The organism is Olsenella sp. KH3B4, assembly GCA_900111695.1.
In the GTDB taxonomy this organism is placed as follows: domain Bacteria; phylum Actinomycetota; class Coriobacteriia; order Coriobacteriales; family Atopobiaceae; genus Tractidigestivibacter.
The window spans coordinates 114,818-172,488 of record FOHD01000003.1; the positions used below are offsets into that span (position 1 = coordinate 114,818).

The window sequence follows — 57,671 nt, forward strand, 5'->3', positions numbered from 1 at the left end:
GCGGCGTGCCCTGCGTCTACTACGGGAGCGAGTGGGGCATCGAGGGCGAGCAGCGCTTTGGCGACTATGAGCTGCGACCCGCGCTGGACGCACCCGAGTGGAACGACCTCACGGACTGGGTGGCCGCGCTGGCGCATGCGCGCGAGAAGAGCGATGCCATCGTGTGGGGCGACTACCGCGAGCTTCAGTGTCAGCCTCGGCAGCTGGTGTTCCAGCGCAGCCATGGGGACGAGCGGGTCATCGTGGCGATAAACGCTTCGGCTGAGTCTGCCGTGGCGCACTTTGACGCCGGTTGCGGGCGTGCCGTAGACCTCATCACCGGCGAGCCGCATGACTTTGGCGGGGGCTCGGAGCTTGCGCCCTTCTCGGCGTACTGGTGGCTCTGCGAGTGATAGCGGCTGACACTGGGGGTGCGGTTGCCAACGACGCTACTGCCGCCTGCGCTGAGAGTGCGAATGCCTGTGCGAGTTCCTGTGCGGTTGCCGCCGAACGTGAGTTTTTCTCGCCGCCGGTGACTGTAATTGCGCCTCCGGCGAGAAAATGGCGCCGGAACATGGGTTCCCGACGGAATCCCGTACGAGAAGGGCCCTCCGGCGCCGAAATCTCGCCGGAGGGCCCGTTCCCGCAGCAAGCGCTGCCAATAACTCTGCTCCGGCGCCGAAATCTCGCCGGAGGGCCCGTTCCCGCAGCCATCGCGCACAAGGTCACGCTTCCGGCGCCAATCTTCCTTCCGCTGAGAATTCTCAATCGTTTAGAGGTCTCTAAACGATCGAGAATTGCAGGAACCTGCCCCAGGCATCCCGTCCCCAGGCATCCTTACGGCTTTTACCGCGCCCTCTGCCATCATCCACCCTGCGTCCTTCTCGCCAAAAGAAAACCGCCCCGGGCGAGAAGCCCGAGGCGGTCAACGAGAAGCTCAGGGCAGACCCTACTGGACCTGCGCCACCATCGCCATGTTGGTGCTGGTGGTGTAGTCGCCCTGGCGCGGGGAGGTCTGCGGGTCGCCGGCGGTGATAACCACGATGTCGCCCGCGTCCACCACCTTGTTCGCCTTGGCAACGTTGAGGGCGTTGTAGAGCGTGTTGGAAAGCGAGCCCTGCTCCGTGGTCTTGAACCCATAGACGCCCCAGTAGAAGCAGGTGCGACGGATGGCCTCCTCGCTCGGGCTCATGGCGTAGAGCGGGATGCGGGGACGGAAGTTGGACACGATGCGCGCAGTGCGGCCGGAGTGCGTGGGGCACAGGATGCACTTGGCGTTCACGCGGTCGGCCATCTCGACGGCGGCAAAGCCGGTTGCGCCGTTCACGTTGCGCACGCCGCCACGGTCGTGGTAGACCTTGCGCTCCTCGAGGTAGGTCTCGGTCTCCTTGGCGACCTCCGCCATGGTGCGCACGGCTGCCACGGGGTACTTGCCGGCAGCGGTCTCGCCGGAGAGCATGACGCAGTCGGTGCCGTCATAGATGGCGTTGGCGACGTCGGCGACCTCGGCGCGCGTGGGGCGCGGGTTGCGAATCATCGAGTCAAGCATCTGCGTTGCGGTAATGACCGGCTTGTAGGCGTTGTTGCACTTGCGGATGATGGTCTTCTGGATGTGGGGCACCTGCGCGGCAGGAACCTCGACGCCCAGGTCGCCACGGGCGACCATGATGCCGTCGGAGGCCTCGAGAATCTCGTCGAAGTTCTTGACGCCGAGCGCGCTCTCGATCTTGGGGAAGACCTGGACGTGCGGTGCGCCCATCTCGACGCAGATGTCACGAATCTGCTTGACGGCGGCGCCGTCGCGGATGAACGACGCGGCGATGGCGTCGATGCCCAGCTCGCAGCCAAACATGATGTCCGCGCGATCCTGGTCGGTGACAGAGGGCAGGCCAATGTTCACGTTGGGAACGTTGACGCCCTTCTTCTCGCCGATCTCGCCGCCGTTGGTGACCACGCAGTGGATGTCGGCGCCGTCCACGTGGTCGACCTCAAGGCCCACAAGGCCGTCATCGATGAGGATGATGGAGCCCTTCTCGACCTCGTTGGGGAGGTTGAGGTAGTCGAGCGAGATGTGACCTGCGTTGCCGTGGAAGTCCTCGGTGGTGGGCTGGGCGGTCACCACGATGGTGTCACCGGTGTTGACGGTGACCTTCTTGCCGTCCTCGAGAAGCCCGGTGCGAACCTCGGGGCCCTTGGTGTCGAGCATGATGGCGACGGGGATGTTGAGCTCGGCGGAAATGCGACGGACGCGCTCGATCATCTGACGGTGATAGTCGTGGCTACCGTGGGAGAAGTTGAAGCGGGCAACGTTCATGCCGCTCTCGATGAGGGAGCGAAGGACGTCATCGCTCTCGGTTGCGGGGCCCATGGTGCACACGATCTTGGTCTTCTTGCTAAATGCCATTTTTCTCCTTTGCCTACTGTCCTCTTTGGTGCGATGTCTCTATGGCTAGCAGACGACGCTCCTGGGCACGAAGTCCGTGCCGTGAGCGAATGCCTGCGCGTTGTCGAGCGTCACGCGAGCAATCTCGCCAAGGGCCTCCTTGGTGAAGAAAGCCTGGTGAGAAGTCATGACCACGTTGGGGAAGGAGCAGAAGCGCGCGGTGATGGAGCTGCCGAGAATCTCGTCCTCGCGGTCCTGGTAGACGTTAGCGTTCTCCTCCTCGTAAACGTCGAGGCCTGCGGCGCCGATCTTGCCGGCGCGGATGCCGCGGATAAGCGCGTTGGAGTCGACCAGGGCGCCACGGGCGGTGTTCACAAAGATGACGCCATCCTTCATCTTGGAGATGGAATCGTCGTTGATCATGTGGTAGCTCTCCTCGTTGAGGAAGGCGTGCAGCGAGATGAGGTCGGCGCGGGCGTAGAGCGAGTCGTAGTCGACCTTGCCATCCTTGATGTCGACGTACTCGTCAACAACGTGCTCCTCGTCGATGAGCTTCTGGTTGGGGTAGAGGTCGGCACCAATGACGTACATGCCAAAGCCCTTGCAGATGCGGCAGAGGGCGGCACCAATGCGGCCGGTACCAATGATGCCGGCGGTCTTGCCGTGCAGCGTCACGCCAACGAGACCGGTGAGGTCGAAGTTGTTCTCGCGGACGCGGATGTAGCCCTTGTGGATGCGACGGTTGGCGCAGAGGGCGAGGCCCATGGCGTGCTCGGCGATGGCCTCCGGCGAGTATGCGGGGACGCGGGTGACCTTCATGCCGAGGTCCTTGGCGACCTCGACGTTCACGGCGTCGAAGCCGGCGCAGCGCATGAGGACGAGCTTGACGCCAAAGCCGGAGAGAATCTCGAGGGTCATGGCGCCGCAGTCGGCGTTCACGAAGGCGCAGACTGCGTCATACCCGCGGGCGAGCGGGGCGGTCATGGGGGTGAGATTGGTCTCGGTGAAGTCGATCTTGACGTCCGGGTAGTCCTTGAGCTCTTTGGTGAAAGAATCCCTGTCGTAGCTGGCGGTTCCGTAGAACAGAATCTTCATCGTTGCCCTTTCCTCGAGACCCTGTGGAATCAATCTCGCACGCGGTTACGTGCTGTCTTAGCGAGAGTTTACCGCATGGGAAAGACGCTGTGTGGCAGGCGGGGCCAAGTCCTTACGAATGAGATACGAGAGGGGCACCGTTGCGAAATCCCCGCGTCAAAAAAAGATTGGCGTCTGCCTCATCGGGTAGAATGAACCGGTACTAACCATGCGCCCGGCATGGCAGCCTTGGTGAGCCCTTGCCCCTCCTGGGGAATTATTATCGGGCATCAATCTGCTGGGCGCCCATGACCCCAGGAGGAAGCATTGAAGGAGTACCTACAGGATTCTGCGCAAGTCATCAAGGATGTTGCGTCTGACGATACCTATGGCCTTGCTGCAGACGAGGCGGCAGCGCGTCTCGAGAAGAACGGTCTCAACAAGCTCAAGGAAGCCAAGAAGGACCCTCTCTGGAAGCGCTTCTTTGCCCAGATGGCAGACCCGATGATCATCATGCTCATCGTCGCTGCGGTCATCTCCGCCCTCACGAGCATGGCCCAGGGCGAGGCGGACTTCGCCGACGTGATCATCATCTGCTTCGTGGTCGTGGTCAACGCGGTTCTCGGCGTGGTGCAGGAGTCCAAGGCCGAGGAGGCCCTGGCTGCGCTCCAGGAGATGTCCGCCGCGCAAAGCAAGGTCGTGCGTGACGGCAAGGTCGTTACCGTGCCGTCCTCCGAGCTCGTCGTTGGCGACCTGGTGATCCTCGAGGCCGGCGACTCCGTCCCCGCCGACTGCCGCATCATCGAGAGCGCGTCCATGAAGATCGAGGAGGCCGCTCTCACGGGCGAGTCCGTGCCGGTCAACAAGATCGCCACGGTCCTCGACGTGCTCGAGGAGGGCAAGGATGTCCCTCTCGGCGACCGTAAGAACATGTGCTACATGGGCTCCACCGTGGTATACGGCCGTGGCCGCGCCGTGGTTGTTGCCACGGGCATGGACACCGAGATGGGCAAGATTGCCGACGCCCTCACGCGTGCCGAGGACGAGGAGACGCCGCTCCAGAAGAAGCTCGACGAGCTCTCCAAGATTCTCTCCATCATCTGCATCGTGATCTGCGCCCTGGTCTTTGTGGTCACCTGGCTCAAGCACGGCATGGGCTTCTTCGACAACATGACGCTCGTGCTCAACACGTTCATGGTTGCCGTGTCGCTTGCCGTCGCTGCCATCCCCGAGGGCCTGGCTGCCGTTGTGACCATCGTGCTCTCCATTGGCGTCACCAAGATGAGCGAGCACAACGCCATCATCCGCAAGCTCTCCGCCGTCGAGACCCTGGGCTGCACGCAGGTCATCTGCTCGGACAAGACGGGCACCCTCACCCAGAACAAGATGACCGTCGTGCGCCACTTCACCGAGGACCAGGATCGCCTCGTGCGCTGCATGGCGCTCTGCTCTGATGCCAAGTGGGATCCGGCAAAGAACGACGCCGTGGGCGAGCCCACCGAGGCCGCGCTCGTGGCCGATGCCGCCAAGCTGGGCTTCACCTCCGGTGACCTCGACGCCGCCAATCCCCGCGTTGGTGAGGCTCCCTTCGACTCCGGCCGCAAGATGATGTCGGTGGTCAACAAGGCACCCGATGGCAACTACATCCAGCACACCAAGGGCGGCCCTGACGTCATTCTCGCCCGCTGCACCAAGGTCCACACCGCCGACGGCGACGTGCCCCTCACGGACGAGTGGCGCCAGCGCATCATGGAGGCCAACAAGGCCATGGCCGACGACGCGCTGCGCGTGATGGCTGCTGCCCGCGTGAACTACGGCAAGACGGCGCCTGCGGACTTCTCGCCCGAGGCGCTTGAGCACGACATGACCTTCCTGGGCCTCTGCGGCATGATCGACCCGGTCCGTCCCGAGGTCAAGCAGGCCGTGGCCGAGGCTCACTCCGCCGGCATGCGCGTTGTCATGATCACCGGTGACCACATCGATACTGCCGTTGCCATCGCCAAGGAGCTCGGCATCATCGTCGACCGCTCGCAGGCCATCACCGGCGCGGAGCTCGACCGCATGTCTGACGAGGAGTTCGCGAAGAACATCTCCAAGTACGGCGTGTACGCCCGCGTCCAGCCCGAGCACAAGACCCGCATCGTGGACACCTGGAAGAAGCTCGGCAAGGTCGTTGCCATGACTGGAGACGGCGTGAACGACGCCCCGTCCATCAAGCGCGCCGATATTGGCGTGGGCATGGGCATCACTGGCACCGACGTCACCAAGAACGTCGCCGACATGGTCCTTGCCGACGACAACTTCGCGACCATCATCAACGCCTGCGAAGAGGGTCGCCGCATCTACGACAACATCAGGAAGTCGATCGCCTTCCTGCTTTCCTCCAACCTCGCAGAGGTCATCGCCGTCTTTGTGGCGTCGCTTGTCGGTTTCACCATCCTCGAGCCCACGCACCTGCTGTGGCTCAACCTCATCACGGACTGCTTCCCCGCGCTTGCCATGGCCATGGAGGAGGCCGAGCCGGGCATCATGAAGCGCGACCCGCGTAGCGCCGACGACGGCATCTTTGCCAACGGCATGGGCCTTGACTGCCTCATCCAGGGCGCCTTCATCGGCACGCTGACGCTCATCTCGTACTTTATCGGCCTTAACATCGAGGGCGTGCCCCTGGCGTCGGTACTGTCTGGTGCCGACAAGGGCCTCGACGGCATGACCATGGCCTTCCTCACGCTCTCCATGGTCGAGATGTTCCACTCGTTCAACATGCGCAGCCGTCGCCAGTCCATCTTCAAGCTGCCCACCCAGAACAAGTGGCTGTGGTTTGCCTTTGCGGGTTCGCTCGTCCTCACCTTCGTGGTCATCGAGACCCCGCTGGCCCAGGCCTTCGACTTTGCCGAGATCAGCGCCTTCGAGTACGGCATTGCCATGCTGCTCGCGGTGGCCATCATTCCGCTGGTTGAGATCTACAAGGCCATCATGCGTGCGGTCGAGAAGGGCAGGAACTAGTCGTCCATGGGCAAGCGCGCGCCAAAGAAGGGTTCCCAGAAGAGCTCGCGCAAGCGTGGCGCTCAGAGTGCCGGCAGGTCCCAGCAGGGCCTGCCGGCCCTTTCTTCTCTCGCTGACCTGCCCGCCTTCTCCGAGCTCACGCCGTCCGAGCGCCAGCGGAGTGCCTTTGGCGAGGCAGCCACGCAGGCGGCGCGCTCGCTGGGCTGCGGCGTGGACGAGATGGCGCTTGGGTGCGTGGTACGGCTCGATCGCGGATTTCCGGCCGTGGTGACCGAGGATGCGCTCTTCCGCGCGGAGTTCTCGGCGCACCTCACCAAGGGTGGAGACTCGCGTGTGGCCGTGGGCGACTGGGTTCTCGCGCGCGTGCCTGCCGGCCACGACATGGGCCTTATCCTGCAGATTCTCCCGCGCGAGAGCGACATTGCCCGCTGGAAGGGCGGTTCGCGCGGAGAGCGGCAGACGCTTGCCGCAAACGTGGGCGTGGTGCTCGTCGTGCAGCAGCTGGGGACGACGCCTATCTCGTGCGAGAGAATCGCGCGCTCTGCCGTTATTGCGCGCGACTGTGGCGCGGGGGTCGCCGTGGTCCTCACCAAGGCTGACCGTGCGCCCAGCACCGTGCTTGCGGAGGACGTTGACGCCGTGCGAGACGTCCTGGGCGAGGCCTGCGGGTTGGTCATGACCTCATCGGCGGACGACGTGGGGGCAGAGCGTGCCGAGAAGGACGCCGATGCGCTGGGGGTTTCCTGGGGGCCGGCCGCAGTTCGCTCACTTGTGCCTGCGGGGACCGTTGCCATCGTGCTGGGGGAGTCTGGCGCGGGGAAGTCAACGCTGCTCAACGCCCTGTTGGGTCATGACGTGCTTAAGACCGGTGCCGTGCGCGGGTCGGATGATGCGGGACGGCACACGACGGTTGCGCGGCGCATGGTCTCTGTCCCGGGAGGCGGCGTGATCGTGGACGAGCCGGGGCTGCGGAGCCTTCCCATCGTGGGCCACGAGCGTGGGCTTGCGGCGGTGTTTCCCGAGGTGGCGGATGCTGCTCGAGGCTGCCGATTCTGTGACTGCACCCATACGCATGAGCCTGGGTGCCAGGTGCGCAAGCTTCTCTCGGAGGGGCGCATTTCTCAGCGTCGCTATGACGTCTACGTGGCGTTGGCCTCCGAGATGCGCGAAAGCGCGCGGACGCTCGATCCGGACATCGTTTTGTAGCTGGGCGTGCGTGCCGAGCGCGGCGTGACAACGCGTGCACGCCCAGAACGGCGCATTTCTGATCCGGGCAACATCGTGGTGTGCACACAATTCCTCCACATTGGTATATGGGCCATCTGAGCTGCTCGGATGTCGCTGGTTACCCATGGCTGGGGCGCTGTTGGCGCATCCGGCAGATACCGCGTCCTCGCGTTCTCGCATCGTGAAAGTGCGGCGATAACAACGAGATGTGACAGCTTCCTGCAAGAAAGGTGTCCGCACCTGGTAGCTCTTTCTTGGAAGGGCGGCGGTCAAGGGCTTCTCCCACGGGAGAATTTTCTCACCCGAGAACGACGGTTGGGAAGGAGGAGCCCATGTCACGCCGCTTCAAGATCGTGCTGTCTGGTGCATTTGCGCTGCTTGCCATTGTGCTCTGCCTGGCATACGGCGAGAGCGTGCGGGCGGAGGAGGAATCGCGTCGCCAGGAGACGCTCACCCGCTACGGCGGGGAGGTGGTGAGCCTGGTGGTCGCCACGTCCCAGCTCGAGGAGGGCCAGGTAATCTCTGCGGGTGACGTTGCCAAGCGCGACTGGGTCTCGGACCTTGTGCCAGAGGGCGCCATCACGAACCTGGATGACGCTGTGGGGAAGAAGGTCACGGTCGCCGTTGCCTCCGGGGCGCCGATTACCCAGCTCAACTTAAGGGAGACGGGCGCAACGGTCGAGGTGCCCTCGGGCACGATTGCCGTCTCTGTTCCCCTGACGGACAAGCTTGGCGTGGGCGAAGGCGTTGTTGCAGGTGACAGGCTTGTCGCCTACCGCGTGGCCGATGGCACTGCCACGGTGCTTGCAGGGGAGGCCACGGTCCTCTCGCTGCCCGAGGGGGCAAAGACGCTCGCCTCTGGATCTCAGGCAATGACCATCGCACTTGCCCCGGAAGACGTGTCGAGCGTCCTCGCGGCGTCGACTGAGGGGAGTCTTCGGTTTGGGCTACCCGCTAGCGACGTCCAGGGCGTGGACGCGGGCGTGCCTGCCGCACCAACCAAGGTTGACCAGGAGGTGGGCGAGTGATGGGACACGCATGGAGCGTCCTGTGCCCCGAGGAGGAGCGGACTGGCATGGTCGAGGCGATAAGAACGATAGATGCCCTGGCAGAGTGCGAATTCTCACAGAGCGCGGACGAATTGCGGCGACGCCTGGCGGAGTCTGCCCGTGGCGAGAGGTCTGTCCTTGTCGGCTTTTCCAAGTGTGGCGTTTCGGACGTGAACCTTGCGGCTGCCATCGTGTCCGATGGACATGCCGAGAAGGTCGTGCTCGCGTCAAGATCTCCCTCTGGGTCCCTGCGGTCCCGCGCAGCGCGTGCGGGCATTGACCTTGTCATCGACCTGGACGGCGTGCCCCCCGTGCCGTCTGCGGAGATGAGCGCCAGGCCGGCGACGGAGCCCCTGCCGAAAAGCGATGGGGGTCGCATCTCGGTTGCTCCGGAGCCGGCACTGACGTCCGAGGGGGCGCGTGCGCCAATCGTCACGTTCTGCTCGGGGAGAGGGGGCGTTGGCAAGACGTCGGTCGTGGCGTGTGCCGCGGTAGCCGCCGCATCGTGGGGCATGCGGGTTGAAGCGGTTGACCTGGATCTCTCCTGCGGAAACCTCTTTGCGACACTGGGCCTTGCGCGGGGGACAGACCTCTCGCGCCTCTCCATGGAGGACGTTGAGGATGGAAGTCGGCTGGAGAGGCTTGGGGCGCCGTGCGGTGATCGGATTTGCGTGTGGGGGCCGTGCGCTCGCCCCGAGACCGCTGAGCTCGTCTCGGAGATAGTTCCGGGGCTGCTGGGTGCCCTTGCCGGCAGCTCGGACCTCGTGCTTGTCGATACCTCCCCCACGTTCTCCGAGGCAGTTGCGCTCGCGGTGCGCCAGAGCGACCGCGTGGTTCTCGTCCACGACAGCAGGCCTGGCTCGCTGGCTGCGCTCGCGCGCACGAGCGGCCTAGCCGTGCGGCTGGGCGTGGCACGGACGCGCATAGCCCGGTTGGAGAATCGCGTGGACATGCGGGACAGGACGGACCCGGCGTTGGGCAGGGCGGAGGTGGGGCTCGAGGCAGCCCGCGCGTTTACGGCGCTCGACGGTGGGGATGAGGTCGCCGACTACCTGGGATGCGGGGATGCGGCGGGTCTTCTGGAGGTTGGCTCGCCGTTTGCGGAATCGGTTTCCGCATGCCTGGCTCAGCTCCTGCAGGAACTTGGAGCACTTCCGGCGGCCGAAGCGGCACATCGTGCCGTCGAGGGGCTTGCCCCACGGCGAAGGGGTCTCTTCCGGCGTAGGAGGGAGGCGGTCTAGGTGTCTGTGCTCGAGATGGTTCGTGAGGAGGAGGCAAGGGGTGGTGTTGCCAAACCAGAGAAGCGTGACCTGCGCCGCCAGCGTCAGAGCCTCAAGGCAGCTCTGGTCGAACGGCTTGGGCTTGCGACCATAGCCTCGATGCTCTCGGCGGGAGATGCCGCGCAGGCGCGCTCGGCGCTCGCCGTGACCTGCAACGCGATTATCAACACTGGCGGATATGAGGGGCTTACGCACGAGGACGTCGCGCGTCTTGTTCGCCAGGTGATAGACGAAATCTGCGGGCTTGGCCCCATCCAGCCGCTCCTCGAGGACGAGGGGGTCTCCGAGATAATGATCAATGGCTGTGACGCGCTCTTCTACGAGCGCGGGGGCGAGGTCTTCTCGGCACCGGCAGTGTTCGACTCGCCGGAGCAGATCATGATCGTGGTAGACCGCATCCTCGCTCCGCTGGGAAGGAGGCTCGACAGGAGCTGTCCCATCGTGAACGCGCGGCTTGCCAACGGCGACCGTGTGAATGCCGTGGCAGATTCGATTGCCATAGGCGGACCGGTTGTCACCATCAGGCGCTTCTCCAATCGCATCACGTCGCTGGAAACGCTCGTCGAGCTGGGGTCACTGCCTGCGTGGTACGCACAGCTGCTGCGTTGGGCAGTTCGGACGCGAAAGGGGATAGCCGTGGCGGGCGGCACGGGGTCGGGAAAGACCACGCTCCTCAACGCGCTCTCGTGTGAGATTGACCCAGGGGAGAGGATCGTGACCATCGAGGACTCCGCCGAGCTGCGCTTTGACGCGCATCCGGACGTGGTGACCCTCGAGGCCAGGGGAGCCTCGATCGAGGGCTCTGGCGAGGTAACCATTCGCGACCTGGTGAAGAACTCCCTGCGCATGCGACCGGACCGCATCGTTGTTGGCGAGGTTCGTGGCGAGGAGTGCATTGACATGCTGGCCGCAATGACAACAGGACATGACGGCTCCATGACCACGCTGCATGCAGGCACCGCCGAGGAGGCCGTGCTTCGTCTGGTGCTCATGGCGCGCTTTGGGATGGACCTGCCCGCCGACATCATCGAGGAGCAAATTGCCTCGGCGCTCGACCTCATTGTGATGTCTCGGCGTGCTCCGGATGGCGCGCGCTACATCACCTCGACGCACGAGGTTGGGTGGTCGAGTGGGACAAAGGCGGTGGACCTTGCCGAGTGCGTGTCGTTCGACGTGGCGGAAAGGACGTGGAGGCTCGTTCGCGAGCCAGCGTTTGTGGGACAGGCGGTACGAGACGGGATTCTCGACGAGAGCGAGGTGGAGCGATGGAGGTCTTCCTTCCGCTGATAGCTGCCACCTGTGCGTTTGTAGCTGTCCGGGTGCTTATCGCGAGTGGCGAGCGCGGTGCGAAGACCTTGGCGTCACGCGCGCTCCGCTCGTGCGAGCGATGGGCTGCCAGGCGTCTCGAGTCCCTGGGACGAAGCGGGGTTGTGGCCGCACTTCTCGAGGGCGAGGACTGGCGCCAGGCGTCGGATGCCCTTGTCGCGCTCCCAAACGAGGGCAGGGCGGCCTTGAGGAGGGAGTCGGCGTGCGCAGCGCTTCTTGTTGCGGGGGTGGGGGTCGCCTGCGTGGGAGGCTTGCTGTTCCTCTCGCTCGTCTCGGCGCTCGCGCTTGTCTGCCTGGAGAGGGTGGCGCTTGCCGCATGGCGTGCGTCGCGCGATCGCCGCCGTGCGCGTGAGATATCGCAGGAGATGCCTGGCGTTTTCAGGACTCTCGCCGTGGCGCTTGGTGCCGGGCAGACGCTTGCCCATGCCATCGAGTACGTGGGGTCGCATGGTCGTGGCCCGGTCTCGGCGGGCTTTGCCTCCGCGTCTTTGGGGCTTCGCTGCGGGGTTTCGACCGAGGCCGCGCTCGAGACCCTCTCCCAGGAGCTCGAAGCGCCGGGGATGGGGCTTCTAACTACAGCGCTGGTGATCTCTCATCGCACGGGGAGTCCCCTGCGCGATCTGCTCTCTCGTTCGGCCGCGCTCGTCGAGCGGCAGGGCGAGTTCGAGCGAGAGCTCGAGGTGAAGACGGCTCAGGTGCGCCTCTCTGCCCGCATTGTGTGCAGCCTGCCGTTTCTCATGGTGGCGCTGCTCGCGGTCATCTCGCCCGACTTCCAGCGCGGCCTTCTCTCTCCCGTTGGGCTGGGCTCGGTTGCCGTTGCCGGTGCGCTCGACGCCTGCGCCGTCCTTGTCATCCGACGGCTCATGAGGGCGGTGCTCTGATGGCTGGCGTCGCTTTCATGGCGGCAAGCGCGTCATGTGCGGCCGTTGCGGGGCTCGCGGTTGTGCAAGGAGCGGCTGGTGGTCCTGACCACGGGACGGCCCTGGGCGACGGCCTCGAACGATGGGCGGCGGGTGTGCGAGAAGGACTTCGTGTCATCCCGGCCGTGCGTCAGGCGAGGGAGCGGGACCAGCTTGTGCGAAGGAGGTCTTCCTGCCTGCGTGAGATGCCCACGTTGATAGACGTCCTTACGCTGGGTCTCTCTGCGGGTCTCTCGTTTGATGCCTCGCTCGCGCTCTACTGCGACCGCTATCAGACAGAGCTCTCGCAGGCGTTCTCGGAGGCGATGCTCAGCTGGAGGATGGGGGTCATGAGCAGGGAGGCGGCGCTCGAGTCCATGGCAAGCGAGCTGGGGGTGGATGCGCTTGCACGCTTTGCCACGGTCGTGGGGGAGTCTCTCGAGTTTGGCTCGCCGCTTGCGTCCGCGCTTGAGGTCCAAGCGAAGGCCATTCGAGACGAGCAGCGAGCACAGGTGGAGGAGGAGATCGAGAAGGCGCCGGTCAAGATGCTCATTCCGTTGGGCGTCCTGGTGGTGCCAGCAATGCTTCTCGCAATCTTGGGGCCGTTGCTTGCCTCTGCGGCCTCGTTTGGAAGGTAGATGGCGATGAGGGAAAGGAGCGTCACATGACATGGGGAAGCGTCAATCGGGAGGTTCGCAGGGTGGTCGCGGGCGCCCTCGAAGACGAGCGCGGGCAGGGCACCACGGAGTACGCGATTCTCGTTGGGGTTCTGGTGGTGATAGCCATCGTGGCAATCCTGGCATTCCGGGAACGCGTCTCGCAGCTGTGGACCGCCATAGCGAACGGCATCAACTCGCTGTGAGAGTACGGCGTGCGGCGCTCGCGGTGGCAGCGGGGGCATGCGCACTGGCGGTGTGTGCGGCGGTGCTGTCTGGTCGTGGGGGTAGCGGCTCACCCCCTCCTGCGGGTGTGGTGGAAGCTGGCGAGACAAACGGGCCTACGGGCATCGGTGGAGAAAGCGGGGCTCAACGGGTTTCCCTACCAGGGGGAGCAGTGGGAGACGCGGCAGACGCCGGCCTGGAAGGCAGCGCCGCCGCGGTTCCCGAGGCGGCTACCGAGCTTGTGTACGAGTATGAGCAGCGCGGCGATTGCGTGCTCGTGCGGTCTGGGTACCTCGACCTCTCAGGCAGGGTTTGGAGCATGGTTGTGGAGGGATCGGGATGGGTCGACGTGTGCATAGTGCAGAGCGCGGGCAGTGGAGTGAGCGAGACCAAGGTCATGCACATGGACGTCGAGGAGTGGGAGGCGTCCCTAGACGAGCTTGGCCTTGGTGGATAGCCAATGTGTCAGGGCAGTCCACGCTTGAATACGCGCTGGTGCTGGTGGCGTTTCTCTCTATGGTGGTAGCGTTGGGGCTGATGTGGCACGCAGCACGTGACGGGACTCTCGTGCGCATGGCAGCGGATGCGGCAACGCATCAGGTCTCGGGTGGGACGCTCGCCTGGCTGCAGGACCTCCTGGGGTTCTGAGATGGGACGCAGGGGATGGCGAGCAGCGCGTGCGAGCGAGGAGGGACAGGCGACGGTTGAGGCGGCCGTTCTCATTCCCACAGTGATGGTTGTCCTGGCGCTTCTCCTCCAGCCGGCGATGCTCCTCTATACGCGCGCGGTCATGAGCGGTGCGGCAGCCGAGGGGGCTCGGCTTGCCACGACCGCAACGTATGACGAGGTGGCGTCTCTCGTCGATTCTTACGTGAGGAGAAGGCTCAGGGCCGTGCCAGACGTTGCCTGCTTCCACGAGGGCGGCGTCGGTGCCTGGGACGTTTCCATCGAGCAGGACGGAAATCGCGTGCGCGTCTGCGTCGTGGGATATGCCCAACCGTTGCCGCTGATGGGCGTGACGGCGGGGCTGGTAGGACGGATGGACGGCGGGAGCGTGCTCCTCTCTGCAGAGGTCGAGCGCAGCATCCGTGCCGAGTGGGTTGGGGGTGACTACGGTGATTGGATCGCAGCATGGGGCTGATGTGTCCCTGGTCAAGAGGGCTTCGGGGTGGGGTGGCCTGCGCTTTGGTCTCTCGCTCTTCCTGGATGACGAGGGAGGATACACCACGGTTGCCGTGGCGGTTGCCCTGCTTGTGAGCATATCGCTGGTCTTTGCGGCTGCCTCTGCGGAGTGGGTGATGGCGCGCTCGTACGAGGTCCAGCCCGTAGCAGATGCCGCAGCCATGGCAGGTTCAAATTCTGTCGCCGCCTATGTCACGATTGCTCGTGTTCTCGACGCCTGTGTGCTGAGCCTTGGACTTCTCGGTGTGACGGTCTTCGGAGCCGGCCTTGTGCTCTCGTGCATTCCTGGTGTCGCGACCTTTGGGGGAAGTGTCTGCGATGCGGGGAAAAAGGTCCTCGATGCCAGACAGGACTTTGCGAGGAGTGCATCTGAGGGCCTCGAGCGCCTGGAGAAGACCTTGCCTGCGGTTGTGGTTGCCAACTCCGCCGCCTGTGTGGCGGAGAATGCGCGAGCGCAGGGCCTGCCATATGTTGGCTGCGCCATCCCGTTTCCCGTGGAGTCGCAGTCGGATTTCTCTTCGCTTGCCCTAGAGCTCTCGTCGGACGAGATGGACAAGGATGCTGAAGAGCTGCGAGAGCTGTCCCAGCAGGCTGATGACGCGAAGTCGCTTGCAGATGCGGCCCGTCAGCGTGGGTGGATGGCGGACTGCGGGGGTGTTCCCTACTGCTTGGAGGAGCGTGCCGCCACGCTTGCCGGTCTTTCGGGCGGCAGCAACCCGCACTACCCAAGCGCGGAGGGATGGGGGTTCGGCGTTCCCCTCCTGCGGGCGCGCGCCTATTACGAGGCTCGCGCAGCCCAGGAGGTGCCGCTCAACTCAACGGTGAACGAGCTCACAAACTCCGCGGCGCGTTCCGCCTTCTACGACTACGCTCTCCGGCAGGTGCGAGGCGGGACCTACGTGGAGCACGAGGACGGCACGGTCCAGATCGAACTTCCCGATCTTCCGCACAACGCTGAAGAGACCAAGGCTTCGAGTCTCTACACCGATGACATCTGGCCCTGTACCAGCGAGAATGCGGGAAAGGCGCTCCACGCGTCCAATCGGTGCCCGGCTGCAACGGGCTCCCCGGCAGGGTACGCCTCTCTCCAAGACCTCGACGCGGGTGAGGTTACTAGGTGCGAGACATGTGGCATGGACCTTGCGGCCATGGGCGCGGTTGCTGCGGCATCGACCTCTACGGACAACGGCTTTGAGCACTACTGGCGTGAAGTCGTAGCCGCGTCGAGGGAGTACGAGGCTGCGCGCAACAAGCAGGCGGATGCCGAGAAGAGCCTGCGCGACAAGGCGGAGGAGGCGCGCAGCTCATTCGAACGTGCTGTAGACCAGCTCTCGGTCGTGCGGCCGCGCATCTGCCCTCCTGGGGCCTGGGGCTGCGTTGCCGTTGTCTCGAGAACAAGGGCAACAACCGTTCCGACTGAGCTCACCGCCTCGTTCCTCTCATCGGGGGAGCTTCCCGCGGGGTCTGCGGTCTCGGCGGCGGCGCTTGCGCCGGACGAGTCGACTGCCGAGAACAACGTGCTGGCCAGCTTCTTCGATGGGGTCACCTCTCAGGGAGCGGGGTCTGTGCTGGGGGGTGCCTTCGACGGGGTCTGTGAGCTCTGGGGACGTCTGCTCGTGGGATACGGCTCGAGATATGATTCGACGTCCGCGACAGTGGCGGACTTTCTCGACAGGCTCGACAACGTGTTTGGCGGGACGGTGGGATCGTGGCTGCGTGGCAAGATCAAGGAAACGGTTGCCGCCTGCGGGTTCGAACCCGTGGACATGAGGCTCATGAAGCCAGCGCTTGTGGGGTGGACCCGCGTTCTCGACCAGTCTGGCTACGACGCGGCAGGCAAGGCGCGGCAGATGATCGAGGCACTGCCCGCGGGAGCAAGCTCGTTCGACCTGGCAAAGACGTTGGGCGTCTGGGCGGCGGATTCCCTTGGCTACGGAGAGATCACCGTGGCGGAGCTCTCCATTCCGGGGACTGACATCTCCATCCCCCTCACCATTAGGCTCGACGACCTCTTGGAGCCATCATGAGCGGGCCTGTGGCGACATCGGTTCGCCAGCGCTTTACTCGACGCCTGAGGGGTCGATCCGGGCAAATGACCGTGGAGCTTGCTGTCCTCGTGCCCGTGGTCATCGTGGTTGCCCTGGTCGTGGTGAACCTCATGGAGTTTGTCGACGCCTGTGCGGCGTTTGACCGCCTGAGCCTCGACGAGGTCATCGCCGAGGGCGTCTCTCCCGCAGGAGAGCAGAGCATGCCGGCGTCCGTCGCCGCTGTCGAGGATGCCCTCCGTGCCGCGCTTGGCCGGGAGACGCACTGCGACGTGGAGGTGAGGGCGGAGCGCGTCTCGGAGGGGGAGGGAGAGAGCCTGCTCTCGGTCGCACCCCTGCTCACGCGCTACACCTGCACGCTCGTGTTTAGGCCATGGCCCAGGGAGCTGCGGCTTCCTGGCATCTCGTATTCGGCGCCGCTCAAGCTGAGGCACGAGCGGACGCTCGTCATTGACAGGTATCGTCCGGGGGTGGTGGTCTGATGAGGTGGATGTGCGTCGAAATAGAGAGCCCGACAGTTGAGCAGAGCTCGCCTACCTTGGGGTTCAGGGTCCTCTCGTCGTGGTTTGAACGACTCGTGGGGCTTCTCGGCACCGGTCCTTCCGCCCGGCCCGTGGTTCTCATGAGATGCGGTTCAATCCACACGTATGGGATGGCATATCCCATCGACGTTGCCCTCGTAGGATGCCGTGGAGAGGTGCTTGCTTCCGAGCGGGCGCTCCTGCCGGGACGCATTCTCTCTCATCCCGCAGCATTCTGCGCCTTCGAGCGCCCGGCAAGCCCTTGTCCATGGCCTCTGGTGGGGGAGACGCTGCGTGTGACCTCGCTCTCATTTGAGCCAGAGTGTGCCGCTCGGCCATGCCCCGAGCTCCCGGAGCCCGTCTGGGAGGTGGCCGGGTCATGAGCGAGTACGCGACCAAGGTTTGTCCCCGCTGTGGGGAAGAGCTCTTTGCGGACATGCGCGTCTGCTACGGGTGCCTCTACGAGTTTCCCGCTGCAAAGGGCGACGCGGGATTGTCTGGTCCGGATGCTGCTACAACGAGACGGGCAAATGTGGATCCCGAGGAGCCAGCCTTGCCAACGCTTGCGGAGGACGAGCCGTTCCTGTGGGATGCGGGGCTGCCTCCTGCCGAGGCTGGGTGGGAGGACGATACGCTCGACCTTTCGGACGTTGGTGAGGCACCCAGAGCCACGCCTGCTCCTAACGCGGCCGGCCAGGCATCTGGCTGCAAGGTGCTCTGCTGGGTACGCACGTCCTCAGTGGACGTGAGGATTCCCATACCCAAGGAGGGACTGGTCGTCGGTCGCGACCAAGCAAGCGACATCGTTCTTCACTCGCGGGCGGTGTCCCGTGCGCACGTGCGGATACTTCCTCCAGGGGAAGGCGAGGAGGGCATGCGCGTTGTTGACCTTGGGGCAACCAATCCCGCGGTGTTCACGGGAAGGGAGGTGAGGGGAGAGGTTCTTGTTCCGCTTGGTTGGACGGTCTCCATCTGCGGCGCCTTCGTTACACCCGTGCGGTCAGAGGCGTAAGACATGCTCTGGTATTCTGGAGTCGCGATGCCACAAGGTCTTCTACAACCGTCCATTGGGGGATTCTATGAGAGCCTGGCACCCTGCTTGCGTTCTTCGGCGCTGTCAGTCTGCGTTCCTCGCGCTGCCGCTCTTTGCCGTGCTCTTCGTCCTGGTTCTCGGCGTCACGCCGGCACGAGCTGATGACTACAGCATGGACCAGACAAACATCGACGCTACGCTGGACTCGTCTGGCGGGCTCACGGTGACCGAGGTGCGCACCTTCGACTTCGACGGAGACTTCCATGGCGTCTACTGGAAGATACCCAAGGGGGAGAACAGCTCCAACGGCCGCACGGTGAACATTCAGGTGCTCGATGCCGGCATCGTGGAGGGCGGACAGGCCAGGTCCTTCGCGGAGTCCTCGGCGGGTGCAAACGAGACCTACTCCGTTACAGATTATGGCTCCTACCTGCAGATCAAACTTTACTCTGCCCAAAGTGACACAACGGCGCACTTCTACGTCTCGTACTACGCCGACGGCATAGCCACGCGCTGGTCGGACACGGGAGAGCTGTACTGGAAGTTCGTCTCTGACGGCTGGGACGTCGAGTCGCAAAACGTCACCTGCACCATCCATCTTCCGGTGCCGAGCGGCGAGTCCGTGGTGGGTGGAGACAACGTCCGCGCCTGGGGTCACGGTCCCCTGGACGCAAGTCTCGCGTTCGACAGGAACGACGTCGTCTACACCGTTCCGGGCGTTGGCACGAGCGAGTTCGCCGAGGCGCGCATCACCTTCCCGGCAAGCTGGATTTCCGCATGCCCGGAGACCTCGGGTACCATGCTGAGCACCATCCTCGCCGAGGAGCAGAAGAACGCCGACGATGCAAACGCGCGTCGAGCCTCCGCCCGCTTTGCCATGTACGGTGTCACGGGACTCTGCCTTGCCGTTGCCGTAGCAGCCATCGTCGCAACTGTGGTCGCAAAGCGCCGCTACAAGGCCACGCACACGGCCCAGTTTGACGACAAGTACTTCCGTGACGTGCCCACGGGCGACCACCCGGTGGTTCTCGCCATGCTCGCCACGGGGGAGGATGCCGGGCCGGATGGCCTCACGGCCTCGCTCATGCGCCTTACCGACGAGCATGTCGTGCAGCTCGACAAGGTCAAGCTGAGCAAGAAGAAGATGCTCGGGTCGAAGGAGTTTGAAGACTACCGCGCCTCTGTCGTGGGCCCCATTCCTCTGGGTACGCTTGGCACCCCCGCGGAGCGCGAGTCTGCCCGACGCGCGGATGTTGCGGCAGTCAACTTCCTCTTCCGGCATCTGGCCCGCAAGATCTCGAAACCCAACGATCCCTCGTACACCGGCGATGAGCCCGCGCTCTACTTCACTGCCATCAAGAAGTACGCAAAGTCCTCACCCGAGGCATACTCCGATGCCTACGAGTCCTGGCAGTCGTCAATCAATGCGGAATACCTGCGGCGTTTCTCCGGGAACGGTTCCCTCAAGGGCACTGGGCACGGTATCGCCATGCTGTTTGGCGCGCTCTCCATCCTCGCTGCAATACTGGAGGCGTTCATCGTCGGCATCATGTTCGAAGGCGACGTCCTTCTCGCGCTGGGCGTCGCAGCCATCTGTGGCGTATGCGGCGGTATTTCTCTGTATCTGCTCAGCAGCAAGTTCTTCAAGGACATCAGTGCGGAGGCCATCGAGACCAAGGCCAAGGTCCTTGCCCTCAAGCGCTGGCTCCAGGAGTTCACCCGTCTCGATGAGGCAGTGCCAAGTGACGTTATCCTCTGGAACCGCCTGCTGGTGATGGCGGTGGCGCTGGGCGTTGCGGACAAGGTCATCGAGCAGCTCAAGGTAGCGATGCCGGAGCTCATCGACGACCCGGATTTCATGCCGGTGTACTCCTGGTACTACATTGGCCACTCCGGCATGGGCTCCCCTGCGGACGTCTTTGGCGGCGCCATACACGATGCCTCAGTGGCGGCCATCGCCAACTCCATTGACGCCAGCGGCGGCGGTGGGGGTGGCGGCTTCTCGTCCGGTGGTGGCGGAGGCTTTGGCGGCGGAGGCGGGGGCGGCGCGTTCTAGCGCCGCTGACCGTCCGGGAGGGGCCTCTCCCTCCCTAGATGAACGGTGCTTCTCCCGTACGACTTTGCGGTTCTCTCAGCTCCCTGGGCGCGAAGCCCCACGGAATCGAATATCATCAGAGCGGACTATGCAAGCTCTGGCCGAGCGCCCCGATGTGCGTGCGGGGCGTTCGACGTGGACATGGCCGATTTGCGGGCCTCCGCTGCCCGCATAGCCCGGAGGCGGGCGAAGGGAGAACAATGTACAACGTGCGCATGATTTGCGAGGACACCTGGTGGCTAGGTGCGTCTGACCGTAGGATTCAGCTGTTCGAGAACACCTATCCCGTGCCCAATGGCATGTCCTACAACAACTACCTCATCCTCGACGAGAAGACCTGCCTGCTCGACGGTGTGGATGAGGCGGTCTCGCGGCAGTTCGAGGAGAACCTTGCCCATGTTCTCGACGGGCGCTCCCTTGACTACCTGGTGATCGACCACATGGAGCCCGACCACTGCGCCGTTATCCCCGACCTGGTCCGCAGGTGGCCCAACCTCAAGCTCGTTGGCACCCCCAAGGCCTTCGACCTTGTCCGCCAGTTCCACGGCTTCGATCCCGAGCCCCATGCCATCAAGGTCAAGGAGGGCGACACCCTCTCCCTTGGACGCCACACGCTGCAGTTTGCCCTTGCGCCCATGGTGCACTGGCCAGAGGTCATGGTGAGCTACGACCAGCTCACGGGTACGCTCTTCTCGGCAGACGCCTTTGGAGCGTTTGGCGCCATGGGCGGCGCCATTTTTGCTGACGAGGTCGACTGGGAGCGTGACTGGGCGGACGAGGCACGCCGCTACTACACCAACATCGTGGGCAAGTACGGCCTGCAGGTGACGTCGTTGCTCAAGAAGGCCTCCAAGCTCGACATCAAGGAGATAGCGCCGCTGCATGCGCACATCTGGCGCCGAGACTTCGACCAGATTCTCTCCCGCTACCAGAAGTGGGCTGCCTACGAGCCCGAGGACAAGTCCGTTGCCATCTTCTACGGCTCCGTCTACGGCGGCACTGCCAACGCGGCCGACATCCTCTCGGCCAAGCTCGCCGAGTCGGGCGTGCATAACGTGCGCGTCTACGACGTCTCCAAGACCCCGGTCTCCGAGATGGTCTCGCAGGCATTCCGCTCGCCGGTGCTGGTCTTTGCCTCTGCCACGTACAACATGGGCATCTTCGACGGCATGCGCGAGCTTCTCGAGGACCTCAACGCCCACGCGATGAAGAACCGCACCGTCGGCGTTATCTACAACGGCTCGTGGGCGCCGCAGGCGGGCTCGCTCATGCTCGACGCCATCCAGCGCATGAAGGGCATGGAGGTGCTTGCCCCCGAGGTGCACGTGACCTCCACAGTGGACGAGGGAGCGCTCGAGCAGATCGATGCCCTGGCAGCTGCCATCGTGGCAAAGCTGGCGGAGTAGGGAAGGCGGCCGGCTCTTGGCCGGCACGCAAACGGCGAGAATTGCGGCCCTCACCCCCGGGGTAGGCACCAGAATATGCGCGACACGCCGGACGGGGTGGCACTTGTGGTTGCTGGCCGTCCCATCCGGCATCGCCTAGCGCTTGGGTCGTTGCTCCGGCCCGGGCGCTTTTTCATGGGGAAGGCACGGCATGGGAAGCCAGAACCACGGGGCCACGCTTGGTCCCTCCGCAGCTCAGATGGCCTATCCAAACGAGCGCAGGCCCTGGACTACGCGCGAGCTGAAGACGCTCTTCACCATGCGAGGCGAGAGCACGGACGCGGCTGGAGCGGCATGCACCCGAGAGAAAGACGAAGCCCCCGCGCAGGTAGCGCAGGGGCTTAGAAGAATTCCCAGTCACGAATGACCAGGGGTTCGGGGACGGGGCAATCCGTCCGCCTGTCTCACATCGTAGCACCCGGCTACGAGGAACGCGCACGAAAAAAGCCCCCAAAGATGCAAGCCGGTACAAACCAAAGCATCTAAGGGAGCCGTAGCCCTTGGGGGCGCGGGCTGGCATCCGTGCCCCACTTGCGCACCACATTGTGGCCCAGCCGGGCCTTGGGTTCGCTTGCGTGCGGTCGCGTGGCCATGAGCGACCCAGCCAACAGGGCTTTTGCAATCTAAGGTTGCACCATCGCGCACATAGCAAAACAGGTCAGAGCAACTAGTGCTCTGACCTGCGTGTTTACTGGTGGCGGGGAAGGGAGTCGAACCCCTGACACGGGGATTTTCAGTCCCCTGCTCTACCAACTGAGCTACCCAGCCAAAGGCTTGCTCTTGCAAGCTCGTTTACTATACCAAACCGCGCGAAAAGGTCAACGACAATCTTTGCAATGTCGAGAAAATCATCGTCCGGATCGGCCAGGGCCTACCGAATGTCGCGGTTGTCACGCGCTGCAGAGATGTCTTTCGAGAAAATCGCCATTTCTGAAAACGGCCGCATCCCAACTGGGCAAACGTCCTTCTCACTTAAGAAAAAGCGATATTCTCCGAGAAGAGACGGGCGTCGGCGGGGGAGAGGGGCCTCTTACGAGAAGGAAGAGGCCCCGGCGGCGCGAAGGAAACGCCACTGTGGCGCCGCCCCGGCGCCGTCTCCGCCGTCTCCGCCGTCTCCGCCGTCGACAGCGACTCCGCCGCGCCCCTGGTCCCGCGCCGCACGCCCTACGCCAGACGGAACGACTTCCCGTCCTCGTCGAACGCCACGGGCTTCGCGCGCCCGGCAAAGTACGAGCTCACGACCTCGCGCGCTGCCGCAAGCACGGCGGCGTCGTCCTTCTCGGCAACGGCCTCGCGGCTTACCTCGATCCATAGCGACTGCCCGCCACATGCGTCGCGCAGGCGAACGCGTGCCGGAACCCCAGCGTTGAGCAGGGCCTCGTTCACATCGGCAATCTCAAGGATGTTGACGACCTTCATTTTCCGCGTCCCTTCTCGCGCATCCACGCGAAGACAAACTGCTGCTGTATTCCGCCCCACCGGGAGTCCCACACCACGTTGTGCTCGCGCTCCGCCCGCTTGATCCAGGTGTCGCGCGGCACCGCCTCGAGGTACTCCAGCCCAAAGAGGCAGATGCAGCTCGCAACCTTGGGACCAATGCCGGGGCTCTCCTCGAGCTCCGCCATCGACTCATCAAGCGAGACGTCCCGGCGGTCAAGCCGCTCGGGGTGCCAACCCTGCGCTCGCCTCGCCAGGGCCTCCAGGTAAGGCCGCCGGTACCCAAGCCTGAGGCCGGTCGCAAAGGCGTCGTCGGCGAGAAGCGCGTCCAGCTCGCGCGGTCCGGGCACGCACCCACCACCGGCGTCGAGCAGCGCGTCCATCGTCCGTTGGATGCGCACGATGTTGGAGTTCTGCGACACCACAAAGCTCACCGCTGTGTCCCACCAGTCCTGCGTAAGCACCCTAATCCCGGCGCCCACCTCCATGATCTCGGCCGGCATGGCAAGCTCGTCCAGAATTTGCTCGTAGTCAACGTCCAGGGCTAGGTAGTGACGCCAATAGGCAAGCTCGTCTCCTTCCACCTCGGTACCGTCGGCGCGCCGCACACGAACGATGCCCTTCTCAGCGTCGCCCTCCTGCGAGAGCAGGCAACGCCGACGACCGCTTGCCACAAGCCATCCGTCCGCGTCGCGCCGCCACGTAAACACCTGCCCCGATGCGGCAATGGCGTCAAGCGAGAAGAACGTTGTCTCAAGCGCTGCCATGCGTCCACCTAGAAGTGCACGGAGAACTCGGCCTCGTCTGGCACGGGAGGGATGTCCTCTTTGGAGTCGATGGTGTAGCTGATGGGGAAGCGCCGGTAGCTCTCGAGCAGGCGCGTGAAGAACGTGGAGACGGCCTCGTCTGGCCCTTGGAGCTCCATGCTCACGGAGCCGTCGGGCTCGTTTTTCACCCATCCAGTAAGGCCGAGGTCAAAGGCCACGCGCTGGCTGGTCCACCTGAAGCCCACGCCCTGCACCTGCCCCACGAACCGCACGTGGATGCGGCGCATGCCCTCGCCGGCCGACGCGCCGCTGCCAGCCGACGCGCCGCTGCCAGCCGACGCGCCGCTGCCAGTCGCGCTGCTCTCGCCCTGGTCCTTGTTCCTTCTCACGAACATCGCGTCTCCCTCGAGTGCCTGTCTTCCGTCACGCCCGCACGACCGCAAGCTCTCCATTTCTCGTGGTTGTTGCCCGTGCGAACGTCCCCACACGCGGGTACGCTTACAATACTACCCGGACAACAAGGGCGACCGAGGAGACCACATGGCGACCAAGTGCAACATCATGACGGACTCGTGCTGCGACTTTTCTCCCGAGGAGGTCGAGCAGGCGGGAATCACGTGCCTCTCGTTCACCTACACCGAGGCGAGCAAGCCTGATGGCGGCCTCTCTGGCGTCGACGACCTCTTCCAGTCCCGCTCGGCCCATGAGTTCTACTCCGCCATCGAGAACGGCGCCTGCCCCATGACCTCTCAGCCCTCCCAGATGGTCTACGAGGAGGCGTTCGAGAAGGCCATCGCCTCCGGCGTCCCCACGGTTCACTTTGCCCTCTCAAGCGGTATCTCCGGCGCCTACAACGGCGCCGTCACGGCGCTCGACCGCGTGCGCGAGAAGCACGGCGGCACGCTTCCCACGCCCATCTACGTGGTTGACTGCCTCATCGGCTCCACCACCCAGAACCTCCTCATCCACGCCGCCATCGAGAAGCGCGACGAGGGTCTTACCGCGGAGGAGCTGGTCGCCTGGGCCGAGGAGGCGCGCTTCCACGCCCACACCATCTTCATGGTGGACAACCTCGACGCGCTCCACCGCGGCGGGCGCATCCCCAAGTCCGTTGCCGTGGTGGGCGGCCTTCTCGACGTGAAGCCGCTTCTCACCTTTAACCTCGACGGATCGCTGGCGATCATGGGCATGGCGCGCGGTCGCAGGAAGGCCATGCGCAAGATGGCCGAGTTCTACGAGGACTTCCACGATTCGTCCTACCTTGGCCACGTGGTGGCCATTGGCGACGCCGACTGCGTGGCCGACGGCGACTCCCTCGCCCGCATGCTCAAGCCCTCCGAGCACGCGCTCAAGGTCTACCGCTCCACCATTGGCCCTACCATCGGCTGCCACGTTGGTCCCGGCATGTACTCCTGCTGCTTCTGGGGGGCAGACCGTCGCGACGACAAGAACAACGATGCAAAGAACAAGGGCAAGGCGGCCAAGTAGCGCCGTGCTTCTCGCTAACGTAGTTCGGGCCGCACCGCAGCCCGTCACTTTTACAGGGGGTCTGCGATGAGCTGGACACGAAGGGAATTCCTCGAGCTGGCATCGGCTGGTGCAGCGAGCATGGGCCTTGCTGCCTGCGGCGCTCCCACGCGCCAGCAGCAGGACAGCGGCTCCGACCAGAACTCGGATACCACCGAGCAGCCCGCAGACAACGTCGACCTCGGCGAGTTCAAGAGCCTGGCGCTCGATACGTCCGCCTGGAAGTACGACAAGGACAACGACGTCTACTATCAGCTTGGCCTTACCTACTGCCTGAAGCCCGCGACGACGGCATACGAGTCGCTGGCGATCTTCGTTCCCGGCAAGTTCTTCTCTGCCGAGAAGAAGGGCGACACCTACTCCTGCACCGTGAACGACAAGGCCGTGGTGGGTGGCTTCACGCCGTCCACGGCGCCCATCCTTCTGCCCATCAACAGCGGCACGCTCTCGCCGCAGGCGAGCCCCACGAAGTATGGCTACGACGGTCTGGGTACCTTCCTCGATGCGGGCTGCATCTACGTGTACGCCGGCTTCCGCGGCAGGAGCGCTGGCTACGATTCTTCTACCGGCTCCACCGACCTCTATCCCGGTGGCGCCCCCTGGCCCGTGGTCGACCTCAAGGCGGCTATCCGCTACCTGCGCTACAACAAGGACGCGCTGCCTTGCGACACCTCGCGGGTCTTCTCGTTTGGCTTCTCTGCCGGCGGTGGCGTGAGCGCGCTTCTCGGCTCTGCGGGAGATGCCGAGATCTACAAGCCCTACCTCGACTCCATTGGTGCTATCACCCATGACGCCGAGGGCAATGCCGTCTCGGATGCCGTCTTTGGCAGCGCGTCGTGGTGCCCCGTCACCTCCTTCGATACGGCCGATGCCGCCTACGAGTGGGCGATGGGACAGTATGCGGGAACGGGAACGCGGGCCGAGGGCACGTGGACGTCCTCGCTCTCGCAGGGGCTCGCTGCGGACTACGCGAGCTATATCAACTCCATGGACCTCCGTGACTCGGACGATTCGCAGCTCACGCTCGACGAGTCCGAGGGCGGCGTTTACACGCTGGGTTCCTACGCGAGCCAGCTTCTCTCGATTCTCGACGAGTCCGCCACCAATTTTGTCTCGGACACCACGTTCCCCTATACGTACACGCCGCAGCAGATTGATGACCCAATCTTCCCTGGCGACCCCAACCTCGCAACCACGCGCGCGACCGAGGCTGCCGTGGCCGCCGCCAAGCAGGAGGCGCAGTCCTCCGCTGCGACGGACGCCCAGGGCGACGGCGCGGCCGCGGACGCTACCGGCTCAGCCGATGCCGCCGCGACCACAACCACGACCACGCTTCCCACGGGCACCACGCAGGTGCAGTCCACCATCTACGACACGGTGCAGAACTACTTTGCAGCGCTCAACTCCGACTACTGGTGGATCAACTACAACGTGAGCCGCCAGACGGTCTCGATCTCGAGCCTGCGCGACTTCTCGATGCATCTGCGTCCTGCGGAGCTTTCGGTTCCCGCCTTCGACGCCGTCGACCGCTCCACGAAGACCAACCAGCTCTTTGGCATTGGCGAGGAGAGCACCCTGCACTTTGACGAGACGCTGGGAGAGCGTGTGGCGGCAAACGCCGACGCCTATGCCTCGCTTGAGGGCTGGGACGAGTCCTATGCCACGGCCTGGCAGGATGACCTCGAGAAGACCGACTCCCTCGATTCGGACATCGCCACGCGCGTCTCGATGTTCAACCCGCTCTACTTCCTGAGCGGTACCTACAGCGGCTACGGCACGGGTGCGGTGGCGCCGCACTGGCGCGTGAACGAGGGCGTCTTTGACACCACGACCTCGCTTGCCACCTCGGCAAACCTCGTGCTGGCACTACGCCACTTTAGCGGCGTCGAGGATGTTGCCTACGTGCCCGTGTGGGGCCAGGGCCACGTGATGGCCGAGCGTTCGGGCACGGCCAACGACAACCTCCTTACCTGGGTTGCCGCCTGCTGCCAATGAGACAAGGTGAGACAAAGGGACAGTCCCTTTGTCTCACGGGCTAGAATGAGACAGAGGAATGAGACAGAGGGACTGTCCCTTTGTCTCATGGAGCGGAATATGACTGACGAGAAAAACGCGCGTACGGTTACCGCGGCCATCACCAGGCGCGGCTTCGTGGGGCTGGCGCTTGCTGCAGCGTCATTCTCGCTTGTCGCCTGTGGGAGCTCCTCAAGCGCGGGTGGGGAGGAGGGTACCAGCACCAGCGCCTCATCGTCTTCCCCATCCTCGGACGCATCTCCAGACGCCGACGCCACCGACCAGCCCACGGGTACCTACGCCTCGGGCGTCCACCACGCGACCATCGAGGTCACGGGCTACGGTACCATCTCGGTTGCCCTCAACGCCGATGTGGCGCCCATCACCGTCTCAAACTTTGCTGGCCTGGTTGAACAGGGCTTCTACAACGGGCTCACCTTCCACCGCGTGGTTCGGGACTTCATGATCCAGGGCGGCGACCCCAACGGCGATGGCACCGGCGGCTCCGGAACCACCATCAAGGGTGAGTTCTCTGCAAACGGGGTGAAAAACGACATTGCCCACGTGCGCGGCACCATCTCGATGGCACGCTCGTCCGACTACAACTCGGCCAGCTCGCAGTTTTTTATCGTCCAGAAGACTGCCGCCTCGCTCAACGGCCAATACGCCGCCTTCGGCAACGTGACGGACGGCATGGACGTGGTCGACGCCATTGTGGACGCGACGGCCGACAAGGGCGATTCCAACGGTATTCTCCCCAAGGAGGACCAGCCCGTCATCGCCTCTATCACGATGGTGGACTAGAGCTCATCCCGTACTTTCTACAACGAAATAAACCAAATAAGATAGTGTGCTTTGCTGCAATAGGCAATAGGACATACCTAAATGGTATGGAAAACATCGTTATCGTGCTAATATCTTATGCATGAGAAAGGAGCTTCTTCATGTATGAGATTGGTGAGTACGTTGTCCATCCAGGTCAGGGTGTGTGTCGTGTCGAAGATGTAACGGATGGTCCCAACCCCTGCTACCAGCTCATGCCCGTGGGCGAGCGCCATCCCATGCGCATTAGCTATCCCGTCTCCAGCGAGTCCCGCCTGCGTCCGGTCCTCTCGGCCGAGGAGGCCCGCGCAATTATCGATGAGTACCCCACCATGGAGGTGGAGTCCTACTCAGAGCACAGCGGCACCCTCGAGGAGCAGCACTTCAAGGACGAGATTCGCCGCGGAAGCTGCCAGGACTCCGTCCGCATCGTAAAGACCTTCCGCGAGCGCATCGATGAGGTCAAGGCTCGCAACAAGAAGCCGCCCGTGGCCTTTGACCGCATCCTTAAGCTTGCAACGGCTCGCTCGCTCCAGGAGCTCTCCGTCGCGCTTGACACCACACCCGAGGATGTCCAGGCGCTCTTCCAGGGTGCGCTTGACGCTGCGGAGGAGGAGAACTAGAGAGCCCAATGCGGCGGCGTATTCTGATGCCGCAAGATTTCGCCGTTTAGGATTATTCCGAACGTTTAAGAGGGGCTAACCATCCGGATTCCGCGGCATCCCTGCAATGCTGCGGAATCTCGCCGTTTAGAAGGGCCTAACCGTCCAAATTCCACGGCATGAGAGCCGACGCGATTCAATGCCGCGCGTTCTCGCCGTTTGGGACTTTTCCGAACGTTTAGGGGTGCCTAACCGTCCAAATTCCACGGCATTGTCGCAAAGCCAGGCTGCCGACGGTACCCCGACGCCAGCAACCTTCCTCGAGCGCATGCCTTCCACATTCTTTCCGCTGCGTTGCCATTCTCGGCAGCGCGTCGGCTTGTCGCTCGCCTCGGGTAGAATGAGGTGCACAGCTCTAGTTGGCTTCGACCAAGGAGGATCCGTGCCCACCGCAGACGAGACAGACCAGAACCGCGCGATCATCACCGTCCTGGGGCATGACCGCCCGGGCATCGTTGCAGCAGTGTCCACGGAGCTCTCCGAGCGTTCCGCAAACATCCTCGACATCTCGCAGACCATCCTCCAGGGTACCTTCACGATGACCATGCTCGTGGACCTGGCGCTGGTCAAGACGGACTTCTCCGAGCTCAAGGGTGCTCTCGACGCGCTCTCTGAGCGCCTAGGCGTCCAGATTCGCATCCAGCGCGAAGAGGTCTTCCACTACATGTACCGCCTGTAGCTCTTCTCAGTGCAAGCAACGGTCTTCGGCGCGTCCGCCTCGCGGTGCGGGACGGCGAGAAAGGTGTTAGGCCATGCCCCTCTTCAAGTCAAACCGCAGCAGGAACGAGGTCTTTGGGCCAATCCTCTCGACGCTCGACACCTCCGCCATGACGCACGTGGCGGACGCCTATCCCATGCCCTCCAAGGGGCTTGGGCGCCCCGCCGTCTCTGATGGCCTCTATGACGGCTACAAGGACGCCGACGTCCTGGACGGCGACCTCTACAGCCGCTACGACGTGAAGCGCGGCCTGCGCAACGCCGACGGCTCCGGCGTGCTCGTGGGTCTCACCACCATCTCGAACGTCCACGGCTACACCAAGGAGAATGGCGTTGCCGTGCCCGACAAGGGTGACCTCATCCTGCGTGGCTACCACATCGAGGACCTGGTGGCGGGCCCGCAGCGCGAGGACCGCTTTGGCTACGAGGAGGTGGCGTACCTCGTTATCACGGGGCACCTGCCTACCACCGCCGAGTTGGACGACTTCCGCGCCCGCATCGACTCGCGCAGGCAGCTGCCTGACGGCTACCTCTCGATCTTCCCCCGTACCACCTACAGCCACTCGATCATGAACGTGCTGCAGCGCGCGACGCTCTTGCTCTACGCCTTCGATCCCATGCCGGACGACACCTCGCCCGAGCACGAGATTGACGTGGCCCTCTCGCTTCTTGGCCGCTGGCCACGCACGGCGGCAGTGGCGCATGCCGCAAGCGTGGCTGCCATGAACGAGGACCGCCTGGTGGTGCCACCCGCCCGCGAGGGCTTCTCGATGGCCGAGACGGTGCTTGATGTGCTCCGTGGCGACGAGGGCTTCACGCACGAGGAGGCCATGATGCTCGACGTGATGCTCATGCTCCACGTCGAGCACGGTGGCGGCAACAACTCCACCTTCACCACGCGCGTGCTTTCGTCCTCGGGGACCGATGCCTACTCGGCCTACGCGGCGGCGCTGGGCTCGCTCAAGGGTCCCAAGCACGGCGGCGCCAACTTCAAGGTTGGCCAGATGATTGATGACATTGGCTCCCATGTCGCGGACTGGTCCAACGACGATGAGATAGCGGGCTATCTCGAGAAGATCGTCCGTGGCGAGGCATTCGACCAGACCGGGCTCATCTACGGCCTGGGCCATGCGGTCTACACGCTCTCCGACCCCCGCGCGCAGCTGGTCAAGCGCTATGCGCGCAAGCTTGCGCGCCAGAAGGGCACGGAGGAGAAGCTCAACCTCATCGAGAGCATCGAGCGCCTGGGCCCCGAGGTCATGCGCGACGTCAAGGGCACAAAGAAGCCGCTCTGCGCGAACATCGACATGTACACTGGCTTCGTCTACTCCATGCTGGGCGTGCCCAAGGACCTCTACACGCCCATCTTCGCGATGGCGCGCGTTGCTGGCTGGGCGGCGCATCGCATGGAGGAGCTCTACGGCGCGGGTCGCATCATTCGGCCGGCCTATCGCTCGGTCTTCGACATGCGTGACTACGTGCCGCTGGCGGAGCGTGACGCCTCCGCTGCGGGGGAGGACGCGGCGGACGAGAAGGGCGCGGCTGCCGAGAAGGACGCCGGCGCGGAGGGCGCGGCAGATGCCCGGTAGCGACGTGCGCGTTGCAGCGTCAGGTGCTGCCGCGTCGGAAGGCCGCGTGCGTCCGCGCATTGTCTTCTCGGACATGGACGACACCTTCCTTGCACCAGACAAGTCGCTGCTGCCACGCAACATGGCCATGCTCGACCGCCTGGTGGAGGAGGGCATCGAGTTTGTGCCCTGCACGGGGCGCGCCTGGCACGCCATCCCACCCGAGGTGCGCTGCCATCCGGCGACGCACTATGGCGTGCCCTCGGACGGTTCTGTGGTGATTGAGGCTGCGTCCGAGAAGGTCCTTCTCGACCAGAGCCTGGGCGCCGAGCGAGCGTTGGCGCTGCTTTCGCGCGTGCGCGGGCTTCTCGGCCGCATGACCTTCGAGGTCTTTGCCGACGGGCGCGTGCTCACCGATCGCACCAGCTGGGAGCGCATTGGGGGCCTGGGGCTCTCGGCGACGCAGACCGCCTACATGCGGGCGTCGCGCACGCTGGTGGACAAGCCGCTCGAGCGCGTGATTTGCGATGCGCGCACGGTCGAGCGAGTGGGCATGTGCTGGGGCGTGGGTCCCGGGGCAGGCGAGGTGGCCTCCGCGGCGCGCCTGGCCGTCGAGCAGGACCCTACGTTGCGGCACACGGGCTCCTACGGCAGCGCGATCGAGGTGGTGGACGCGCGGGCGTCGAAGGGTTCGGCGCTGGCGTGGCTCTGCGATGAGCTGGGCATTGCGCGCACGAGCAGTGTGGCGTTTGGCGACTCGCCCAACGACCTCGAGATGATTCGCGCTGCAGGCGACGGTGTGGCCGTGGGCAACGCGTGCGGGGCTCTTCTCGGCGAGGCGGACCATGTGACGGACGTAAACGCCGAGAGCGGCTTCGCGACGTACCTGGAGGGGCTTCTCGGCCGCTGACGCCAAAGCGAGGGTTTTGGCAGCAAGTGCGTACGAAATCGCGGCTCTGGCGCCGTTTTGGCGCCAGAGCCGCGATTTTCTCGTGCGTGGATACCGCCGCCGAGCGGGGCTACTCGCCGTCAGCCTCGGCTTGCTTGCTGGCCTTCTCCTCGGCAACCTTCACGGCGTACTCGAGCTCCTCTTCCTCCTCGGAGTCCTCGTCGTCGCCATCGTCGATGCGCAGCGGCTTGAAGCTCGCCGTGTCACCGCCAACCAGGGTCTTCTCGGCGTCGCTTGCGTTCTCCTCGCGCTCGTTGTGCATCGAGGCGGAGAAGATGTCCTCGTCGTCGGAGTCCTCGTCCTTTGCTGCGGGCTTGGCCTCGGCCTTCTTGGGCACCGCCGCCAGTGCGGCGTTTGCATCAATTGGGATGCGCGTGAGCTTGTGCTGGCGCTTTGCCTTGGCGAACAGCGGCACGTACTCGAAGATCACCGAGGAGTTCTCGAGGCCGTACCAGCGCATGGGCGTGCCGCACAGACGACGGATGAAGTACTTTGCCTCGATGGTGCGCGCGTCGGTGCCCGAGATGTCCGTCTCGGGCGAGAGGACCTTGCGAATCAGGCAGAAGCGGAAGTCTCCCACGATGCTGTGCTTGCGGTAGATCGAGTACTTGTGGTTCTGCGGGGCAAGCTGGTCGTGCTCCACCAGGTCCTCGACGATCTGGTAGAGGTAGGTGTTCACGCGCTGGTTCACGCGGAAGCCCAGGCGCAGCTGCACCTTGAACAGGAAGTCCGTGTCAAAGGTGTTGACCATGTACTCGTGGGTGTAGGGCTCGTCGGTCACCTGGACGTTGAGGAAGTAGTACGCCCTCGCGCGCTTGGGGCGCTTGTCCAGAATCGAGTAGAGAATGTCGCGGTCAAGCTTGTCGAGCGACGAATCGTTGGTGAGAAAGACCAGGTTGTCGGCGAGCAGTGGGTAGGACTCGTCGTGCGAGAGGTCGAAGAGCTGGTCGAGGTACTCGCGAACCGGCAGGTAGACGGACTGTGTGCGCTCGATGGCGGTTCCGCGGCGCCAGATGTACATGACGAGGAACAGCACGGTGGCGAGAAGCACGGTGACGTAGCCGCCGTGGAAGAACTTGGTGAGGCTCGAGAAGAAGAACATGAGCTCGATGGCGCCAAAGAAGAGCAGGAACACCACGGCTGCGGCTGGCTTGCGACGAATGCGCGAGAGGTACGTGAACAGCAGGATCGTGGTCATGAGCATGGTGCAGGTGATGGCCAGGCCGTAGGCGGCCTCCATGTGCTCGGAGCTCTGGAACAGCAGGACAACGCCCATGCAGCCGATCCACATGATGTTGTTGACCAGCGGAATGTAGATTTGCCCGCGCGTCTCGGAGGGGTAGTTGATCTTCATGTGGGGCATGAGGTCAAGGCGAATGGCCTCGGAGACGATGGAGTAGGAGCCCGTGATGAGGGCCTGCGAGGCGATGATTGCCGCGAAGGTGGAGAGAACCACGGCAAAGACGCGGAACTCCTCGGGGAGCATCTGGAAGAAGGGGTTGAGGTCGGGGATGGCGGCAAGCTCGGCACTGCCGTGGTTGGCGATGATCCAGGCGCCCTGACCCAGGTAGTTGAGGATGAGACAGAGCTTCACGAACGGCCAGGAGACGTAGATGTTTGCCTTGCCAACGTGTCCCATGTCGGAGTAGAGAGCCTCGGCGCCGGTGGTGCACAGGAAGACGTTGCCCAGCACCATGAGGCCGGCCGCGTTGAGGTTGTGGTCAAAGAGGAACATGATGCCGCGCAGTGGGTTGAGCGCGCGGAAGACGTTGAGGTCAAGCCCCACGTTGAGAAGGCCGGTGATGCCCAGGAAGAGGAACCACACGGTCATGACCGGGCCAAACGCCTTGCCGATGGTTGAGGTTCCCGCCTTCTGCATGGCAAAGAGGATGCAGAGAATGACCAGGGTGATGCCAACCACGATGGCCTGGTTGTCTCCAATGATGTTGAAGAAGAAGTCGATGGTGCGCAGGCCCTCGATGGCGGTGGTCACAGTGACGGCGGGAGTGAGGATGCCGTCGGCGAGAAGGGCAGCGCCGCCGATCATGGCAGGGATGATGAGCCACTTGCCGCAGCGCCTAACGAGGCTGTACAGCGCGAAGATGCCGCCTTCGTTGTGGTTGTCGGCCTTCATGGCAACCAGCACGTACTTCACCGTGGTGATGAGCGTGATGGTCCAGATGAGCAGCGACAGTGCGCCGAGTACCACGTCCTCACCCATGGTTCCTAGGCCGCCGTTGCCGGTCATGATGGCCTTGAGGGTGTACATGGGGCTGGTGCCGATGTCGCCGTAGACGACGCCCAGCGTAACGAGGACCATGCCGGCCGAGAGGGGGATGCCGCCCTTTCTTACGGGCTTCTTTGCTCGCCTGGGTGCGACCGGTGCGTTGGATGTAACCATGACGCTCCAATTTCCGTGGTTTCTACCTGCGAATCCCTGGTTATTCCAAATACAAACCGTTGAATATAGCACTCTCCTGAAAGAAAGGTGAGCGCTTCACTCTTCCGACAAGTATATGCAGTTAGGAGGCGGTTTGCCTGCGGCTTCCCCCAGCGCCGTCGAAGGCTGACGATGCGCTGATGGTTTGTGCGCCGCATGCCGACGGCGGCCGTCGGTGGTGCTGGGGAGCGGAAGGCGGCCGCAGCGGCGGGCGCGGAAGGCGGCCACGGCGGCAGGAGCGTTTCCCGCGATTTTTCGTCTTTCGCGGCGCCTGGCACAGTTGTTTAGAATGAAAGACGTTGGCTTTTTTCTCGGCAGGGTTTGTGTAGCCCGGCCGAGGCTCCACAAGGGAAGGGGTTCTCATGGCAGACGAGAATGCGCAGGCGTCCCTAGCGGCGGCTGCGTCTGAGGCGCCGCGTCGTCCGTACGAGGGCGTGCCGGCAAACGTGGTGAGGAGCGTGCCCGATCCGGCAAGCGCGCGTCTCTCGTGGACAGACGGCGAGAGGACCATCGACTACGTGTCCACTGCCTCCCACCTCGACGTTCGCGACGATTCGGGCCGCCTTGAGGGCAAGATGTTCTCGCTCTCGTACGTCCAGGTGGACGAGGAGGGCCAGCCAGACGCTGCCCGCCCGGTGACCTTTGCCTACAACGGCGGTCCGGGGTCGTCCTCGGTGCCCATCAACTTTGGCGGCATTGGGCCTCGCCGTGTCCAGACGGACGGCACCAACCACCTGGCGGCCTCAGCGCAGGTGGCCGACAACCCCCACACGCTGCTCAAAGACTCCGACCTCGTGTTTCTCGACGCCCTGGGCACCGGCTGGTCCGTGGTTGCCGACGACTGCGATCCCGCCACGGTCTTCTCGGTGGACGGCGACGCGGACGCCTTCGCCCGCGCGATCATGGACTGGCTCGAGAAGAACCACCGCTGGTCGAGCCCCATCTACCTCTTTGGCGAGTCCTACGGCACCTTTAGGAACGCCGTGCTCATGAGGCTTTTGGGCGAGAGGTCCGTCAAGCTCACCGGCGTGGTGATGCTCTCGGCCATCTGGGACTGGGTACAGACGCTCCCCGGCGAGGACCTCTACTACCTGGGCATGATGCCCACCTACGCCGCTGCGGCGCAGTTCTTTGGCCGCGCGGGCGAGGGCGTGGACCCCGACGAGTGGTTCGACCGCGCGATGGACTTCGCCGACGACACGCTGGCGCCGGCGCTTCTCCGCGGCGACCGTCTTGGCGAGCAGCGCGAGCGCGAGGTCGCCGAGCAGCTCTCGCAGTTCGTGGGGCTGCCCGCCGAGTTCCTCGTGCGCCATCACCTGCGCGTGGAACTCACCGAGTTCCGCCGCGAGCTTCTGCACGACGAGGGGCGCGTGTGCGGCCGCCTCGACATGCGCTTCTGCTCGGACGAGCCGTCGCCCATGCAGTCGAGCCTCGATTGGCTGGGCGGCGAGGACGCGGCCGACGACGCCGTGGAGGCAAACTGGACCAACGCCTTCCGCGCGTTCTGCGCCGACGAGCTTGGCTACAAGGGGCCCGCTGTCTACTTGGGCCAGAACTGGGAGCGCGTGGGCCACAAGTGGATCTGGCAGCACGAGGTGCCCGGCACGGGCGAGAAGGTCGGCGCGCCCAACGTGACCGGCGATGTCGCGCTCGCCCTGCGCCGCAATCCCACGATGAAGCTCGCGATCATCGGCGGTCGCTACGACGCGGCGACCACGTTCTGGAACGTGGTCCACGACCTGAGCTGCCAGTTCCTCTCGCCCGCGCTCAAGGAGCGCGTGACCTGGATGCGCTACGGCTGCGGGCACATGGCCTACGTTGACGAGCCCACGCTCGCAGCGATGGACCGCGACCTCCACGAGTTCTACGAGAGGGCATGAGACAAAGGGACGTTCCCCTCGTCTCATTGAGAAGGCCGGCTCCCGCGTGGGGGGTCGGCCTTCTCGCGAGGCGCGGCACCTAGAGGCCCAGCTCCCGCGCCGTGATGCCATCCTCCCTACGCGTCACCAGGTACGCGTGGTGGATCTTGGGGTTGCGCGAGAAGTCCTCGGGGATGGTCTTCGCGGTGATGTCCGCCAGCTCCACGCCGGCCTTCTCGAGCGTCTCGATGTCGGGCTTGAAGCTCCGCAGGTTGCACGAGAAGATCGCGCAGCCGCCGCGCGAGAGCAGCCTGGAGACGGAGATGATGAGGTCGGCGTGGTCGCGCTGCACGTCCCAGGAGCTGGTGTGCATGCGGTTTGAGTTGGAGAACGTGGGCACGTCGCAAAAGACGAGGTCCCAGGTGTAGCGGTGCTCGTGGCGGCGGTCGGCCACCCACTGCAGCACGTCTGCCTGGATGAACTCGTGATTGCGCCCGACAAACCCATTGCGCTCCATGTTGCGGCGCGCCCAGTCGAGCGACGGCCTGGAGAGGTCCACCGTGGTGGTGAGCCCGGCGCCGCCGTCCGACGCGTAGCAGCTTGCCGTGCCGGTGTAGGCAAAGAGGTTGAGGAAGCTCCCGCCGGGCGTGCGCTTCATGAGCTCGCGCACCATCGCGCGGGTCTCCCTGTGGTCGAGGAAGAGCCCGCAGTCAAGGCGCTCGGAGAAGTTGACCTCAAAGGTGAGGCCGCCCTCGTCCACGAGGTGCGCGCCGCGGGGCAGCTCCACGTGCCCGTCCCGCCTGCGTCCGAGACGGGTGTCGCGGGCCATGCCGTCGCGCGTGGCGGCGCGTCCTTCTCGCCCGCCGTCTGCGTACTGCGAGCCGCCGCGCGCCCGGGTGCGCACGCGCACGTGCACGTTGGCGGGGTCGACGTCCAGGACGCGAGGCGCTATGGCGAGCACGTCGAGAAGGCGCCTGCGCGCAAGGCCGGCGTTCACGTCCTTCGGCGCGGCGTACTCGGAGACGTAGAGCCAGCGGCCAGGAGTCTCCGAGCCACGGTAGAGGTCGATCGAGACGGCATAGTCGGGCAGGTCGGCGTCGTAGACGCGGTAGCAGCTCACGTCCTCGCGCGCCGCCCACTTCGCGCGGAGCTTGGCCACCTTCGCAAGGCGTGCGGCAAACTGGTCGGATGCCCCCACAAGGACGGGAACGCTGCCGGCGTTGCCGCGCAGCTCGACGAGCGGATGCTCTGTCGAGAGGGACATGGGGTCGTAGCAGCGGATCGTTGCCTCGTCGCGGCCCAAGATCACGTCGATGGCCTCGACGGGTCCGCCTCCGGCCGCCGCGTTGGCGGCATCGTCCGGGGAGAGGGCCACCACGCCGGCACCGTCGTGCCTCGCCACGGCCCCGACGCCTGCCGAGAAGAGCGAGAGTGCCTCGGCCTCGCTGGCGAGGTCGTCCGGCTGCGGCCACGCAAGGTCTGCCACAAGGAGCGGCGAGCCGTCGCCCACGGTGGCGGCAAGCTCGCCCGGTGAAAGGAAGCGCGGCTCGACGTCCATGTCGGCAGCGCGGAGCGCCCTCCTCGCGGCGGCCTCCGCACCGGGGCGCGAATCGCAGAGAAGGAGCTCCACGCTGTTCTCGACGCCCGCTTCCGCGCGGTCGGCGGCCTCGGCGGCAAGCGCGTCCCAGGCGTCTGCGTCGTGGCCTGCCCAGCGAGAGAAGCCCCAACGCACGCGGAGCAGCCCGGGCGCGCGGTCGAGCGCCTGACTCGCCGCCTCCACGGCCACGCTTCCGGTGCCGGGGAAGAGGTTCACCAGCACGGGCGAGCCGTGCCGCACGTCGCGGAACCAGCAGCCCGCCTCGAGAAGCGCGGCGGCGTAGTCTGCCCGTCTCGGCGCGAGACGCCCGCGGCCCGCAGCCGCAGACTCCCAGCTCCGGTTGAAGAGCGGCTCGCCCGTGAGGTCGATGCCCACGAGCGCCCGCTCGCGCGAGAGGCGCACCACGATGCCCACGTCAGGCGCGTCCGTGTTCACAAGCGGCCGCGCGCCCCTGCGCGAAAGGAGCCTGTCCGCCACGGCGTCCTTCGATCGCAGCGCCACGAACTGCGTGTTTCTCAGCTGCTCGTTGGTGCCGCGTGCCTCGATTGCCATGGTTGCGCCGGGTGCCACGTGGTCCTCCCAGGGAATCGCAGAGAGACCCTCGTAGAGCTGGTCCGCATTTGCGGCCCCCACGCGGGCGAGCACGAGCGTCACGTTGGAGGCGAGCCGCGACCACAGGCAGCAGCGGTAGGCGTCCGCCAGGCTGCCGGTGAAGGAGACCTGGCCCACGAGGGGACGCACCCCCTCGGCGCCAAGCGAGTGAAGCTCTCCTGCCAGCAGAGACTCGAAGCCCTTGGGGCACGTTGCGACAAACTCCATCGGGACACCTTTCGCCCGTAACCTGCGCGCCAACCGGCGCGTCCGCCGACGCCCGCGCGCCGAGAAAACCGTTGCGACCATCATACGTGTGCCCCGCCCGCGCACCTGGCGGCACAGGCGCATCCGCTCACAGCTCCACAAAGTCGTTCGTCCGTATGTGCGCTCCGCTCCGCCCCGTCACGGATAGAATCTAGGGTGCACTGTTCGTGCTTGTTCGAAGGCAGCCGCGACGCACCACGCGTGCCGTGCGGCGGGAAAGCAAGGGGGGAACCATGGACGCAGGCGTGAAGGAAACCATCAAGCTTTGGCAGGACAACGTCACCGAGCCAGACCTCAAGGCCGAGCTTGACGCCCTTGTCAGCGCTGGCGATGAGGATGCGCTCAACGACGCCTTCTATCGCACGCTCGAGTTTGGCACTGCGGGCCTGCGCGGCACGCTCGGCGTGGGCACCAACCGCATGAACGTCTACGTGGTTGCCCAGGCAACCCAGGGCGTGGCCAACTACTTGAACGCCCACTATGACCACCCCACCATTGCCATCGCGCGCGATTCTCGCCTCAAGGGCGAGGACTTCCAGCGCGTGGCGGCCGGCGTCCTTGCCGCCAACGGCGTGCACGTCTACGTCTACCCGCGCATCGAGCCCGTCCCCACACTCTCCTTTGCGGTGCGTTACCTGCACACCTCCGCAGGCATCGTGCTTACGGCGTCGCACAACCCGGCACAGTACAACGGCTACAAGGTCTACAACGACAACGGCGGCCAGATCGCCAATGAGGCCGCGGATGAGATCAGCGCCTCCATCGCGCAGACGCCCGTCTTTGGCGGCGTCAAGATGATGGACTTCGACGAGGGCCTCAAACAGGGCCTCATCGAGTGGACGCCCGAGGAGGTTCTCGACGCCTTCATCGATGCCGTCAAGAAGGTCTCGGTTCCCGGGTTCAAGGCGCCCGAGGGCTACAAGGTCGTCTACACGCCGCTCAACGGCACCGGCATGGAGTGCGTCACGCGCATCCTCAAGGAGATTGGCGTGAACGACGTCACCGTGGTGCCCGAGCAGGCCAACCCCGATGGCAACTTCCCCACGTGCAAGTATCCCAACCCCGAGTTCCGCGAGGCTCTGCAGCTGGCGCTTGACCTGGCCGAGAAGGTCAAGCCCAACCTGGTCGTTGCCACCGATCCTGACGCCGACCGCATGGGCACCGCCATCCCGCACAACGGCGAGTACAAGCTGCTCACCGGCAACGAGATGGGCGTCCTCATGATGGACTGGCTCATCAAGATGGCAATCGACCGCGGCGAGGACCCCAAGCGCAAGGTCGCCGTGTCCACGATCGTCTCGTCCGTGATGCCTGACGCCCTGGCCAAGCACTACGGCTTTGAGATGCGCCGCGTGCTCACCGGCTTCAAGTACATTGGCGACCAGATCGACCAGCTCAAGGACGAGGGCGAGGAGGACCGCTTCCTCATGGGCTTCGAGGAGTCCTACGGCTACCTCGTGGGCACGCACGCGCGCGACAAGGACGCCATCGTGGCCGTTGAGATGTGCGTCGAGATGGCGGCGTACTACGCCGAACGCGGCATGGACCTCTACGAGGCCATGGAGGAGCTCTACAAGCAGTACGGCTACTACCTCAATGGCACCGTGAACGCCCAGTTCCCGGGCGAGGCCGGCGCCAAGCGCATGGCACAGATCATGACCGACCTGCGCGAGAAGCCCCTCACCGAGATCGCCGGCTACAAGGTCGTGGGCGTGACCGACTTTGGCAAGGGCGCCGAGATGCCGCGTGTCTCTGGCCTGCAGAAGGAGCCCGCGCAGGAGCTGCCTGCGGCCAACGTGATCGAGTACCGCCTCGAGGACGACAACAAGGTGATCTTCCGTCCGTCCGGCACCGAGCCTAAGGTCAAGGCGTACCTCTTCGCCAAGGGTGCCACGCGTGCCGATGCCGAGGCCGTGCGCGCGAAGCTCCAGGAGGCCGCCGAGAAGGCGCTTTCGTGAGACAAAGGTGAGACAAAGGGACAGTCCCTTTGTCTCATTAGAAGTTTGATGAAGCCCCGGCGCCGGTGCGTCGGGGCTTTTTCGTGCCGCGCTACTTCGTGAGGTGCTCGCGCACACGTGTGAGCTGTGTCTTTGTGGCGCCGCAGGCGAGAAGGTACGCCTCGATGGAGCCGTAGCTCTCGAGTAGGCCGTCGTACACGCGGCCCATGAGCTTTGCCAGCACGTCCACGGTGGTGAAGCTGGGGGACACGCCCTGGTAGATGTAGGCGTCTGCCTCCTCGCGCGTGGTGAAGGAGTAGGTGTAGTCGGCCACGATGCTTGTGCGATCCACACCGCACAGGCCCAGGAGCAGCATCGACGTGATCCCGGTGCGGTCCATCCCGGCGGCGCAGTGGTAGAGAACGCACTCCCCGGGCGCCGCCTGGGCGAAGGCCGAGAAGATCCGGCGCACGGCGTCGTGGTTGTCGAGCATCCTGAGGTAGCCGTTTGCGAGGTAGTCGCGTTCGTCTCCGGGAAGGCGCAGCTTGGGGTCGTGCAGATTGACGCCGAAGAGTGGCACGTTTTGGTATGTGACGCCGGGGTAGGCGGCAAACGTGTCTGGCGAGCTCGCGCACTCAGAGGCGCTGCGGAGGTCAACTACGCGCGTGACGCCGTATTCGCGCAGGTAGTGGGCCTCCTTGCGCGAGAGCGCAGAGGTGGAGCCGGAGCGCAGGAAGCGGTGGGCGAGCGTAGCTGTGCCAGGTGTGCGACCGTGGCCAGCTGACAGCGGATAGCCGCCCAGCTCTCGGCAGTTGTCGCCCACGGGGAGGAGCCGCCCGCCCTCGGTGGGGGCGGGGGCGCTCCTGTCGCCTTGCTTGTGTCGCCAGCCCAGCATGCGCGTGCCTTCTCTACTCGTCCATCTCGCGGTTGTAGAACTCCGTGATCTTGGCGTTGTAGTACTCGCCCTTCTTCCGCTCTATCCACGCGTCGCGCTGCTCGACGATGGCGACGGCCTCGTCGGCGGCCTCTTCCATGGATTGGGGCCGCGCCTGCGCGAGATAGGCGGCCATGCGCTCCATGGCGCCAACGGAGCCCAGGTAGATGGCGAGCGCCTCGCCAAACTCGGCCGGCCAGCCGCAGCGCTGCGCTGCCCGTGCGAGCGTCTGTCTCGCCCGGTCCTTGTCGTCTGCCTCGTCCACAGCGTCCTCCCTTCGCAGCTTGCTCTTGCAATCCTAGCAGTGCGTGGCGGTGGGTCGGGGTTGCAAGGTTGCCTCCCCTGCCAAGCACCGATTTGATCCATTGGAGGGCGTTGCTGGCAAGCCGCGCTTGCTCGATCGGGAAAAATGTCCGCAAAAGCCTTCATGATGGTAGTGGAGTGGGAAATCGTGATGGAAGCGCCCCTGCGCTATCGAAGGGCCTGTACGGGGTCCTTGCGCGCGGCGCGAATTGCGGGTATGAGGCCCGAGAACACAGCAAGGATAATGCCCACCGCCAAGGCAGGAATGATGGTCCATGGGGTGGGGGATACCAGGCGTGCCTCTCCGGTGAGGTTTGCGATCGTGTAGGACAGCGGGAAGCTCGCAACAAGTGCGGCAAGCGACCCTACGCAGCCTGCAATCAGGCCAATCAAGGCGTTCTCCCAGCTAAACAGTTTGACAATGTCGCGCCTGGTGGCTCCGAGCGCCCGTAATGTTCCAATTTCAGCGCGACGCTCGATGGCCGCGACCGAGGTCACCGAGAACAGCATGAACACGCTCAGCGCCAACGCAAGCACCATGAGCGCGACAAGGGCGTTGTTCACTACGCCCACCACTTTGGTCACCTGCTCGACTCCGCGCTGGCTCATGTCCTCATAGCTCAACGGTGCCGAGTCATCGCCCACCACGTTCGAATTGAAGCTATCGATCTCGCTCACAATCTGCGTTCGCTCGTCGACCCCAGAGGGATAGATGCGTATGGAGGTCGGCTTGTCTATATCGGCCGCACCCAACTCTTCCATGTTCTGAGCATAGGCGCTGTTCAGCGTGGGCGGTGCGATGGACTCGATGTCGCGCACGAAGTCTTCGTCAGAGAGGGCCGCAACCGTGGCCACGTCCTCTGCGCCAATGGTGAGGTTGCCATTTGCGTCAAAGTAGTCCTTGAAGTGCTCCCGCAGGGCAACGACCTGCTCGTCACTCAGACTATCGATGTAGGTTCGCTTGGCATCGGAAAGCTCCGCCTCGTCCACTACCGCATGAAACGCCTCGCGCGCCCGAGCGGCCTCGGCAGCCTGCTTGGAACCCCGCGATTCCTCCGAGAACTTCCGCCCCGTAAAGACGTCCACATCTGGCGATGCCTTCTGGGCAACTGCGACCTCGCTCTTATTACAGTGCTCGACAAGCCAGGGAATGAGCGCCGAGCTGTATCCGATTGCTCCGGTTTCGGCAACGTCTTTAATCTCGGCAGACTCGCGCACGATCCCCACAATCTTGAGCTTGGGGGCGTTTGCTAGCGCCTGGTCCATGTGGCTGCTGCCTTGTGTGACCTTCGTCCAGCCGCTGCCGCTTTGTACGTAATAGTCGCTAGCAGGTATGATGGTGAACTCGCGCCCGAGCAGGTCATCGAACGAATACGAATCGCTGATCCCCGGGATTTGCGTGTCCTGCTTGTTCAGGAGAAGGTCGGCTGACACGTCCTTTAGTGCCTGAAGGTCCGCGATGCCGGTCGCATAGAGGAAGTAGTCGGAAACGCGACCTTGTCGGTCGGTAATGATGACCGCCTCGTCATACTCCGTTGGCATCTTTCCGGCAAGAAGCTCATACGGGCTCTTGCCCGCATGCTCGTTGTACGGAAGCTCACGCACGAGGGTCGTTGGGTCTGGAAGCACATCCGAGAGCGCATCTTCCCCGTCGCTCCCAAACACGTGACTCAACGAGAGGTTCTTCAGCAGCGTAGCGGAGCCATCGTCCACGATGCAGGTTCCTGCAGAGTCATAGAGATTCAACGGCTCGTCATAGCCCACCTGCACGTCATACGCATTGTCCCAGATGCTTGACTGGGCTGAGTTTACGTACCACAGAAACTCTTGCAGGTCGCTGGCGCGGCTCCCCTGGAGCGCGGCAAAGGTCACGTCTTCGGCGATGGGGGAGGTTGTCACCTCAGTCGGGGCTTCCTCTGATCCAGAAGTGCTGTCAACATCGTTGATTGCGACTTGGGATATTGCGGCAGCTGTGCCATTCTGCTGTATCACGATGGGATTTGTAGCCAGAGTGGTTGCCGCAACCTGTCGCGTGTAGGCGCGTGCGCCGTCCTGCACCGAAAGCGCAAGGCACATGCCCATGATGCCCAAAGCTGCCACCACGGTTGTGATGATTGCCCGCTGCCGCTTGTTGTGCATGTGGCTGAGGGCTGTTCTGCGAATGAGCCTGCTGCGCTGCCGCGGCTTGCGGAATGCGGGCCCGGCTTCCACGCCCGCCGACTCTGGCTCTGGGTTCCCCTGTGGCGTGGGCTTCTCGGCAGGGGGCTCTTCTCCAGGCTTGGTGTCGCTGACCACGCAGTGCTCGCCAAGCTCGATAACGCGACCGGCATACTCATGGGCAAGCTCTCGGTTGTGGGTTACCACGATGACCAGGCGTGATTTAGACGCTTGGGCGAGAAGGTCCATGACCTGTCGGCTGCTTTGGATGTCAAGCGCGCCCGTTGGTTCATCGGCGAGAATCACACGGGGATTTTTCACGAGCGCCCGCGCAACTGCCACGCGCTGTGCTTGCCCGCCAGAAAGCTCGGAGGGCATGTGCGATTCAAGCCCCGAAAGCCCCACCTCGTCGAGCGCGCGCTGTACAAGCTCGTCAGCGTTGTCGACCGCAAGCGATTCGTGATTGCAAGCCATGCCAAGCGCCAACCGCACGTTGTCGGCCACGTTGAGATAATCCACCAGGTGAGCGTCCTGGAATACGAAGCCCACAAGATCGCTTCGGTAGGCATCCCAGTCCTTCTCGTCAAGCGAGGAGGACGCCATGCCGTCTATCTGAAGCGAGCCTTCGTAGTCATGCTCAAGTCCCCCGAGGATGTTGAGCAGCGTTGTCTTTCCGCATCCCGAGCGGCCGAGAATTGCCACGAGTCCACGGCTGCCAAAAGAAAGCGAGAGCCGGCTCAGAACGAGCTGGCTCCCGTAGCGCTTTGTGATCGACTCGGTTTGAATCATTGGGGCTTCCCTAAAGCGTCAAGCGCGCTGCTCCTACTTCACGTAGATGTCCGAGACGAGCTGCTGATACGCGCTCTTGAAGTTCGACTGGCTGCTGCCGGTGCCCGAGACGAAGTCCGGGGTGGCCGAGAAGATCACTACCTCGGTGTAGTTGGAGAACGTGAAGGATGCGGCAACCGCAAAGTAGTCCTTGTTTTCTCCCACCGCCAGGCACATGCCCTGGGCCTGAGAGGCCAGTGAGCTCAGGCTGAAGTTCGAGAGCACTTGATGGGCGAGGTCTGAATTAGCGCTTGCGGAGACTACGTGGTCACTTGAAATGCCTGCCTTGCTCATGGAATCGGCGAGGTCCTTGGCCTTGAAGTCGGTCTTCTTGGTGACCGTTGCGTACGCGACGCAGCCTGTGCTCTGCTCGGTGACACTATCCGAGGGGCTGATGTTTACGAGCGCCCACTGACCGTCCAGCGTCTTTACGTCGTCATCGCTCAGAGAGAGGCTGTTGCCGTAGCTGCTCAGCCCAGAGTTCACCTTCTCTTGGATAAGCTTGGCGGCGTCCTGACTGGAGAAGTAGACCGGCTCGTCGGCTACGTTTGCCTTGGTCGCAGAAGAGAGCGCACCGGAATCCCCGCTCATCACTTTTCCGAGCACCCCGTTGGAGGAGCTTATCGCCGGGACAACCAAGAACACAACTAGGAGGACTGCTGCCACCGCAATGGCGCCAATGATTGCGAACACGGGGACCTTGCTCTTTGGCTTAACGGCTGTGCCCATGGTGCCTGTTCCGGCGGCTGGCGTATAGGGAGGCATGGCAGGGTTTGTGCCAAAGGGCCCGGCGTTAGGCATCTGGCCGTTGACCTGCGTCGTGGGGTTGGCGCTTGGAATTGGCTGCGTGCCGGTAGCGCTACTCTGCGTTAAAGGCTGGCCGCACTTCTGGCAGAACTTCGCTCCGTCGACGTTCTTCGTTCCGCATTTAGGACAGAACATGGCAAGTCCTCCTTAGGTCAACTTCAAATGCCATGGCAAGATTATCGCCCAATGCTTTGGCGTTCGTTGCGCAACCTTTGGGAGAGGCAAATGCCCCGGTGGCACTTTTTCAGTCTTTGCCTCGCTTGCCACACGTAAGCTTTTGTTGCGCAACAGACGCGTGGTTTTGTGCTGATACCATTCAGTAGACGGTTGGGGAATCCCGAACTAATTATTTGAGAGCGAGGCTGGCATGATTTGTCCCAAGTGCGGGGCCGAAAACGCCGACGGATCCCGGTTCTGCAAGACATGCGGAGCGCCCTTGGCAGATGCCACATCAACTGTAGACACAGCTGTGCCCACGTATTCCAATAAGAGTTCAAAGAAAGCTCTGGTGGCGGTGATAGCCGTTGTGGCCGTTGTGCTGGTGGCGGTTCTGGCTGCAAACCTGCTGGGGCTTGTGCACATTGGGGCTTCTTCAAGCGCGGGGTCGCAGGCTTCTGGCGGCAAGACTTCGCCTGACACTACCGTGGTGAGCTCCGCTCTCTGGTCTGGGAATGACACCTCGCCTTACGTAGACCAAGATGGGACGGAGTGCGGGAACACCCCTTCGAATTATGGGCAGAGTGCCCCTACCGTAAGCGATTCCGACTACGACTACTTCTACTCCGAGAGCGAAGGTGGCCTTTGCCGAGCAAAGAAGGGCAGCTCGCAGGTGGATGTCATCCTTCCTACCAGCAAGCTCGGGAGCGCGGACTTACATTCAAGCTTGTATCTCAACAAAGATGGCGACACCCTCTTCTTTGTGGAGAGCTACTATCGCTATTCGAGCTTTTCGAGTAGTTCGTTTGCCATTTGCTCGGTTGGTGCCGACGGCTCGGGCTTCACCACGCTCCTAGAAATCCCATCGACGGATAAAAGCACGGGGTCATACTCCTACATCAGCGGACTCTACTTGTACGATCACACGCTGTACTATGTCGTGCAGAGCCTGGCTGGTGAGTCGAGGTATTCGGAGTACACGTACGATGTGTATACGATGGATGAAGACGGCTCAAACCAGCAAAAACGCTGCAGCATACAGCTCGTGGGCTACGCTGAGTTTTTCGTAACGAAGGACAAGGTGTACTACACCTACAACAAGCCAGATGTTGACAACCCCGGAGGCTCTTCGCGCAGCAGCGTGTTCTCCCAGAACTTGGATGGGTCTGATCAGCAGGAGGTTTATGTGAGCAGCCTGTCGGAGATTGCGGATGGCCCCCTTGTCCAGGACGGCAATGTCTACGTGATGGAGAGCACGTCCTCCAACTATTCCTCGGATTCCTCGGGTGCGTCGAGGCTCCAGCTAACGCGAATAGATGCGTCAGACAACAGCCCAAGTGTTCTGTGGACTGGGGAGACGCTGTCCTACCATGACTATTATCAGCTTAGTGCTATCGCCGACGACAACGTCTATTTGATTGAAAGCAGCGATGGAAGGCTGCTGAGCCTTGTTGGCGTGCCCCTTGTGGGTGGCGATTCAAAAGCGTTGTCCGTGGACTTTGCAGGCGTGGGTCCATCGCTTTCCAACGCCAGCGACTGCCTTGTTTTGTATGGCAGCAATACAGCGTGGTCCGCTGGTGCGGAGGTCACGCGCATCGGCTTTGACGGCACGGTGTTCCGCGAGGTAGTCGGCTAGAGGCTGTTCGGTTGTGGCGTGATGCTCATCATCGCGCCCCTGGGGGCCATCCCTGCTTGGGTGTAAAGTGCTGACAGGCAATTGCCGTTGTCTGCCAGCACTTTTGTTGTGAAAGGAATCGTGAGCGTGCCGAATATCCTCTTTGTCTGTCACGGCAACATCTGTCGCTCGACCATGGCCCAGTTCGTGATGGAGGAGCTGGTACGCCGCGCCGGCCGCGAAGGAGGCTTCCAGATCGACTCTGCCGCAACCAGCCGAGAAGAGCTGGGCAACGACGTCCACCCCGGCACGCGCGAGCGCCTGCGTCGCGCGGACATCCCCTGCGGTCACCACGCCGCGCGCCAGATGGGACCCAAGGACTACGACCGATTCGACTACATCGTGGGCATGGACCGCGACAACTACGACGGCATGTACCGTCTGCTTCTGGGCGAGAGGGGCATGGGCTTCTCGTGGCCGCCCGTCTCGGAGCAGCTCGTGCACGAGGCGGACCCGCTACACAAGGTCTCGCTGCTTATGGATTGGACCGGCCACCCGCGCGACGTTGCGGACCCCTGGTATACCGGCAACTTCGACGCCACCTACGACGACGTGATGGCTGGCTGCACCGCCATGCTCGGCAAGCTGCTGCCTCAGGCCAAGGTCCGCTAGCGATGGGCGCCGCGATACCCATGGAGCTCCTGTCGCCCGCCGGTGGCCCCGAGCAGCTGCGTGAGGCCATCCACTTTGGCGCGAACGCAGTCTACCTGGCCGGGCGTCGTTGGGGCATGCGGGCGGGGAGCCGCAACTTCTCGGATGAGGAGCTTGCACGGGCGGTGTCCTACGCGCACGCGCGGGGTGTCGCGGTTCACGTGACCGTGAACACGGTCATGACCGATGCGGATACAGACGCGCTACCGGCGTTCTTCTCGCTTCTCGCTGATGTTGGCGCGGATGCGGTAATCGTGGCAGACCTTGGGGCCATTGCGCTTGCGCGCACGTACGCGCCGCAGGTGGCGGTCCACGTTTCCACGCAGGCGTCGGTCATGAGCGCGGCAGCGGCCGAGGCGTACGCGCGCCTTGGGGCCAGGCGCGTGGTTCTCGCCCGCGAGATGACGCTTGCGCAGATCGCTGAGATGCAGCGTCGCGTGACGGGGGAGCTCGAGCTAGAGGCCTTCGCGCACGGCTCGATGTGCATGGCGTACTCGGGACGCTGCCTGCTCTCGGCAGGGCTCATGGGGCAGAGGCGCTCCGCCAGCCATGGGGCATGCGCGCAGCCCTGTCGTTGGGCGTGGTCGCTTGTGGAGGAGAAGTCCGGGGCCGTACTGCCGGTGGAGCAGGGCGCGAGTGCGAGCTACCTGCTCTCGTCGAACGACCTCTGCATGATTGGGCACCTGGACGAGCTGCGCGAGGCTGGCGTCGATGCCATCAAGCTCGAGGGGCGCTCGAAGGGCGCCTACTATGCGGCGGCGGTGACCAATGCGTACCGACACGTTCTGGACGGCGAGGACGCGGGGCCGTGGCGCCAGGAGCTGGACCTCGTGAGCCACCGCCCGTACTCCACGGGCTTCTACCTGGGAGAACCCCGGCAGAATCCGGGCAGGGTGGACTACCGGCGCGAGAGGTGCCTGGTGGGCGTGGTGGAGCAGGTCTCGGCTGGCGCGACCGGGGAGAATGGCGCGTGCGTCGCTGCCGTCCGCTGCCGCAACCGCGCAGAAGCTGGCGACGCGCTTGAGGCGCTCTCGCCCGGGCGGTCGCCGCGCAGCTTTGGGCTGGACGCACCTCTCGTTACGAATGGCGAGCTCTACCAGCTGGAGCTTCCCTTTGCGGTGGAGCCGCTCGACCTTCTCTGCGCGCGGACGTGAGAAGTCGCGCACCGCGCTCCGCCCATATCTGCCACTTGCCGAATAGCATTACGTTGTGGACGGCTTCCTGCTCAGAATATGTTATATAACAGATAACATTAGCCCAGGGGAGCCCGGGAACAGGCCTCTGCCCTTCTCGGCCCCTCGCATCCGTCCTTGCGACACGTCGCGTGAGGGAAGGGGAGCACATGAGCAGGATCGTGATCGTCGGTGCCAATCACGCGGGGACCGCGGCGGCCAACGCCATTCTCGACAACCACCCCGGCAACGAGGTCGTGATTATCGACCAGAACAGCAACATCAGCTTCCTGGGCTGCGGCATGGCGCTGTGGATTGGCCGGCAGATCTCTGGTCCGGACGGCCTCTTCTACCAGACCAAGGAGGGCTTCGAGGCCAAGGGCGCGACGGTCCACATGGAGACGCGCGTGGAGTCCGTCGACTACGACGCGCAGGTGGTCCATGCCGTCGCGGTGGACGGCACGCGCATCGACCAGCCGTACGACAAGCTCATTCTCGCCACCGGATCGCTGCCGATCATCCCGCCCATCGAGGGGATTGACCTGGCCAACGTCCAGCGCGTGAAGCTCTTCCAGGACGCGCAGGCCGTGGTCGAAAAGCTCCACGACCCGGCCATCCGTCGCGTGACCGTGGTGGGCGCGGGCTACATTGGCGTCGAGCTAGCGGAGGCCTTCCAGCGCAACGGCCGCGAGGTCACGCTCGTGGACATGGCTCCCACCTGCGTCTCCGGCAACTTTGACGAGGAGTTTAGCGACCTCATGGCCGAGAACCTCCGCGGCCACGGCATCGAGCTGGCGTTTGGCGAGAAGGTCCTGCGCCTTGAGGGCGAGAACGGCAAGGTGGCCCGCGTGGTCACCGACAAGGGCACCCACCAGGCCGACCTTGTGTGCATGTGCATTGGCTTCAAGCCCAACACCGAGCTCTTCGCGGATGCGGGCTTTGACACGCTGCGCAACGGCGCCCTGCTCGTTGACCACCACCAGGAGACGAGCCGTCGGGGCGTGTACGCGGTGGGCGACTGCTCGAGCTGCTTCTACAACGCCAAGGACGGCGAGCCGGCCTACATCGCGCTGGCGACAAACGCCGTGCGCTCGGGCATCGTAGCTGGTCACAATGCGTGTGGCATGGCCCTCGAGGGCGTGGGCGTGCAGGGGTCGTCGGGCATCTGCATCTACGATCTCAAGATGGTGGCCACGGGCCTCACCGAGGCTGCTGCGCGCAAGGCTGGCTACGATGCGTGCGTGAGTGACTTCTCGCAGGTGCAGAAGGCGACCTTTGTGGAGGGCGATAACCCCGAGGTCAAGATTCGGGTGGTCTTCGACGGCACCACGCGCAGGGTCCTTGGGGCGCAGATGGCCTCGACCTACGACATGAGCGCGGGCATCCACATGTTCTCGCTGGCGATTCAGGAGGGGCTGACCATCGACCGCCTGGCGCTTCTCGACGTCTTCTTCCTCCCGCACTTCAACCAGCCGTACAACTACTACACCATGGCCGCCTACTCTGCGGCTCTGGGCGCCTAACCCCGCGGGATTGAACTCCCCGGCAATGGAATCCCGTTGCCGGGGAATGGAATCCCATTGCCGGGCAAGAAAATCCCGTCCATGCGGAACTCTGTTGGAGGTTCCAATTACTGTCGTCTCCGGGCGTTAGACTCTTGAGAGTCAATTCGATACCACAGGAGACATGCATGCCCTCTGACCAGCAGTTCTCGTTCTTCTCCGCAGCTAGCGCCCCTCAGGCGGCAACGGCCCCGCAACCCGCCGCCGCGCAGGCCGCCGCCCCTGCGGCGCCCGCAACCCCCGCCGCCGCCAACCGCCCCTCCGCCGTCGACATCGACGGCCTCAACCCCGCTCAGCGCGACGCCGTGCTCTGTACGCACGGCCCGCTCCTGGTGCTTGCCGGCGCGGGTTCGGGCAAGACGCGCGTGCTCACGTACCGCATCGCGCACATGGTGGCCGACGAGGGCGTCCGTCCGTGGCAGGTGCTCGCCATCACGTTCACCAACAAGGCGGCGGCCGAGATGCGCGAGCGCCTCAACGCGCTTCTTCCCGGCGGCACCCGCGGCATGTGGGTGTGCACCTTCCACGCCATGTGCGTGCGCATGCTTCGCGACGACCCAGAGCTGGTGGGCTACCAGCCGAACTTCACCATCTATGACGACGATGACTCGAAGCGCCTGGTCAAGACCATCATGTCCGAGCTCGACGTGGACCCCAAGCAGTTCCCCATCCAGGCCATCCGCTCGCAGATCTCGGCAGCGAAGAACGGCCTGGTTATGCCCGACGAGATGCAGGGCCAGGCCCAGACGCCGCTCGAGCGCAAGGCGGCGCAGGTCTATCGCGTGCTGCAGGGCCGCCTCGAGCGCGCCAACGCCATGGACTTCGACGACCTCCTGGTGAAGGCCTTCGAGCTTCTCGCCAAGAACCCGCAGGTGCTCGACGCCTACCAGGAGCGCTTCCGCCAGATCAGCGTGGACGAGTACCAGGACACCAACGGCGTCCAGTACGCCATCACCAACCTTTTGGCCCGCAAGTACAGAAACCTCATGGTCGTGGGCGACGACGACCAGTCCATCTACTCCTGGCGTGGTGCCGACATCAAGAACATCCTCTCGTTCGAGAAGGACTACCCGGACGCCCACGTGGTCAAGCTCGAGCAGAACTACCGCTCCACCGGCCACATCTTGAACGCGGCCAACGCCGTGGTGGCCCACAACTCGCACCGCAAGGCCAAGCGCCTCTTCACCGACGCGGGCGACGGCGAGAAGATCCGCGTGTACCAGGCCGCCGACGAGCGCGACGAGGGCCGCTGGATTGGCTCGGAGATCGAGAAGCTGCACGACAAGGGCACCAGCTACGACGACGTTGCCGTCTTCTACCGCACCAACGCGCAGTCGCGCATCCTCGAAGACATGTTCCTGCGCGCCGGCGTGCCCTACAAGATCGTGGGCGGTACGCGCTTCTTCGACCGCCAGGAGGTCCGCGACGTGATGGCCTACCTCAAGGTCGTCGTGAACCCGGACGACGACGTTGCCGCGCAGCGCGTGGTCAACACGCCGCGCCGCGGCATTGGCTCCACGTCCATCAACAAGATTCGCACCTACGCGGCCGAGAACCGCATTTCGTTCTTTGCCGCCTGCGAGGCGTGCATCGCCGAGCAGGGCCTGCTCTCGCCCAAGGTGCGGGGCGCGCTCTCCGAGTTCACGGGCACCATCGAGGCCGGCCGCCACATGACGGGCGAGCTCTCGGATGTGGTGGAGGCCATCATCGACCGCTCCGGCCTCATCCGTGCCCTCGAGGCCGAGCACTCCATCGAGGCCGACAGCCGCATCGAGAACATCAAGGAGTTCTACGGCGTCGCGGCCGAGTTCGACGAGACCCACGATGACGCAGTCGAGACGCTCGAGAGCCTGGAGCAGCTCCGGGCGGCAGGACTGGCGGACAGCTCGGCTTCCCCCAGCGGCGATTTCGCGAGCGCAGCGAGCGAGCGAGCGTCGCAAGACGCGAGCGCTGAGCCGCAGGGGGATGCCGGGCTGCCCCCGGTTGCTGCCGAGAAGCTTCCGGCGCTCATGGAGTGGCTCGCGCTACGCTCGGACCTGGACGCGCTTGCGGGCTCCTCGAGCGCCGTCACCATGATGACGGTGCACTCTGCGAAGGGCCTGGAGTTCCCGGTCGTCTTCGTCGCCGGAATGGAGGAGGGAATCTTCCCGCACTCGGCGCACGAGGGCGACCCGGCGTCGATCGAGGAGGAGCGCCGCCTGGCGTACGTGGCCATCACGCGCGCCCGCAAGCGCCTCTACCTCACCTACGCGCTCACGCGCCGCACCTTTGGCTCGGTGCAGGCAAACCCGCGCAGCCGCTTTGTGAACGAGATTCCCGCAGCGGACGTCGAGGCCGTGGGCGTTGGCTCTTCGGGCTTCTCGGGCGTGGGCTGGGAGAAGCGGGGAGACAGGCACGGCACCTTTGGCAGCGGCCGTGGCTCCGAGGTCTACGGCGGTCACGTCTTTGGCTCGCGCACGCGCTCGACGGGTGGGTCCGCCGCTCCAAGCGCCGTGTCGTCGGCGCCCTTGTCGCGCCCGCAGGCCCCGCGCCGCGATGCGGCAAAGGCGGTGGAGAGCTTCTCGGCAGGAGATCACGTCTCGCACAAGACCTTTGGCCCCGGTGTGGTCATTGCCGCCAAGGGCGACACCATCGAGGTGCGCTTCTCTCGCACGGGCAAGACCAAGAAGCTCATGAAGGGCTTCGCGCCCATCGTGAAGATTGAGGAATGAGACAAAGGGACTGTCCCTTTGTCTCGCTCTTTGTCTCGCTCTGTCTCACGCTCGCGGACGAGAAGCGCCGCATGCCGTCTGGTGGAACGCGGCGCGTCCCGGATGCCCTACGCTCTTCTCGCCGGCGGAAATCGTGCGTCGGCGAGAAACCGGGCGAGGGTGAGGAGCAACGGCCATGGCCGAGTCGATACGCGTGGTGGATCGGGCCTTCGACATTCTCGAGGCGCTCTCGGACAGCCGCGAGCCCCTCTCTCTGACAGACATCTCCAAGGCGACCGGCCTCAGCAAGAGCACCGCCCACCGCATCCTATCCTCGCTGGTGGCGCGCCAGTACGCGGAGCGCGACGAGAGGGGCGGGTACCGTCTGGGTTACAAGTTCATCGAGATTGCGAGCTCGCGCATAAACAGCCTTGAGCTTCTCGCCGAGGCGAAGCCGTGCCTCTCGCGCATGCTGTGGGACCTCAACCTCACCACCCACATGGGCGTGCTCGAGGGTGCCGACGTGGTCTACATGGAGAAGATGGACGTGTATCCCCACACGCGCCTCTACACGCAGGTGGGGTACCGCTCGCCCGCGTTCTGCTCGTCGATGGGGAAGTGTCTGCTCTCGTGCCTCTCCGGTGACGAGCTGGCGCGCGTTCTTGATTGCTGCGACTTCAAGCGCTACACCCCCTATACCATCTGCTCGCGCGAGGACCTTGTCGAGCACCTGCGGAAGGTCCGCGTGCAGGGGTGGGCCATGGACAACGAGGAGTACCAGCTGGGACACCGCTGCATTGGCGCGCCCGTGTTCGACTACCGTGGCGAGGCGGTGGCCGCCATCAGCGCGAGCGGCACGGTGACGGAGCTCACGGACGATCGCATCGACATGGTCGCCGGCGAGGTCATGAGCGCCGCGCGCCACCTCTCGCGCCGCATGGGATACAAGGCCGCGTAGACGAGACGGGCGCTGCCGCGCCGGCCGCCACGCCGGACGCCGTCGCCTCGCCTGCCATGCTGCCGCCAGCGCACACGAAACGGGTCCGCACCAAACGATGCGGGCCCGTTGCCTTGCGTTTCTCGGCAGCCGCTACACGATGCCCTTGAGAACGACGGTCTTGGTGTGCGTGACCTCGTCGAAGGTGGACATGACGCCCTCGGTGCCAATGCCCGAGTACTTGTAGCCGCCAAACGGCATCTCGAAGCTCCTGAAGAAGCTCGCGCCGTTGATCACGGCGCCGCCGCACTCCAGGCGCTCGGCGACGCTCGTGGCGAGCTTCATGTCGCGCGTGAAGACGCACCCGCAGAGGCCAAACTTGGAGCCGTTGGCAATCTCAACGGCCTCGTCGACGGTGTCGAACGTGATGATGGGCACCACGGGCGCGAAGATCTCCATGTCCTTGGCGACGTCTGCGGTGGCGGGCACGTCCGCGATGACCGTCGGCTCGAGGAAGGCGCCCGTGCGGTGGCCGCCGAGGATGACCTTGCCACCCTGCTCCACGGTGAGCTTGATCTGCTCCTCGGCCTTGATGGCGGCCTTCTCAGAGATGAGACAGCCAATCTGTGTGGACTCGTCGGCGGGGTCGCCCTGCTTGAGGGCCGAGATGCGCGCGACGGCCTTGCTCGTGAACTCGTCCACGAGGCTCCGGTGGATGAGGAAGCGCTTGGACGCGCAACACACCTGGCCGGTGTTGTACATGCGGCCCCACATGAGCTCGTCGACCGCCAGATCCACGTCCCCGTCGGGCAGGAGGATGAAGGCGTCGTTTCCGCCCAGCTCAAGGGCGGTGTGGGCAAGGTGGTCCGCCGCGTGGTGAGCGGTCTCGATGCCAACCTCGGTCGAGCCGGTGAGGGTGATAGCGTCGACGTCTGGGTCGGTGCAGAGCCAGTTGCCAACCTTTGAGCCGCGTCCGGTCACGATCTGGATGGCGCCGGGCGTGACGCCGGCCTCGCCGAGAAGCGCCGTAAGCTTGCAGAGCGTGAGGGGGTTGTCGGTCGACGGCTTCACGATCACCGCGTTGCCGGCGAGAAGGGCGGGTGCCACCTTCTGGTCGAAGAGGTCGCACGGGAAGTTGAAGGGGATGACGGCGGCGATGACGCCCAGGGGCTCGCGGCGGGTGATGAGGATGTGGTGCTCCTGCCCGGCCTCCATGCCGGCGGGGATCGTTTCGCCGTAGAGATGCTTCGCGCGCTCCGCGAAGGCGCGGAAGGCGATGGGGATGTTCGAGATCTCTGCGCGAGCCTCGACGATGGGCTTGCCCGTCTCGGCGCAGAGGGTCTGGGCCAGCGACTCGTGGTCGCGCGCCACGAGGTCGAGGAACTTCATGAGGATGTCGGCCTTCTCGTGCACCGGCACCTTTGCCCAGGTGGGCTGGGCTGCCTTGGCGTACTGGACGGCGGCCTTGATGTCCTCCTCGGTCGCTGAGGGGATGGTCTCGATGAGCTTGCCGGTTGCGGGGTTGGTGACCTCGATGGTTGCGCCGTCTGAGGCGTCGGCAGGCTTGCCGTTCAGGAACATTTTCATGGCAGGGTCCTTCCTTTCTTTGGGGTGCTTGCGGGTTTTTGGGCGCCTGCGGTTCTCCCCAGCGCTTGCGGTGCGAGGGAGCGCGTGCGGTGCCGGGAGCGCTTGCGGCTACTTGGCGAATCCGGTGAACGAGAGCATCAGACCGCCGCAGGTGTTGCAGCCGTCGTCGACCTGGCCATACTCGCCAAAGGTGAACTCGGTGAGGAACGGCACGCCGCCGGCCTGCCTGGCGAGAAGGTCCGCCACCTCGCCGATGCGCTCGCCGATGCCCGCGCGGCGTCCGCCGCAGTGGACCAGCAGGTACGCGGCCGGATCCGCGATCTGGCTCTTGAGCTCGCCGAGCGTCTCGCCGGTCGAGGCGATGAGCTCGTCCACGCTGGCCTCCATGCGGATCACTGCGGTGTTCTTGGCGATCTTGTTGCCAAGGCTGATGGAGCCGTCGTCGTTGCCGGCCATGGGGTGGCGGATTGCGACCAGGTCTCCGAGGCGGTCCTTCACGCCGAGCGGGGACACCACGGACTCGGCGAGAAGCGCGCCGCCGCGCAGGCCGTCGACGTCCATGCCGCGCCAGGAGGCGTACTTCTCGAGCGCAGGCACGCCGTCGATCTCGGCCAGAATGCGGTTGCCAACGGTCTTGGTGACGATGCCCACGTCCTCGGTCTCGTGGTAGGCGCCGGTGTAGACGTTTGCCATCGCGGGCGCGCCGTAGAAGAAGGCAACCGCAACGCCGTCCGCGAAGGCGCCCTCGGAGGTGTAGAGCTGCCAGTCACCGGCGATGGCGTTGTCCGCCGCACTGCCGCCAAAGAACGGGACGCGCCCGATAACGTGCGTGATGCCCTTGACGTAGTACTCCTCCTCGGCCGGAGAGGCGGCCATGAAGTAGTAGAGCGGGGCCTCGTCCTTGCCTGCGGCCTCCATGGCCTTGCGGGCGACCTTCTCGCCAAGCTCAACCGCGTCCTGCGCGGGATCGGTCTTGGGGCAGGCGGCGACGCCGACCGACATCCCCGGGTCGTCGAACGCCATTGCGCCGAGGAAGCCGTCGCCGCCCGTGAAGCCTGCCGGGGTGATGACGCCGGTGAACGAGGTGTTGCCGATTACCGGTACGTCAGGGAGCTCCTGCGCAAACTCGTCGAGCATTGCGGGAAGGTCATAGGCACAGCTCGCGTAGGCGAAGACCACCTTTGAGCTCCCGACGCCCTCGTCCTGGGTGCGGAGCTTGCCCACAGTTTCCTTGACGGCCTCACGTGGATCCAGATTGCTGCTTTCCCCGACACTTGCCTTGAGCATGACATCCTCCCAACGGTTGATACAGGACCAAAGCCAAATCCGAACTATGGGGTCGAACCCGTGCGCAAACCCGAACCCGAACCCGAACCTCATGCCAGATGGTACGAAGGCGGGCCTGCCAACGGGGCGAAGCCGTGCCACAGTGCGGAAAGGGTCGTTCCACTAGATGAGAACATGCAGGTAGATGCCATGAAAACTGACGAGAAGGACTGCCGTTTGGAGCCGCTCGCCCTACCGCTTGCGGCGCGGACGAGACAAAGGGACAGTCCCTTCGTCTCGTCCTTTGTCTCATCGGGAGGGTATGATGGCTTCTCACCAACCGTTTTGGCTTTCAGGTCTGGGGGAGC

46 protein-coding genes, 1 tRNA gene and 1 pseudogene (1 of these 48 cut by a window edge) are annotated in these 57,671 nt (G+C 64.3%); 34 read left to right on the forward strand and 14 right to left on the reverse strand.

Annotated elements, in window-relative coordinates; all coding sequences use genetic code 11:
* Positions 1-392 carry the end of an alpha-amylase family glycosyl hydrolase gene (locus BMX94_RS03920; protein ID WP_091003847.1) on the forward strand. It extends 937 nt beyond the left edge of the window, so only the last 392 of its 1,329 coding nucleotides appear in the window; its start codon lies off the left edge, out of view; it ends in the stop codon at positions 390-392.
* Positions 393-928: 536 nt separating this feature from the next.
* Here the strand turns inward: BMX94_RS03920 and pyk are convergent.
* Together pyk and BMX94_RS03930 are read right to left on the reverse strand one after the other, a co-directional pair.
* Positions 929-2,383, reverse strand: coding sequence for a pyruvate kinase (pyk, locus tag BMX94_RS03925; protein ID WP_091003850.1), 1,455 nt, complete (start codon positions 2,381-2,383; stop codon positions 929-931).
* A 45-nt stretch (positions 2,384-2,428) separates the two neighbouring features.
* Positions 2,429-3,457: a 2-hydroxyacid dehydrogenase gene (locus BMX94_RS03930; RefSeq protein WP_091003853.1), complete on the reverse strand. Its 1,029-nt coding sequence runs from the start codon at positions 3,455-3,457 to the stop codon at positions 2,429-2,431.
* A 306-nt stretch (positions 3,458-3,763) separates the two neighbouring features.
* On the opposite strand from BMX94_RS03930, the gene BMX94_RS03935 reads away from it, so the two are divergent.
* The 17 genes from BMX94_RS03935 to BMX94_RS04010 all read left to right on the forward strand — a co-directional run bounded on the left by BMX94_RS03935 (position 3,764) and on the right by BMX94_RS04010 (position 21,792).
* A complete protein-coding gene (locus BMX94_RS03935) occupies positions 3,764-6,442 on the forward strand; it encodes a cation-translocating P-type ATPase (protein ID WP_091003856.1) in 2,679 nt (892 codons plus the stop codon).
* 6 nt (positions 6,443-6,448) lie between these two features.
* Positions 6,449-7,648 carry a ribosome small subunit-dependent GTPase A gene (rsgA, locus tag BMX94_RS03940; RefSeq protein ID WP_091003858.1) on the forward strand — a complete coding sequence of 400 codons (1,200 nt, stop codon included), beginning with the start codon at positions 6,449-6,451 and terminating at the stop codon, positions 7,646-7,648.
* Between the two features lie 353 nt (positions 7,649-8,001).
* On the forward strand, positions 8,002-8,697 hold the full coding sequence (cpaB, locus tag BMX94_RS03945; RefSeq protein ID WP_091003860.1) for a Flp pilus assembly protein CpaB: 696 nt from the start codon (positions 8,002-8,004) through the stop codon (positions 8,695-8,697).
* Positions 8,697-9,959 carry a nucleotide-binding protein gene (locus BMX94_RS03950; protein ID WP_091003863.1) on the forward strand — a complete coding sequence of 421 codons (1,263 nt, stop codon included), beginning with the start codon at positions 8,697-8,699 and terminating at the stop codon, positions 9,957-9,959. Before cpaB ends, BMX94_RS03950 begins: the two co-directional genes overlap by 1 nt.
* On the forward strand, positions 9,960-11,285 hold the full coding sequence (locus BMX94_RS03955) for a TadA family conjugal transfer-associated ATPase (RefSeq protein ID WP_286160007.1): 1,326 nt from the start codon (positions 9,960-9,962) through the stop codon (positions 11,283-11,285).
* On the forward strand, positions 11,264-12,205 hold the full coding sequence (locus tag BMX94_RS03960) for a type II secretion system F family protein (RefSeq protein WP_091003871.1): 942 nt from the start codon (positions 11,264-11,266) through the stop codon (positions 12,203-12,205). The genes BMX94_RS03955 and BMX94_RS03960 overlap by 22 nt, the downstream gene beginning before the upstream one ends.
* Complete coding sequence (locus BMX94_RS03965) at positions 12,205-12,861, forward strand: type II secretion system F family protein (protein ID WP_286160008.1); 657 nt, start codon at positions 12,205-12,207, stop codon at positions 12,859-12,861. Before BMX94_RS03960 ends, BMX94_RS03965 begins: the two co-directional genes overlap by 1 nt.
* A gap of 26 nt (positions 12,862-12,887) precedes the next feature.
* Positions 12,888-13,085 carry a Flp family type IVb pilin gene (locus BMX94_RS03970; protein ID WP_091003874.1) on the forward strand — a complete coding sequence of 66 codons (198 nt, stop codon included), beginning with the start codon at positions 12,888-12,890 and terminating at the stop codon, positions 13,083-13,085.
* Between the two features lie 191 nt (positions 13,086-13,276).
* Complete coding sequence (locus tag BMX94_RS03975; RefSeq protein ID WP_091003884.1) at positions 13,277-13,561, forward strand: hypothetical protein; 285 nt, start codon at positions 13,277-13,279, stop codon at positions 13,559-13,561.
* A gap of 5 nt (positions 13,562-13,566) precedes the next feature.
* Positions 13,567-13,752 carry a hypothetical protein gene (locus BMX94_RS10595; protein WP_177171319.1) on the forward strand — a complete coding sequence of 62 codons (186 nt, stop codon included), beginning with the start codon at positions 13,567-13,569 and terminating at the stop codon, positions 13,750-13,752.
* A 1-nt stretch (position 13,753) separates the two neighbouring features.
* Positions 13,754-14,245 carry a TadE family protein gene (locus BMX94_RS03980; protein ID WP_177171320.1) on the forward strand — a complete coding sequence of 164 codons (492 nt, stop codon included), beginning with the start codon at positions 13,754-13,756 and terminating at the stop codon, positions 14,243-14,245.
* Position 14,246: 1 nt separating this feature from the next.
* Complete coding sequence (locus BMX94_RS03985; protein WP_091003892.1) at positions 14,247-16,313, forward strand: hypothetical protein; 2,067 nt, start codon at positions 14,247-14,249, stop codon at positions 16,311-16,313.
* Positions 16,310-16,813: a hypothetical protein gene (locus BMX94_RS03990; RefSeq protein WP_286160009.1), complete on the forward strand. Its 504-nt coding sequence runs from the start codon at positions 16,310-16,312 to the stop codon at positions 16,811-16,813. The genes BMX94_RS03985 and BMX94_RS03990 overlap by 4 nt, the downstream gene beginning before the upstream one ends.
* 418 nt (positions 16,814-17,231) lie before the next feature.
* Positions 17,232-17,864 carry an FHA domain-containing protein gene (locus BMX94_RS03995; protein ID WP_091004199.1) on the forward strand — a complete coding sequence of 211 codons (633 nt, stop codon included), beginning with the start codon at positions 17,232-17,234 and terminating at the stop codon, positions 17,862-17,864.
* A gap of 67 nt (positions 17,865-17,931) precedes the next feature.
* On the forward strand, positions 17,932-19,941 hold the full coding sequence (locus BMX94_RS04000; protein WP_091003901.1) for a DUF2207 domain-containing protein: 2,010 nt from the start codon (positions 17,932-17,934) through the stop codon (positions 19,939-19,941).
* Positions 19,942-20,180: 239 nt separating this feature from the next.
* Complete coding sequence (locus tag BMX94_RS04005; RefSeq protein WP_091003904.1) at positions 20,181-21,386, forward strand: FprA family A-type flavoprotein; 1,206 nt, start codon at positions 20,181-20,183, stop codon at positions 21,384-21,386.
* 190 nt (positions 21,387-21,576) lie between these two features.
* Positions 21,577-21,792: a hypothetical protein gene (locus BMX94_RS04010; RefSeq protein ID WP_091003908.1), complete on the forward strand. Its 216-nt coding sequence runs from the start codon at positions 21,577-21,579 to the stop codon at positions 21,790-21,792.
* Positions 21,793-22,117: 325 nt separating this feature from the next.
* Here the strand turns inward: BMX94_RS04010 and BMX94_RS04015 are convergent.
* The 4 genes from BMX94_RS04015 to BMX94_RS04030 all read right to left on the reverse strand — a co-directional run bounded on the left by BMX94_RS04015 (position 22,118) and on the right by BMX94_RS04030 (position 24,018).
* Positions 22,118-22,193, reverse strand: a tRNA-Phe gene (locus BMX94_RS04015).
* Between the two features lie 396 nt (positions 22,194-22,589).
* Positions 22,590-22,844 carry an RDAC family protein gene (locus BMX94_RS04020; RefSeq protein ID WP_091003911.1) on the reverse strand — a complete coding sequence of 85 codons (255 nt, stop codon included), beginning with the start codon at positions 22,842-22,844 and terminating at the stop codon, positions 22,590-22,592.
* A complete protein-coding gene (locus BMX94_RS04025) occupies positions 22,841-23,629 on the reverse strand; it encodes a DNA glycosylase (protein WP_091003912.1) in 789 nt (262 codons plus the stop codon). Before BMX94_RS04025 ends, BMX94_RS04020 begins: the two co-directional genes overlap by 4 nt.
* A gap of 8 nt (positions 23,630-23,637) precedes the next feature.
* Complete coding sequence (locus BMX94_RS04030) at positions 23,638-24,018, reverse strand: acylphosphatase (protein ID WP_286160010.1); 381 nt, start codon at positions 24,016-24,018, stop codon at positions 23,638-23,640.
* A 151-nt stretch (positions 24,019-24,169) separates the two neighbouring features.
* Between BMX94_RS04030 and BMX94_RS04035 the strand changes: the two genes are divergently transcribed.
* From BMX94_RS04035 to BMX94_RS04065, 7 genes are all read left to right on the forward strand, one after another.
* Positions 24,170-25,117 (forward strand): DegV family protein, encoded by a 948-nt coding sequence (locus BMX94_RS04035; RefSeq protein ID WP_091003914.1) that lies wholly within the window; start codon positions 24,170-24,172, stop codon positions 25,115-25,117.
* A gap of 66 nt (positions 25,118-25,183) precedes the next feature.
* On the forward strand, positions 25,184-27,151 hold the full coding sequence (locus tag BMX94_RS04040) for a subtype A tannase (RefSeq protein WP_091003916.1): 1,968 nt from the start codon (positions 25,184-25,186) through the stop codon (positions 27,149-27,151).
* Between the two features lie 99 nt (positions 27,152-27,250).
* Positions 27,251-27,973, forward strand: a complete 723-nt coding sequence (locus tag BMX94_RS04045; RefSeq protein ID WP_091003917.1) for a peptidylprolyl isomerase — start codon at positions 27,251-27,253, stop codon at positions 27,971-27,973.
* Positions 27,974-28,113: 140 nt separating this feature from the next.
* The gene (locus tag BMX94_RS04050) at positions 28,114-28,614 is read left to right on the forward strand and encodes a CarD family transcriptional regulator (protein ID WP_091003919.1); all 501 of its coding nucleotides are present in this window, start codon (positions 28,114-28,116) and stop codon (positions 28,612-28,614) included.
* A gap of 421 nt (positions 28,615-29,035) precedes the next feature.
* The gene (locus BMX94_RS04055; protein WP_286160011.1) at positions 29,036-29,332 is read left to right on the forward strand and encodes an ACT domain-containing protein; all 297 of its coding nucleotides are present in this window, start codon (positions 29,036-29,038) and stop codon (positions 29,330-29,332) included.
* Between the two features lie 73 nt (positions 29,333-29,405).
* Positions 29,406-30,959 carry a citrate synthase gene (locus tag BMX94_RS04060; RefSeq protein ID WP_286160012.1) on the forward strand — a complete coding sequence of 518 codons (1,554 nt, stop codon included), beginning with the start codon at positions 29,406-29,408 and terminating at the stop codon, positions 30,957-30,959.
* Entirely contained in the window at positions 30,949-31,848 is a 900-nt protein-coding gene (locus BMX94_RS04065) for an HAD family hydrolase (RefSeq protein WP_091003924.1), read from the forward strand. Before BMX94_RS04060 ends, BMX94_RS04065 begins: the two co-directional genes overlap by 11 nt.
* 109 nt (positions 31,849-31,957) lie before the next feature.
* On the opposite strand, the gene BMX94_RS04070 is transcribed toward BMX94_RS04065, so the two are convergent.
* Positions 31,958-34,288 (reverse strand): KUP/HAK/KT family potassium transporter, encoded by a 2,331-nt coding sequence (locus tag BMX94_RS04070; protein ID WP_091003928.1) that lies wholly within the window; start codon positions 34,286-34,288, stop codon positions 31,958-31,960.
* Between the two features lie 401 nt (positions 34,289-34,689).
* Between BMX94_RS04070 and BMX94_RS04075 the strand changes: the two genes are divergently transcribed.
* The gene (locus tag BMX94_RS04075; RefSeq protein ID WP_091003934.1) at positions 34,690-36,207 is read left to right on the forward strand and encodes a S10 family peptidase; all 1,518 of its coding nucleotides are present in this window, start codon (positions 34,690-34,692) and stop codon (positions 36,205-36,207) included.
* Positions 36,208-36,286: 79 nt separating this feature from the next.
* On the opposite strand, the gene rlmKL is transcribed toward BMX94_RS04075, so the two are convergent.
* Positions 36,287-38,602 (reverse strand): bifunctional 23S rRNA (guanine(2069)-N(7))-methyltransferase RlmK/23S rRNA (guanine(2445)-N(2))-methyltransferase RlmL, encoded by a 2,316-nt coding sequence (rlmKL, locus tag BMX94_RS04080; RefSeq protein WP_091003937.1) that lies wholly within the window; start codon positions 38,600-38,602, stop codon positions 36,287-36,289.
* Between the two features lie 272 nt (positions 38,603-38,874).
* Between rlmKL and BMX94_RS04085 the strand changes: the two genes are divergently transcribed.
* Positions 38,875-40,599, forward strand: coding sequence for a phospho-sugar mutase (locus BMX94_RS04085; protein ID WP_091003939.1), 1,725 nt, complete (start codon positions 38,875-38,877; stop codon positions 40,597-40,599).
* A gap of 91 nt (positions 40,600-40,690) precedes the next feature.
* Here the strand turns inward: BMX94_RS04085 and BMX94_RS04090 are convergent, their stop codons facing one another.
* The 4 genes from BMX94_RS04090 to BMX94_RS04105 form a co-directional block, all read right to left on the reverse strand.
* On the reverse strand, positions 40,691-41,473 hold the full coding sequence (locus tag BMX94_RS04090; protein WP_091003941.1) for a tyrosine-protein phosphatase: 783 nt from the start codon (positions 41,471-41,473) through the stop codon (positions 40,691-40,693).
* 13 nt (positions 41,474-41,486) lie between these two features.
* Complete coding sequence (locus BMX94_RS04095; RefSeq protein WP_091003944.1) at positions 41,487-41,777, reverse strand: hypothetical protein; 291 nt, start codon at positions 41,775-41,777, stop codon at positions 41,487-41,489.
* A 206-nt stretch (positions 41,778-41,983) separates the two neighbouring features.
* Positions 41,984-44,761 (reverse strand): ABC transporter ATP-binding protein/permease, encoded by a 2,778-nt coding sequence (locus BMX94_RS04100; protein ID WP_091003947.1) that lies wholly within the window; start codon positions 44,759-44,761, stop codon positions 41,984-41,986.
* A 33-nt stretch (positions 44,762-44,794) separates the two neighbouring features.
* Positions 44,795-45,742 carry a zinc ribbon domain-containing protein gene (locus BMX94_RS04105; protein ID WP_091003954.1) on the reverse strand — a complete coding sequence of 316 codons (948 nt, stop codon included), beginning with the start codon at positions 45,740-45,742 and terminating at the stop codon, positions 44,795-44,797.
* Positions 45,743-45,974: 232 nt separating this feature from the next.
* Between BMX94_RS04105 and BMX94_RS10855 the strand changes: the two are divergent.
* The 7 genes and pseudogenes from BMX94_RS10855 to BMX94_RS04135 all read left to right on the forward strand — a co-directional run.
* A pseudogene (locus BMX94_RS10855) lies at positions 45,975-46,040 on the forward strand (zinc-ribbon domain-containing protein); the annotation flags it as partial.
* Between the two features lie 3 nt (positions 46,041-46,043).
* Complete coding sequence (locus BMX94_RS04110; RefSeq protein WP_286160013.1) at positions 46,044-47,399, forward strand: hypothetical protein; 1,356 nt, start codon at positions 46,044-46,046, stop codon at positions 47,397-47,399.
* Between the two features lie 120 nt (positions 47,400-47,519).
* On the forward strand, positions 47,520-48,050 hold the full coding sequence (locus BMX94_RS04115) for a low molecular weight protein-tyrosine-phosphatase (RefSeq protein WP_502685915.1): 531 nt from the start codon (positions 47,520-47,522) through the stop codon (positions 48,048-48,050).
* A 20-nt stretch (positions 48,051-48,070) separates the two neighbouring features.
* Complete coding sequence (locus BMX94_RS04120; protein ID WP_091004210.1) at positions 48,071-49,243, forward strand: U32 family peptidase; 1,173 nt, start codon at positions 48,071-48,073, stop codon at positions 49,241-49,243.
* 188 nt (positions 49,244-49,431) lie between these two features.
* Complete coding sequence (nox, locus tag BMX94_RS04125) at positions 49,432-50,784, forward strand: H2O-forming NADH oxidase (protein ID WP_091003961.1); 1,353 nt, start codon at positions 49,432-49,434, stop codon at positions 50,782-50,784.
* 167 nt (positions 50,785-50,951) lie between these two features.
* The gene (locus BMX94_RS04130; protein WP_091003964.1) at positions 50,952-53,534 is read left to right on the forward strand and encodes an ATP-dependent helicase; all 2,583 of its coding nucleotides are present in this window, start codon (positions 50,952-50,954) and stop codon (positions 53,532-53,534) included.
* A gap of 175 nt (positions 53,535-53,709) precedes the next feature.
* The gene (locus BMX94_RS04135; protein ID WP_072354204.1) at positions 53,710-54,471 is read left to right on the forward strand and encodes an IclR family transcriptional regulator; all 762 of its coding nucleotides are present in this window, start codon (positions 53,710-53,712) and stop codon (positions 54,469-54,471) included.
* Between the two features lie 132 nt (positions 54,472-54,603).
* On the opposite strand, the gene BMX94_RS04140 is transcribed toward BMX94_RS04135, so the two are convergent.
* Both BMX94_RS04140 and BMX94_RS04145 read right to left on the reverse strand, forming a co-directional pair.
* On the reverse strand, positions 54,604-56,037 hold the full coding sequence (locus tag BMX94_RS04140; protein ID WP_072354203.1) for an aldehyde dehydrogenase family protein: 1,434 nt from the start codon (positions 56,035-56,037) through the stop codon (positions 54,604-54,606).
* 108 nt (positions 56,038-56,145) lie between these two features.
* Positions 56,146-57,324, reverse strand: coding sequence for an FIST signal transduction protein (locus BMX94_RS04145; RefSeq protein ID WP_091003966.1), 1,179 nt, complete (start codon positions 57,322-57,324; stop codon positions 56,146-56,148).
* Between the last annotated feature and the right edge of the window lie 347 nt (positions 57,325-57,671).

Coding starts and splice junctions, on each gene's coding strand:
- BMX94_RS04060 (WP_286160012.1), top strand. CDS start 29,406: ATGCCCCTCTTCAAGTCAAACCGCAGCAGGAACGAGGTCTTTGGGCCA.
- BMX94_RS04105 (WP_091003954.1), bottom strand. CDS start 45,742: ATGTTCTGTCCTAAATGCGGAACGAAGAACGTCGACGGAGCGAAGTTC.
- BMX94_RS03930 (WP_091003853.1), bottom strand. CDS start 3,457: ATGAAGATTCTGTTCTACGGAACCGCCAGCTACGACAGGGATTCTTTC.
- pyk (WP_091003850.1), bottom strand. CDS start 2,383: ATGGCATTTAGCAAGAAGACCAAGATCGTGTGCACCATGGGCCCCGCA.
- BMX94_RS04035 (WP_091003914.1), top strand. CDS start 24,170: ATGGCGACCAAGTGCAACATCATGACGGACTCGTGCTGCGACTTTTCT.
- rlmKL (WP_091003937.1), bottom strand. CDS start 38,602: ATGGAGTTTGTCGCAACGTGCCCCAAGGGCTTCGAGTCTCTGCTGGCA.
- BMX94_RS04145 (WP_091003966.1), bottom strand. CDS start 57,324: ATGCTCAAGGCAAGTGTCGGGGAAAGCAGCAATCTGGATCCACGTGAG.
- BMX94_RS04050 (WP_091003919.1), top strand. CDS start 28,114: ATGTATGAGATTGGTGAGTACGTTGTCCATCCAGGTCAGGGTGTGTGT.
- BMX94_RS04010 (WP_091003908.1), top strand. CDS start 21,577: ATGGGAAGCCAGAACCACGGGGCCACGCTTGGTCCCTCCGCAGCTCAG.
- BMX94_RS04090 (WP_091003941.1), bottom strand. CDS start 41,473: ATGCTGGGCTGGCGACACAAGCAAGGCGACAGGAGCGCCCCCGCCCCC.
- BMX94_RS04045 (WP_091003917.1), top strand. CDS start 27,251: ATGACTGACGAGAAAAACGCGCGTACGGTTACCGCGGCCATCACCAGG.
- BMX94_RS04065 (WP_091003924.1), top strand. CDS start 30,949: ATGCCCGGTAGCGACGTGCGCGTTGCAGCGTCAGGTGCTGCCGCGTCG.
- BMX94_RS04120 (WP_091004210.1), top strand. CDS start 48,071: ATGGAGCTCCTGTCGCCCGCCGGTGGCCCCGAGCAGCTGCGTGAGGCC.
- BMX94_RS03990 (WP_286160009.1), top strand. CDS start 16,310: ATGAGCGGGCCTGTGGCGACATCGGTTCGCCAGCGCTTTACTCGACGC.
- BMX94_RS03980 (WP_177171320.1), top strand. CDS start 13,754: ATGGGACGCAGGGGATGGCGAGCAGCGCGTGCGAGCGAGGAGGGACAG.
- BMX94_RS04000 (WP_091003901.1), top strand. CDS start 17,932: ATGAGAGCCTGGCACCCTGCTTGCGTTCTTCGGCGCTGTCAGTCTGCG.
- BMX94_RS03995 (WP_091004199.1), top strand. CDS start 17,232: ATGAGCGAGTACGCGACCAAGGTTTGTCCCCGCTGTGGGGAAGAGCTC.
- BMX94_RS04135 (WP_072354204.1), top strand. CDS start 53,710: ATGGCCGAGTCGATACGCGTGGTGGATCGGGCCTTCGACATTCTCGAG.
- BMX94_RS04130 (WP_091003964.1), top strand. CDS start 50,952: ATGCCCTCTGACCAGCAGTTCTCGTTCTTCTCCGCAGCTAGCGCCCCT.
- rsgA (WP_091003858.1), top strand. CDS start 6,449: ATGGGCAAGCGCGCGCCAAAGAAGGGTTCCCAGAAGAGCTCGCGCAAG.
- BMX94_RS04085 (WP_091003939.1), top strand. CDS start 38,875: ATGGACGCAGGCGTGAAGGAAACCATCAAGCTTTGGCAGGACAACGTC.
- BMX94_RS04020 (WP_091003911.1), bottom strand. CDS start 22,844: ATGAAGGTCGTCAACATCCTTGAGATTGCCGATGTGAACGAGGCCCTG.
- BMX94_RS04070 (WP_091003928.1), bottom strand. CDS start 34,288: ATGGTTACATCCAACGCACCGGTCGCACCCAGGCGAGCAAAGAAGCCC.
- BMX94_RS04040 (WP_091003916.1), top strand. CDS start 25,184: ATGAGCTGGACACGAAGGGAATTCCTCGAGCTGGCATCGGCTGGTGCA.
- BMX94_RS04005 (WP_091003904.1), top strand. CDS start 20,181: ATGTACAACGTGCGCATGATTTGCGAGGACACCTGGTGGCTAGGTGCG.
- BMX94_RS03950 (WP_091003863.1), top strand. CDS start 8,697: ATGGGACACGCATGGAGCGTCCTGTGCCCCGAGGAGGAGCGGACTGGC.
- BMX94_RS04075 (WP_091003934.1), top strand. CDS start 34,690: ATGGCAGACGAGAATGCGCAGGCGTCCCTAGCGGCGGCTGCGTCTGAG.
- nox (WP_091003961.1), top strand. CDS start 49,432: ATGAGCAGGATCGTGATCGTCGGTGCCAATCACGCGGGGACCGCGGCG.
- BMX94_RS03960 (WP_091003871.1), top strand. CDS start 11,264: ATGGAGGTCTTCCTTCCGCTGATAGCTGCCACCTGTGCGTTTGTAGCT.
- BMX94_RS04140 (WP_072354203.1), bottom strand. CDS start 56,037: ATGAAAATGTTCCTGAACGGCAAGCCTGCCGACGCCTCAGACGGCGCA.
- BMX94_RS03970 (WP_091003874.1), top strand. CDS start 12,888: ATGACATGGGGAAGCGTCAATCGGGAGGTTCGCAGGGTGGTCGCGGGC.
- BMX94_RS04025 (WP_091003912.1), bottom strand. CDS start 23,629: ATGGCAGCGCTTGAGACAACGTTCTTCTCGCTTGACGCCATTGCCGCA.
- cpaB (WP_091003860.1), top strand. CDS start 8,002: ATGTCACGCCGCTTCAAGATCGTGCTGTCTGGTGCATTTGCGCTGCTT.
- BMX94_RS03965 (WP_286160008.1), top strand. CDS start 12,205: ATGGCTGGCGTCGCTTTCATGGCGGCAAGCGCGTCATGTGCGGCCGTT.
- BMX94_RS04100 (WP_091003947.1), bottom strand. CDS start 44,761: ATGATTCAAACCGAGTCGATCACAAAGCGCTACGGGAGCCAGCTCGTT.